The sequence below is a fragment of the Paenibacillus sp. 01T47 genome (genome assembly GCF_056398245.1).
Genome location: NZ_JBFTPA010000005.1, coordinates 1 through 57,671, shown reverse-complemented (window position 1 = coordinate 57,671; position 57,671 = coordinate 1). Strand labels below are relative to the sequence as shown.

Genomic DNA, 57,671 nt, shown 5'->3' with positions numbered 1-57,671 from the left:
TTCATGCTGAATGCCTTTATAGACGGCATGAGCGCGCAATACTCTTCGTCCAACATCCAATAAGACCGACACGTAATTGCTTTCGTCCTGATATGCGGCATAAATGCCATATAAACCGCCGGTATGATCCTTCGACCATTTCACGCTTGCTTCAAGAACATGGTGGCTGTATGCAGACTTCGTGACCGCCCCGGCGATAACAGCACGGTTCGTCTGAAGCGCTTCGCCATTTGCTCTTGTCCAGCTTCCCGCAGCTGCTTGCCACAACTCGCCTAGACCTTCTTCACTACCGTCAAATAAATCACGGAATGTTGGCTGCGCCGGCGCTGTCTGCGGCGTATAAGTCGGGCCGGCAATATAGAGCCGATCACCGCTCCAAAGCAGAGGATCTGCTCGCATCGTCCGCTGCTCACGGTCCATGTCAAGAACATCGTCAGCATTCCGGCCGTGGTAAAACACCCATGAATCTACGTTGTTTGGAGCTCTCACCACGGAATTGTGGCCTACGCCCTCGACAACATCATTTTTGCGAAGAAGCGGCTCATATTGATCATCGGAAGGATACTTGTTCCATTCCAGCTCATGAAGCGGCTGGCCTTTGCTGCCGTCTGCCACCGAATAACCTAAAAAATAATTCGGGCGTACATATGCATTTCCGCTGTACATCATATAGTGCTTCGTGCCGCGCTTCAAATAAAAAGCACCCTCGATCGTATGCCAGTCACGGCCGTCGCCAAACCGATTTTCCTCATAGATTTCCTCATCAATAGTAGGCAATACGACAATTTGCGGTTCACCGGCTGGCGTAACCAAATCAAGCATTTTATCGACCAGGATGACTGTGCCCGCACGATCACGATCTACGCCTGAATATTCATTATTGGAGTAAAACATATAATAATCGCCTTGCTCGTCCTTCACGACATGCGCATCCAATGAAAACGTGTCATAAAACGTTCGCACGTATTCGAATGGGCCTTCCGGTGTATCTGAAACGGCAACCATTAATCGCTCTTCATGCACATCATCTTCCGTAATTGGCATTGATGATACGTATAAGTAAAAGCGGCCATTCTCATATACAGCGGCTGGCGCCCAATATTCCTTATGCCCTTCCAGCTGAAATCCATAGCCTAAGTGCTCCCAGCTTACAAGATCATTGGAGCGCAGCACAACTACGCCAGCTTTCGCGGTTGCATAGGTATAATAACGACCGTTAAATTTCAAAAGGTAAGGATCGGGATGCACGAGCGTCAGCGGCTCCTGCTGCCCTGCGCCCGCTCCGATCTTTAGCGGATTCAAATACGATGCGCCGCCATGATGCGGCAGTCCGATAGATGGTATGTTTTTAGCCATAATAATAGTCCTCCTCCAGCTTATCTAATAGCTCATTAATTAGCTTTTTACTGCGCCTGCCGTTAAGCCTGATTTCATTGCATTCTGACCGAACATATAAACAATAATTGAAGGAATAGTCATTAAAATAAGCGCTGCATAAAGCTGTGCGACCATTTCTGGCGTCTGATTTGTTGTACCCGTAAAAAATTGCGTAGCCAGCGTAACGGTATACATCTCTTCATCACGAATAAGGAGCAGCGGAATGATATAGTCATTCCATGAGTAGATAAATGTAAGCACTGCAATATTAATAATAGCAGGTATGCCAAGCGGGATCATGATCGTTCTGTACATTCGGAAGGATGTGCAGCCATCAATCATGCCCGCTTCCAGAATCGCATTCGGAATGGAATCGAAATAGTTTTTGAGAATAAGAAGCATGAACGGTGCGTTGAATGCGACCAATGGCAAAATGACGCCAGAATAGCTATTCATAATGCCAAGTGTTTTTGCTGTAAAAAAGAGCGGTGACATGACCGCTGTCGCAGGAATAGCCAAGCAGGCAACCAACGAATAAAACAGGACGTTTTTCATTTTGAATTGCATTTTTGAGAATGCATAAGCAGCTAGTGTAGCTAGCAAACCTACTGCGAGAGTTGTGCATACCGCGATAAAAAAGCTATTGAAAACAACTAGGAAATAATTGACCTTTGGGTGATTGATAACGGCAAGATAATTGCCAAACCCATTGATGCCGAGCGATTTAATGACGGATTGTACAAGCGGATACAACCAAACAACCGCAACTATGGCTAACACGGCTTGAATGATCCATTTATCTAATTTGCGTAAATTAATAAACATTTGAGCTCACCCCTTACGGTTATAAATCACGTTGTTGACGGTTCGTATACTGTATTTGCAGCACGGCAAGTATGAGAGCGATGATGAGAATGGTCACTCCTGCAGCAGCGGACATCCCGCCATTAAACTCCTCAATCGCCTTCTTATACACATAGGTAGTCAGAAACTCTGTCGAGCGCCCCGGCCCGCCGCCAGTAAGCAGCGATACGATGTCGAACGTTTTGAGCGAGCCGACAATACCAAGAATGACGAGTGTAGACGTTGTGCCGCCAACGAGCGGAACCGTAATTTTGAACAGCGTCCTCCAGAAGCCAGAGCCGTCAATTTTTGCTGATTCATAGATTTCATCTGGAATGGCTAGAAGCGCTGAATAATAAAGCGTCATACTAAAGCCCATCCATTCAAAAATATTGACGATAATGATCGACATGAGTGCATATTTGGGATCGCCAAGCCAGGATACAGCTAGAAAATCTAGCCCCAAAGCGCGCAATCCTTCATTTAGACTGCCGAAGTTTGTATCCATAATGATACGGAATATAGCAGCAATAATGATCGGTGCCATAATGGTCGGTATGAAATAGACCGATCTGAAGATGGAATGGCCCCGCAGCTTCGCGCGAAGCAGTATCGCCAGCATTAACCCAAGCGCCGCTTGAATGCCCACTGTAAAAATAAAGAACACGAGATTATTTCGCAGTGCGATATGGTAAGACTTATCGTCAAACAGCTTGATATAGTTATCAAAGCCGATATATTTCATCTCCGAGTCAATGCCGTTCCAAGAATGAAAGCTCGTATAAACCGTAAATCCTATGCAATAGTACAAAAATAAACCCGATACGATAAGAATTGGTAAAATATATAAATAAGCTCTCCATCCGGAAAGAACAGAACGATTGCCGTTCATGGTGTATCACCCCTTCATTTACCTATCAAATATCCGATTTTGAGTATAAGAAAGAGCATGAATACCAACACGCATATCCATGCTCTTTATCTGCTCTAAATCTTATTGCTTGCTAAAAATTCGAATTTACTTGCGGTCAATACCATCGGAAACCTTCTGAATATCTTTAAGCGAGGTTTCAATGCTTTTACCTGCTGCAACATCCTGCATCGCTACACCAATCGCATTCGTAAGCTCAGGGTAATCAAGCAAGCGTTTGCCTACTGCATTTTCGATTGCATCATTTACCGTTTTGATCGCTTCACGCTCGGATTCGAATTTAAATTGATCAAGCGATTGAATCTCAACGCCAATCTTAGCTGGTGATCCTTGAATGAAATCAGCCATAATTTGTTGGCCTTCGCCTTGTGTCATAAACTCAAGCAGCTTCCAAGCCGCTTCCTTGTTTTTGGAGTTTTTGTTGATTGAAAGTGCTGTATCTACGCTGGCAACCGCTTTGGATTCGTTTGGTCCGATTTGCGGAAGCAAGAAAATGCCCGTTTCATCATTTTCAATCGCTGTTCCGTCTTTCTCTCCGCCTGGAAGGCTGAAGCCTGCATGCCAAGAACCAGTCAAGAACATCGCTGCTTTACCAGAATAGAAGTATTGGTCACGAGCATCTGGGTAAGTAGACAAGCCCAAAGCTCCGTCTTGCATTACTTTATCAGTGAATAGCTTGCTCCATGCTGTCATCGTGTCGACGAAAGCTTGATCGGTCCAAGCTACTTTGCCTTGTTCTGCTTCATAGATTTTGCCTGGCGCGAATTGATTGCTAAGCGCGACGAACATATCAACGTCATGCCAAATGTCCTTCGCTCCGAAAGCTACTGGCACGATGCCGTTGCCTTTCTCACGAATAGTCGCATTAACAGATAACCACTCTTCATACGTTGTCGGCACTTTTGTAATGCCCAATTTATCAAAAATCGTTTTGTTGTAAAGAACAAATTCTTGGCCAGTCAAGTTAAGCGGCAGTGCAACCATTGTGCCGTCTTTTGCTTTTACTTGATCGATAGAAGCTTTAACGAACTTGTCCTGCCAGCCAGTACCCCAGTTCGTATCCGCAAGCGCTTCGATAGGCTCTAGCGTGTTGGCATATTGGTTCAACATGCCTCCAACTTGCATACCAAGTAGATCCGGACCTTCGTTGGCAGCCATCGCTACTTGAAGCTTCTTCTGAAAGTCTGTTTGCTCACCGCGCCAGTAATCTACTTTAATGTTCGGGTTAGCTGCTTCGAATGCCGCAATCGCTTTCTCCGCTTGAACATCCGTAGGAACCCAAGACCAGAAAGTAACCGTTTGCTGTTCCGTAGAAGTTGATCCACTATTCTTGCCGTTGTTTGTGTCTGTGTTTTTGCTGCCGCAAGCAGCAGCCGTCAATGTTAAACAAATGGATAATGCCAATACAAGCGCAAATCTAAAAGATAATTTTTTCATTGTTCCATCTCCCCTTAGATGTATGTTTGTCATCTTGCCTCTTCATCATAGAAAAGAAGAGCCCACACGTGGACTCCATTATTTTTACATTTACTCTATCTTTTTTACTTTTCACTCAAATAATTTTATTTTTGTTGTTTTTCATACTCGATTGGCGTGTTTCCAGTAATTTTTTTGAATACCGTAAAGAAATAATTGTAATTGTTAAAGCCAACCTGCTTCACAACATCCTTTAAATCAACATCGCCTGACCTGATCAGCAGCTTAGCTTGTTCCACTCGCACATGGTTGACATAATCAGCGAAGCCTTGACCGCATTCCTCCTTGAACATTCGGCTCAAATAAGAGGAATTGACTCCAATGACATCTGCGGCCTCCTGCAAAGTGATTGGCTCTGAGAATTTTTTCCGAACCCACTCCATCGTGCGGCGTGTATTTTCAGAATAAAGATTGTCATGCACATACGGACGAAGCGCCTCGACAAGCTTCTTATACACTCCAACAATCCATTCCTTCAGATCGGAGAGCGTATCAAATTTACCAATCGCCAGATAAGGATTCTGGTCGCCCTCGAACAAATCCTGATCTGCAATGCCAGCTTCCTTCGCCTTGCGATTAACAAGATGAATGAGTTCTACCGCAACCATTTGAGCCGTTTTATGCGGTGCACGCGCTTCATTCATTCGAGTAAACAGCTCTTCGATTTTGATGACCAGATCCTTTTCATTGGATGCTGCGAGAAGCGACAGCAATGTTCGCTCCAGCTTCACATCAACGGAGAAGCTTGCACTAGGGTCAGCCCCTGCCTTTCGCTGTATCCCCGGCCAGATGACGACATCGCCGCCCTCATAAAACCTCTCCTGCAGCGCTTTATCCGCCTCATTGAAGTATTCATGCAGAACATTCACCTTGCTGCACATTTCACTTACGCTGAAGCTTAACATGAGGTTAAGCTGCCGTTTGGCGCTCAATCTGATTCGGGAGAGCGCTTCCGATATAATCGTGTGCCAAATAAATTTGCTGTTCGTATCAAATGAAAATAAAATGGCAAACTTCCCATTTTCGATCGGCGTCATATAAGCGTTTCCTGTATCTGCAAGGATATTGTCTGTAATATCCATAAAAGTGCCCATAATATAGTCAAGCTCTTTGGCGTTATATTTATCATGAAGCATGCCGCGGCTATCCCACTCCGCAACGACGACAGTGAGCATCCGCAGGTTCAGAGTAAAATCAAGCTTGTCCATCAGTACGAGAAGCTCTTCTTCGCTATTGTATGTGTACTGAACAAGACTTCGAATGACCCCCCTGATCAGCGTCGTTTGATTCTGCTGAATTTGCCACTGCAAATCCAGCGTCTTCGCCTGCTCCTCCTGCTCTATCGCAAACCGCTCCCGTGCGCTTGCAAGGGCAGCAGCCAGTGTTTCTGCATCCAGCTCATGCTTCAAAATATAGTCGACAGCGCCCTTTTTCATACTGTTCTTCACATAATGAACATCGCTGTAGCTGCTGATCGCTATCACTTGAATATGGGGATAATGCTCCTCCATATAACTGATCAGCTCTAAACCATCCATTCCCGGCATACTCATGTCCGTAATGACGATTTCAGGCTTGCGTTCATCCAGAAGCTTGATCGCTGCATAGCCGCCGCTAGCTTCTCCGCATATATTAAAGCTGCCCGCTTCCCAGTTCATGATGTTTTTCAGCTTGCTCAACATAGGCAGATCGTCATCGACCAGCAAAACATTAATCATGCTTGTTGTCTCCCTTCACTTCAATCGGAATACGCACAGTTACCGTCGTAAATAATCCGGGCACGCTCTCGATTTGCAGCCCATAGCCCATTCCATAATGGAGCTTCATTCTCTCCTGTACATTTACAAGTCCAATACCGCTAAATCTAGACCGATTTTTTTCAGTGACTTTATTAAAAATAGTTTCCAATCGCTCTTGCTCGATGCCTACACCATTGTCTGACACCTGTATTACGATATGTCCATCATCCTCATATCCTTTAACCGTGAGCTGTCCTCTTCCCTTAAGCGGCTCTAAGCCATGAATGAGGGCATTCTCAACGATAGGCTGCAGCAAAAACTTCAACATACGCACCTGCAAAATCTCTTCCTCAATTTCGAATACAGCGACAAACTTATCGTAATAACGAAACTGCTGAATATTCAAATAATGCTCCAAATATTGCTGTTCCTCTTGAACGGTAACATACTCTCCGCCTTTGCCCATGCTGCTATGCAGGAGTGTAACGAGAGAGGTAACTAGCTGCTTAATATTGTCGGCTTTCTGTACATCTGCCAGCCATTTGATTTGATTTAGTGTATTGAATAAAAAATGAGGATTGATCTGCGCCTGAAGCGCTTTAAACTCAAGAATCCGTTTCTGCTCCTCCGTTTGCTTCACATCATCAAGCAGCAGCCGCAAGTTGGTAACCATCGCGTTAAAGCCATGGCTCAGCTCCTCCACCTCATCGCCTGATGAAATGGCGATAGGATCAGATAAATTGCCCTCGCTGACCTTCTTCATGGCCTGCCTTAAACGCCCGATATTAATCGTAATTTGATTGGACAAAATCGTAGCAACAAAAAGGGCAACAATGAGGGTCGCCATAGGAATAATCATAATCGTATTGGCTGCTTTTCTGCTCTCTGCGAGCAGCTCACCCTGTGGAATTAGCCCCACTGTCGTCCAATTTGTAAAATCGGAAGTATGATAAATAACAAGATGCTTCTCTCCGTTTATGTTCATGCTTAGCTTGCCCGAGCTGCCCTTCAGCTCAGGGAGTACATCTGCATATGCTGTATCTGAAATCGGCTGATTAATATCCTTGTTGCGTGGCGAGTAGACAAAATTCCCTTTTTCATCAATCAGAAACAACTGACTTTTATTAGGCAGCGGAGTATTGAATATACGCTCAACAACCTCATAACTGAAATCAACCATGACGTAACCTGCCGCCTCCGAGCCGTCCATGATTGCCCTAGAAATAGAAACGACGTTTTGGTTCACATAGGAAGACACATAATTAAGTTTTTTATTGGAATGCGTCGTAATAAATATTTTGTTCCCTCTTTGCTCGAGCAGCTGCTCGAACCAGCTCGACTCCATAAATTCATTGGTTGGAACCGTGGCCCCCTGCGAGTAGCTGCGGCCTCCCAAACTCGCTACTTGTATGCTCGATATGTAATATTTGTAGCCATATAAACTAGAAATGAAGTTATCAAGCTTACGATCCTTCTCGAGTCGATTAATTAAACTTTCAGAAGGATCAGGTAAAAGCACATCAATCACGTTAGGCCGGTTGAGAGAAATAATCGTACTAATATAATCGATGTCCTTGAGCGTAAGCTCGAAGCTTTTATTTGCATCCAAAATGGTACGGGACATAAAGCTCTCAGCCGAATCGCGCTGGCTATCATAATATTTGTTGTACCACAACACGCTAACTATCGTCAGCGAAACAATGATTACTACAGAGAAGCTTGTGAATATCTTGGTGCGAATGCCGATTCTCATTCCAAATCTCCAATTCTATACATTTAGGCTTTTGGACTATATGATACTCCTCAACCTCGGACAGGACAAGCATGCTTTAAAAAAAGGAAAAGCTGATCGCATCGTTGCGACCAGCTTTTCTTGGCTTTCTATTCGAACAAGCTGACTGCCTTGCCCCGTACTTCTTCGAGCATCTTCTTTCGGGCTGCATCATCAATTTGCGGCACGCTGCCAAAAAATATATGGCCAACTGACTTGATGCCGCAAAATTCATAAATACCCGTATCCGAAGTTTTTTTCAGCCCATCGTACATGCCAGTCTGGCTGTAAATCTCCGAAGGCGTTCCATGTGTATTAATAATAAGCCCCTTCTTGCCCGCAAGCAGCTTGCTGATCGTTCCATCCTCACCATACGCATAAGCGAAACCATATGAGAATACTCGATCAATGTAACCTTTAATAAGTGCGGGCAGCCCCGTCCACCAAATAGGATATACCATCGTAAAAGCATCCGCCCATTTCACATGCTCTTGCTCCGTTTTAATATCCAAAGGTGTGTTGCCTTCGCGCAGCGCCTCAAAATCGCTGGCTTTGAGCACAGGGTCAAATCGCATCGCGTACAAATCTCGGACGACGACCTCATGGCCTTGCTCCTTTAATGATTCAATAAAAGCATCCACAATGGCGTTATTAAAGCTGTCTGGATTAGGATGACAATAGACGATTAAGTGCTTCATAAAAAGGCTGCACCTCCGTAAGTATATAGACATCAGTCCGCATTAGTGTTGCCTAATCATCTTGCAATATGTAATGCCTGAATGCTCTCTTTTCAAACGAAAGCTTGCTTTGGTTTGTTTGCCCGCTTCTAGGCATTCGCACAGTCCAATCGCAAGGGATTGGCATAGGTATAGACAGAAACCATGTATTTTAGGCTTGGAGGAAAAGTTATGCACTCGTATTTCCATACACATAGGTACCAGCCAGATCGGTTAGCAACAGACGAATATTTGCTCGACATGAAACAAGGAGATGTAACTGGTGACGGTATACCTGATCAGATTTATTTAATTGGTCATAAACCGGATGGACCATCCGGTATATTCGCAGATCATATTACGCTAGTCATTCAAGATGGTTATTCACAGCAGCGAACAGTCGTTCCTTTACAAAATAATGCCGGTTATAACGCTGTCCTGCTGCTTGGCGACTTTGATAAAAATCAAATTCCAGACATTTTGATCAGTATCGATTCCGGAGGAAGCGGCGGTTACGGCATTTTCTACATTTACTCCTTCGCTCACCATGCGCTTCACAAGCTGTTTGATTCAGACAGCTACAATCAACAATACAAGTTTCGCGTCCAGTATGAAGATATGTACAAAGTATCGGTATCAAGTGCTCAGCTTGATTTGCTGTTTATAATTGATATAAGCAGCAAAGGGGCCGCTTATTTAGCCACTTATTACAACGAAAACGGAACGCTGAAGCAGCCTCTGCAAGGTGAAGTGCTGGCTATCGCAGCGTTAAACCCAATTATTACAGCCGAAAACCGTGCATCCTTCGATCTGCAGGCTCTTCAGCGCATCATTGGACCAACAAACGCTGATACGCTCGGTTATGTAGAGAATCTGCTGACATGGAATGGAAACAGGTTTGATTCCTCTAGATTAAACGTCGCTATAATCGGTACTCCGCTTCAATCACATTTTTAACTTTTTTCAGATTGAATCGCTAACAATGATCGTTCGCCCAATCGTTGCTAGGTATTTCTGCATAACATGCATTAGCCCAATTGATAAGGAGTGATTTTGCATGGCATTTATGCCTCCAATAGGCCCTCAGGGGCCAATGGGACCGATGGGGCCTTTCGGACCATTTGGACCGCAAGGTCCGCAAGGTCCACAAGGACCACAAGGACCGCAAGGTCCGCAAGGTCCACAAGGACCACAAGGACCACAAGGACCGATGGGACCAGGACAACAAGGTCAACCAGGTATGTCGGGTCCGACCGCTCCGCCTCCACAATTCACGCCGCCGCAGCCAGCTGTTTCGTCATTTGCAATTGATCCAGGCGCTATTTCCGGCTGTTTGTTCCGCAACACTTACGTATGGATGGAGAATGGTCATGGTTTCTGGTTTTTCCCTGTATTTGTCGGACGTACATCTGTCTCCGGTTTCCGTTGGTTCGGAAGATCATGGGGTTACACCGGTATAGATTTACGGAGAATCAGCTCTTTCACTTGCTTCTAAATGTTCATATGAACATAAAAAAAACGACTTCTCCTCATTTTCTGAGGAAAAAGCCGTTTTTTAAATTTTATTATGCGTTTGCCCCGCGAAGCATGCTCTTCATGTAGCTGCTGCATGCAGTTATGAAGTACAACGTCTGCATCACGATATAAATGCCGATAACGACGAAAGAGTAAATCCAGTTAGATGATTCCATAATGTTGTCGAGTGCTTTCATCGCGAACAAGGCGTGACAAATGCCAACAATGACGGGAACAAAGAAGACGATGCCAACCTGCGTTACAACAATTTTGCGAATCTCGCCCTTCGTCATGCCGATGCGGACTAAAGCTTTAAACTGGGCTTGGTCTTCTTGCAGCTCGGTGAATAGCTTGAAATAAATCATGCTTCCCGATGCAATGAAGAATAGCAAACTAATGAACATACCGATGAATAAAGTCAAAGAAACCGTTTGATTCATTTCTTGCAGCGTTTTTACACGGCTAAAATCGGTTTGGGATTGAAATTGTTCTGGCACAAGCTTACTAAGCTTTTCAACCGTAGCTGCTGTTTTCTCCCAATTGCTTAATTCATAGCCATACATCACATAAAGCTCATCTTCTGGCACACTCGATAGCAGCTTCATGTAAGAAAAATCGTCCATAACGAAAGTAAAATAGTTGCTTTCGAGATAATTCATAACATGAGCTTCTACCGAGCCGCTAATGTCGAATGCCGCTTCCTTGCCATTAATGCTGCCTTTTACAGTACCTGCTTGTTCTCTTTCTTTTGATAAAAAGGACTTTATAAGCGTTAGCTTGCCATTCTCAGGCTGAATGCTCGGTTGACCCGTCAATGCTGCAAGCTTGTTATAGTCTGTAGCTGAAATTACCAAAGCATCATAATCATAATCACGGGCCTTTTCATCTCCCCATTTAACCGAAAAGCGATTCAACAGTACGCCAGCTGCCTTTGCTTCACGCACAATTTTGTAGCCGTCCTCTTTGACTACTTGTCTAAGCTTAGCTGGGTCAATAACCTCATGTGTATTCAAGCCTTTTTCACTATAGGCTAGTGAGAAAGGAGAGTATTCTATCATATTTTTTTTGGCACCGATGTTCATCACATATACCGTCCCAAGGGCAGTCATAACGATCGCGCTAAGAATAGATACAATAAATAAAATACGCGCATTATCCTTTATCTTATAGCCGAGCTGTGCAAACACGATCATATTGGTCCGTTTATAATATATTGATGATCTTTTTTGAATATAGCGGAGCAGCAAAATGCTCAGCTGAGTAAAGAGAAAGTACGTCCCGATAACGACAGTAATTAGTATTGGCAAGGCTAGAAGCATGAAATTTCCGTCGTTCATAACCAGAGCCATGCCATATGCAGCCGATAAGCAAACGACAGACACAGCAACCAGCCAAGGCGAGAATACGAGCTGTCCTTTTGGCTTGCGAGCCGCTTTCAGCAAATCAATAATTTCAGTTCGTCCAATGCGAAGTGCTGTCCAAATGGAGATCAGCATGAACAGAACAAAAAAACCGCCTGCCGTTAAGCCAATGGCTTTGAGTGGAGCCGCAAAAGATATCGCTTCCTGCAAATTAAGAAGCACCGTAAGAGCCATAAAAAACAGCTTGCTGAACAGCATGCCAAGACCGATGCCTACAGCGATGGCCAGCGCAGCGATGGCTGCATTTTCATAAATAACAAGCTTTCGAAGCTGAACTTTTGTCATACCGAATAAGGAGAACAAACCAAATTCCTGCTGCCTCGTTTTGAGAAATGCTGAATTAGAATAGAGCACAAACAAAAACGAGAATATGACGATAATATATTCACAAAACACCATGCCTGTACGAATTTTTGATGCTGCCATAATGTGGCCGCTCGTTACTTCTGGATGGTATAGAAACGCTGCATAAATATAAAAGATCATAACGGAAAAGACGCTGCTCAGGAAAAATGCGCTGTACGACCGCCAGTTGCCCCGAATGTTACTAAGCGCGAGCGAACGGAACGTCATCGAAATTACCTCCCAGCACGCTGAGCGCATCTAGTATTTGTTGGAAAAACGCTTGCCTGTTCGAGCCGCGGCGAATTTCCGAGAAAAACTTGCCGTCCTTGATGAATACGATGCGCTGGCAGTAGCTCGCAGAGAATGGATCATGCGTTACCATCAATACGGTCGCCTTAAAACGCTCATTCATGTCCTTCAGGGAATCCATAACATCCTTCGCTGATTTGGAATCGAGATTGCCCGTCAACTCATCTGCAAGCACGAGCGAAGGCTGATGAATAATAGCACGGGCGATTGCTGCGCGCTGCTTCTGGCCGCCAGACACCTCATACGTCCGCTTATTCAAGATTTGTTTGATTTGCAGCAATTCAGCGAGCGAATCCAGCTTTTGTTCAATTTGCTTCGGTGCCATGCCCTCCATTACGAGCGGCAAAATGATGTTTTCCTTGATTGATAATGTATCTAGCAAGTTAAAATCCTGAAAGACGAAACCGAGCTCGCGGCGGCGAAATAAGGCAAGCTTCTTGTCCGTTAGCTTGCTCGGATTTATGCCGTTGATTTCAATTTGACCAGAGGTTGGTCGATCGATCGTGGACAATAAATTCAGCAGAGTTGTTTTTCCGCTGCCAGAGGGCCCCATTACCCCTACGAATTCTCCCGCTTCCACTTGAAGCTCTATATCCTCAAGCGCTTTGTAAGCGACATTGCCTTTACTGCTGTATATTTTGCCAAGCCCTTCTGCTTTTAGTACGCTCATTGCTTTGTTCCTCCCCAGATCTATCTGTAATGTGCTTCATTACCGTTAGTATAGACGAGGGGAAGAGGTTAAACCCATCGATTTCCCTTTCATTCACACCCTGCCAACCTTACAAATTTGTCACCTAACCTGAGCTTCCGTTACCTCGGCTGCCCATAATATGAATGCCGCGCGGTTTGAATGCGACACTGACCGTCGTACTTTCTCCGAGTACCGAGGAAACGGTCATCTCATGACCTAACCGATTGCATACCTGCTTAGCCAAATAAAGCCCCATTCCAGTTGACTCGCCCGCCGTTCGTCCATTCTCACCTGTGAAGAAAGGATCAAAGATGCGAGGAAGATCATGCGGCGCAATACCAATGCCTTCATCGATCACCTGCAGCCTGCCTCCTCCGTCATTGAACGCTTCCAATTGAAAGAGCAGTTTTTTGCCGCCTTCTTTGCTTTTACTATATTTGATTGCGTTGCTAATGAACTGATTAAGCACAAAGGTCATCCATTTCTCATCGGTTTCCACGGATGCTTCCCCCTCGACACGAGGGAAAATGGAGTAACGGATGCAAAGCTTCTTATGGGCGTTGATGACCGAGCGCACAAGTTCATGAAGCGCTACCTGCTTGACATGCAGGTCGATTTCAAACTTATCTAGACGAGCTGTATACAGCATCATCTCAAGCCCCCGCGTCATTCGATCAGTTTCCTCCTGCATACTTAGCGCCAGCTGCTGCTGTTCCTGCTGCGAGGACGAGTTCTGCTGCAAAACCTCCTGAGCGAGCAAATCGATGACAGATACCGGCGTCTTCATATGATGCACCCATTGCAGCACAAAATGATTATGTATTTCCTGCTGCCTTCGATATTTGCCAAGCTCGTTCAAATAAGCCCTGCTCTGCTCCTCCAGCATTTTAGCGACAAGCTTCTGCTCTTGTGTCACTGTAGCTTGTACGATTGTTGAAGCTTGCAGTTCTTCAGACCGTGCAATCGCCTCCAACATTTGCTTAAAGTACGTGCGCTGCCGCAAATAATCGACGATCAGCCACGTCCCTAGCAAAAATAAAGCAATGACGATAAAATAATAAATCGTACCCAGCTCGACTAACCCTGGGTATCGCTCACGCTCAAGGAGTAGCAAGGTGACGGCGAGTAAAATAATTAAACAAACCATAAATATAAATAACAGACGATCACGTAAAAATAACGCCAGCGATAAGCCTCTCATCGTGACGTTTCTCCTACTGCATTTTCTATTACGAGCTTATAGCCCTGTCCTCGCACCGTTTCAATCGCTTTAGGAAGCCCAAGCTCCTCCAGCTTTTTCCGAAGTCTGGTCACATTGACCGTAAGCGTATTATCATCGACGAATTGCACATCGTCCCAAAGCGCTTCAAGCAGCTGCTCGCGCGAAACAACCATGCCTTGCCGCTTCATCAAGCATTCAGCCAGCAGCTGCTCGTTTTTTGTCAGCTCGATGCGAAAGTCTCTCCATTCAAGCTCATTACGGTTCAAGTAAAGACGGAGATCACCAGCTGACAGCTCCCCTGTTTGCGAGGCAACGCCCGTTTCTGTTGCTGCAGACCCGGATGCCGCATATTCCCCGTAAGCTCGCCTTAGTACACTCTTCACCTTTGCCATTAATAAATCCAAATGGATAGGCTTTGTAATATAATCATCGCCGCCGTTCTCTATAGCCATAACTTGATCCATCTCGCCAGCACGGGCAGAAATAAAAATAATAGGGAGGCTTGAACGTGTTCGAATTTGTCTGCACCAATAATAACCATCATAGTAAGGCAAATTAATATCGAGCAAAATGACATGCGGATCAAAAGCCTCCAGCTCCGGCATAATTTCACGAAACTGTGTAACAACGGCTGCCTCAAATCCGTATTTATCCATATTTTTTTTGAGAATTGAAGCAATCTTATCGTCGTCCTCTATGATGAAAACTCGATACATGAAATTCCTCCTATAGGTTTACGCCTTTTCCTTCCGAATTCTTATCTTTAGGAACAATAAGCTTCACCTTTGCTCCTTTGCCAGGCTCCGAAACAATATCCAAATAACCGCCGATGCTACGAGCTCTCTCCTCCATGCTGAATAAGCCTACACCGTGGCCGATGCGATCAGGACTGAAACCGAGCCCTTGATCTGTTACGCTGACGACGACCTCTTCCTCCAGCTCCTCAACCACCACTTCAGCCTCGCCTACATCGGCATACTTCGCGATATTCGTTAATGCTTCTTGAATGACACGATAAATAGCTGTTTCCTTCATAATGCCCAGCCTGCTCTTTAAATTGCATGTGAGCGTCAATCGAATGCCAAAATGCTGTGAATAATTGTCCACATAAGTTCTTATTGCCGGAACGACACCTAAATCATCGAGAACCGATGGCCTCAGCTCCCAAGCCAAACCACGAATATCCTCCATCACGCCAGATACATCGCTGCGAAGCGCGCCCAGCTCAGGAATGTCATCGTGATCGCCAATGATGCGATCAAGCCGAATAAGCAGCGAAAAGAGACTTTGGCCAATCCCGTCATGCAGCTCTCTCGATATTCGTTTTCGCTCTTCCTCTTGGATTTCAATCACCTTAACCATCATTTCCTTCAGCTCTTGCTCCGCCCGCTTCCGCTGCGTCACTTCACTGCGAATGGCTAAATATTGATAAGGGTTGCCCGCTTCATCAACGAAGGGAACAATCGTCGTGTTTACCCAGTAGTAGCTGCCGTCCTTGGCACGATTTTTAATTTCGCCTCGCCATACTTCGCCGCTTGAAATAACCTCCCACAGCTTGCGGAAGAAATCGCGCCCATGAAATCCGGAGTTAATAATCCGATGATCCTTGCCTATTAACTCTTCACGGCTGTACTTAGAAATTTCACAAAACTTATCGTTTACATATTCAATGCGGCCTTTATGATCCGTTACCGCAACGATTGACGATTCATCCAGCGCAAACTTCACATCTGCAAGCTGCTTAAGCGATTGATTAACTTGCGTAAGCATCGACTTATCGTCAATCTCATCCTCCAGAACGGATAGAAGATAATCGACGTCTGACCCAATCATTCGCCGAAAGTTGTTACCGCCATGCTTAATCAAAATGCAGCAGCCCCTTCTCTAGCGCAAACTTAATGAGCTCCGGCCTTGTTCTAAGCCCGAGCTTATCCATCACATGGCTTTTGTGAGTCTCGACTGTCTTCACGCTAATAATTAAACTTTCCGCGATTTCCTTATTTGAATACCCTTTGGCGATCCAGCCCAAAATTTCCTTTTCACGCTCAGATAACGTGTTGTAAGGGCTGTTGTCCTCCCCGCCTTGCTTCAGCTTGACGAGATATTCGCTCATCAACCGCTTGGTAGCCGTAGGATAAAGATATGCATTTCCTTGCGCAACCGACTGGATCGCTGATATGAGCTCATCATGAGGCGCATTTTTCAAAATATAGCCTGAAGCTCCGATATGAATCGCACGGAACAAATATTCGTCATCGTCATGCATCGTCAAAATAAGAACCGCCGTCTCAGGCAGCAGCTTCTTCAGCTCCGTCGTTGCTGTCATCCCGTCTTTGCCATGCGGCATACTAAGATCCATCAATACAACATCCGGCACTAATTGCTGTGCCATCTGAATGGCTTCGTCCCCTTCCGAGGCTTCCCCTACTACCTCGATATCATGCTTGCCGTGCAGCAGCATTGCTAGACCCGATCTGACCATGGCATGATCATCACAAATAAGCAGCTTAATCATCTTGTTCTCCCCTCACTGGAATGATACCTCTGTCGATATGAGTCTATCATTTCTATTATCTATACTAGTATAGCTTACATTAGGTAGTGAATTGTATTTACAGTCAAAAAAAGCCATCATCAAACGAGCATTGATGAGAGCTCTACTGTAATATGTGAAGCCTTCTCCAGCTCTTCGGCGACATAGGTCTTCTCCGAGCGTCTACCGATAAGCAGAACGCCGCAGATGCCTTTAGGCGTTTGAATGGGTACGCTTGCAGCAATGCGCAGCTGCTCTGTCAGCAGAATCGGCTCTCCTAACTTGAACCGCACCGTATCAGTCATTGCCGAGCTTGTGCTTGCGGTTCTACCGGAGCGTATCGCAGTACCGGACAAACCCGCAGACGACTTCTGCTCAACAAGCGGTGTGCGCTCACTTATGCTGCCTGACGCCTTGGACCAGCGCAGCTTACGTTTGCCCGTATCGATCAAGCCGAGTATAGCGAAATCGCTGCCTGTCTCCCTCTTCAATCGCTCGATGTATGCAGCGATTTCCGCTTCAATCGTCTTCATCCTCATTCCTCCTTCAGGAAATACAAGCAATCTCTAACCTTATTATAAAGCTAAGAAAATGCTTTGTATGTCAGGGAATTCCCTGAATTAATGCCATCCAAACCATCATTTCCTTAGTATGCACCGAGATTTCGGCATAGAAAAAGGAGCCCTTTTACAGGCTCCTTCTTCGACGGTGTTTGATCGTACGAGTCTTCACATCTAACACTTCACATTGTTAAGATTACTTGGGCACCGCTTGTACACATTCCGTTTTAATGGATTGCGCTTAGCGTGTGTGTTCAGAGATGCTCTGCGACACAACCCCTCGCTTTCATAAAAGCTTAGTGATTAAATAAGTTCCTCCTGTAGCCCTAGCACCAAAAGGTCCAACGGAACCACACCTCTCTTCACACCGTCAAATCTAATATGCACATCATTGTACTGCCTTATACCTGTTTTGAAAATTTTTTTGATGCCAGCATTCATTCCATAATGATTAGAAGTTCTCCTGCGTTTGAACAACAATAAGGCTGGATGACTCTTTCTCTGCATCGTGTTGAGCGCTCTTCTGCTCCGCTTCATTTTTGTTCAGCAAATAGACCATTTCGCCTGCAAAAAATACGATCGTAAAACCAATAACTAACATTAGCTTAATCGTCGTCGCTTTATTTCTTTTCATCATTTCATTTTTTTCGGTTTTCATGGTTGTCCATGTTCTCTTGTCCTTTATTGCTGTGCTCGCTATGTGGCCGCAAGCACATTGAATCGGTGAATGAAACGCATAGCCTTCAGAGGAAATCGTATAGTTGTCTGTTTGAACTGTATGCTTTCTATTGCATGATGTACAACCTACCTCAATAAACTGTCTATAATCACGAATAAATTTCATGCGCTGTTATCCCCCAAGATGATCGATTTATAGACTTAAAGCCAAACCGACAACAAAAAAAACTTCCGGAATGCATATGAATTTCATACGCATTTCGGAAGATAACATTCACCGCTCGTTATTAGCACTCGCCTGCTGCAGCTGGTTTTCCTGCATCCTTCGCTGTGCGGAACGATGAACCGCAGCCGCAAGTTGCACTTGCATTCGGGTTCTCGATCGTAAAGCCGCCGCCCATTGCCGATTCCTTAAAATCGATAACAAGACCGGTTAAGTATTTGACGCTTTCTCCATCTACAACCACTTTAAGGCCTTCCATATCTAGAGCCTTATCGCCTTCATGCTCTTCATCGTCAAAGCCCATGCCGTAAGAGAAACCACTGCAGCCGCCTTCTTTTACGCCAATGCGCAAAAACATTTCAGGGCCGCCCTCTTCAGCAAGCATTTCTTTTATTTTGTCAGATGCTGTATCACTGATTGTGATCATGCTACATCCCTCCGTTTATCCATCATTCATTTTAATTGCTGATTTCTTTTCACTTACTTATTTGTAGTATACTCCAGTTTGTTCAGTTGCTCAATAGAAGCATGCCCATAAATGAAATTTACAATTTGTGTAAATGCCAATACTTTTCTTATTGCCCCTGCTACGTATGAGGTTTATAATAGTTACAGCTTCTTTAATCGGAAAAGAAAGTTATTTTTTTCACAAACTACTTAAATCAGGAGGCTTAGCCATGAACGTTATAATACCGACAGAGGATACAAAGATGCAGCACATTATTGAAAAAGTGCGTCATGGGCAGCGTTTAACGCTTGAAGATGGTGTTTTCTTATATCAATCAGACGATCTGCTTACAATTGGACAGCTCGCAAATGAAGTTGCCCTGCGCAAAAATGGCAAGAAGGTTTATTTTATTGAGAACATGAGTCTTTACTTTACGAACGTATGTGAAGCCCATTGTGCATTTTGCAACTTCCGCAAGGATGAAGGCGAGGAAGGCTCCTACACGCTTAGCGGCGAGCAAATGATTGAATATGTAGAACAGCATTTCCACCCTGGCGTTCGGGAATTTCATATCGTAGGCGGTCATAATCCGAATGTTCCTTTCCAATATTATGTAGATTCTTTGAAAGCATTAAATGAGCGTTATCCCGACGTAACTCTTAAGGCTTATACTGCTGCGGAGATCGACTTTTTCTCCCGAATCAGCGGCTTGACTTACCGCGAGGTGCTTGAGGAGCTCATGAAAGCCGGCCTAAAGTCGCTAACAGGCGGAGGAGCAGAAATATTATCAGATCATTACCGCAAAAAAATGCGTGTAGACAAAGCCGATGTTACCCAATATTTGCAGGTTCACCGGACTGCCCATGAACTAGGCCTGCGCACGCACACAACCATGCTATATGGTTCAATTGAAACGAAAGAAGACCGCATCCGCCACATGATGCATATTCGTGATCTTCAAGACGAAACAAACGGCTTCCAAGTATTTATTCCGCTTTCCATGCAGCCGATTAATCCAAGAGCCGGCATTCGCAGACGTAATTCAGCATTCGAGGATCTTAAGACGATTGCAATCAGCCGTTTGATGCTTGACAACTTCCAGCATATTAAAGCTTACTTTATTAACATTGGTGTACAGCTTACACAAGTCGCATTAACGATGGGAGCATCGGATGCGCATGGCACGATTGTGAAGGAAAAAATCAGCCATGCTGCAGGTGCCCTAACTCCTGAAGGCATAACGCGCGAAGATCTCATTTGGCTCATTAAAGGCGCAGGACGAATTCCGGTGGAACGCGATACTTTTTACAATGAAATTAAAGTTTACGAGTGAGTAATCTACAACACGAACGCACAAAATAGACCATCATCTAGAAACGTGGAGTTGGAAATCATATGAGAAAACTTATTATTTTGGGCGGAGGTTATGGCGGTCTTGCCATAGCTAACGAGCTCTTAGAAAAACAGTTGCCGATCGATGTTTCCATCGTACTGATTGACCGAATGCCTTTTCAAGGCTTAAAAACGGAATATTACGCGCTTGCTGCAGGAACCGTTTCAGACCTGGAGCTTCGCGTAAAGTTTCCGGTCGATCCGAGAATTTCACTCGCTTACGGCGAGGTCACCGATGTGGATATGGAGCTGAAGCTTGTTCATATCGAAGGTCAAGAATCAATGGAATATGAATGGCTTGTGATCGGCCTAGGATGTACGGATAAATATCATGGGATTGAAGGCGCTGAGCAGTATTCTACGAGCATTCAGACCTTCTCAGCCGCTAGACAAACCTACGCTCAGCTCAATGACGTTAAACCTTATGGCCAAGTGTCCATTGTAGGCGGCGGACTAAGCGGTGTCGAGGTTGCAGCGGAACTGCGAGAGAGTCGTCCTGATCTTAACATTCGTATTTTGGATCGCGGGCCTAAGGTGCTTTCGGCTTTCCCGAGCAAGCTGCAATCCTTTGTAGCGGAATGGTTCGGAGAGCATCATGTCGAAATGCGCGGCCATGTCGGACTTACAAAAGTCGAAGGCGGCATTTTGCATGATGGCAATTCTTCAACGCCTATTTATACAGACGTAACGGTATGGACAGCAGGTATCCAGCCTGTACCGCTCGTGCAGCGAATGGAATTGCCGAAGGATAATCAAGGCAGACTTATCATTAATGAGTATCATCAATTGCCGGATCATACCGATGTATTTATCGTTGGTGACTGCGCAGCACTGCCGCTGTCGCCAAGCGGTCAAGCCGCAGGTGCCCAAGGCAAGCAAATTGCCGAGGTCCTGCAGGCTATCTGGCATGATAAGACACCCCGTCTTGGCAAAATCAAGCTAAAAGGCGTTCTCGGTTCACTCGGCAAAAAAAGCGGCTTCGGCTTGATGGGCGGAACCGCTATTATGGGCCGTGTGCCACGCCTCGTTAAGAGTGGAGTGCTTTGGAGATCTAAACGTCACCTTGGCTAGTACTTGGTATTACAAATCATCGAGCAGCTTATCCAGCGCATCTTGATCTGCCTTTTGCTGCTCAATGGCTTTCAAAATATTGTCGTACAGCTCGTCTACCGAGTCTGCGGATACGATTGCACCCTCAACTAACGCAAATGGGTTCAAATAACATTCGCCGCAGTTGCCCAAGCAGCCATATTCGGTTACTTCGTATTCATCATTTTGCTCAAATAATTGCATTATACGATCAGTGCCATGGTGCATATTACTGGCACAAAACTCAATCATTGTTTTAAACATGAGGCCTCACCTAACTTTACTAAGTTACTATCCATTTTCAATTGCTTCACTTTGTACTATAATAGGGGAGAAAGGAGATGATTGCAATGAGTGAACAAGTACAAGACACGATGTACGATGAAGTATTGGACGTACTAGATAAGCTTCGTCCGTTTTTGCAGCGCGACGGCGGCGATGTTGAACTAGTCGATGTTGAAGGCGGCATCATCAAGCTTCGCCTAATGGGTGCATGCGGAAGCTGCCCAAGCTCGACGATCACGCTTAAAGCGGGTATCGAACGCGCACTTCTCGAAGAAGTTGAAGGTGTAATCGAAGTCGTTCAAGTATTCTAAAAATATAAGAACGAATCATGATTGCTCTAGGCATGACAAATGATGAAGAGTCTTATCGACAGCATAGGAGCTAGCTCCGAAGCTTAACGATAAGACTCTTTTTTTTAATTCCTATATGATCAGAACATCCCTTTAATATTGGCGACGATTGGATCAAAGCCGCCCGTGACATCAATTACATTGCCCGTTAAGAAATTCGATTGCCGGTCACATAGAAACAGCACCACGCGCGCTACATCCTCGCCCGTGCCTGGACGTCCGATCGGCGATTCTTTATCGTAGTCTTCCTCAACCTCAGCAATAGATCGTTCCTTGTTGACGCCCCGAATATCTCCAGGCCCAATTAAATTAACGGTAATGCCATGCGGTGCTTCTTCGACTGCTAACGACTTCGTAAACGAGACAAGTCCTGTCTTCGCTGCGGCATATACCGCTCGATGCGGCCAAGCCCGCGCTTCTCCTGCATGTCCGAAGCCAAAGTGAACGATACGTCCCCATTTGCGCTCACGCATGCCTGGCAGCAGGCGATGATCCAGCAGCATAACGCCTAACAAATTGCCGTGGAGCAGTCTAATAATAGTCTCTTCATCATATTCGCTGAATAGACGCCGCTTGCGGACAAATGGGCCTGCGTTGTTGACCAGTATATCTACGCCGCCAAACGAGCGCTCAGCCTCGTCAGCAAGCCGCTCAACGCCCTCAGTCGTAGCAATATCAGCCTGCACGGTAATTGCCTTTACACCAAGCTGCTCGATCTGTGCCTTTACCTGCTGTGCTTCAAGCTCGCTCTCGTAGTAGTTAATGACAACATTGCAGCCTTGCTCAGCAAGCTGGAGCGCCGTTCGTTTGCCGAGTCCCTTAGCGCTGCCTGTTACTAATGCTGTTTTCCCTTTGAGTCCCACGAGTTTTCCCCCCTCGGGATTATGGTTGCTTGTTTCGCATCAATCCGCATGCATATTGATACGTGAGCAGCAGCGATTCCATCGCTAAATATAGACCCTGCGTCAAATCAGCGGATTGCTCTGCTACATTTTCCAGCTTGATCTCTTCACCGTACATACGGCTGCTTTGAATAAGATCATCCTGCATCTCCGAGTTCATAAAATGAATCTCGGTATTTCTGCGCTTGCGCATTCTTGTTGTGGATTCCTTGTATTTCTCCTTCACATCATTCAGCTTCCAAGTAAGCCCTGGATGAGCTTTCTTCTCCCGCATGTTGCGCAAAACGGTGAAATAGGAAAAATGCGGCTTGATCCGCTCCGTTCTCATATCGAGCAGCTCATTAAGGAACGTACCAAGCTTATCCAGCAAAGAAAATACACGGATAAAAGCGTTTTTATCAAAGTAGATATAACGATTATAATGGATACGTTCCTCATCTGTCATTTGTTTGAGAGATGAGGAAGTAATTTTATGTTGAAAATGAAGGGCGACATAATGGCTTTGCTCTAGCTCGTCCAATGAAGAACGAAGTCCAAGCGTCCAAATCTCATATTTGCGCAGCTTTTGAACGTCAGCTCCGTTCTCAGCCATTTTTTTGGACAAAATGGAGATGAACTGATCCATTAAACGATACGTTTCTGCAAGGGTTCCTTCCGCTTTTCTTAAGGGTTCATCAAACAGGAAACGCAGCATCATCGAACAGTCCCTTCTACATTTACATGCTTACAGCTGACTTTGATCATTTCAAATGCTTTTACTATCCTTTGCGCATTTCTCTGAGGCGCCATGAACGAATTAATATGTCCATTAATAATCCAAACAATCCGGTTACAATCAGATTGTGCAATAAATTGGTGAACAGAAACCACTCTGAGTTTGTAATCGTAGCTGTCAAAAGTGCGCCGCTGAAAATTTGAGTAATGACAAGTCCGAGCGTCCACGCAGCAGGCTTCGTTAATCCAGCTCCGCCATGGCTGACCTTACGAATATGGAGAAACAATCCTGCAAGGCTGATACCAAGCAGCAAAGCAGCCACACGGTGGATAAATACCGCTCCTGTTGCTCCGCTAATCTCTGGAATTACTTCACCGTTACAAAGCGGCCAGCCTAGACATCCTCCGCCAGACTCCGTATGCCGAATGAATGCTCCCAAATACACAACAACATAACAAAAGATAGCGGTAAGCAAGACGCGAGGGAAAATTGAGCGCGGTACTTTAAACTCCACTGGCGGTCCGTCTTTCGCTCTAAACGTCCAAATGACTAACAGCAGTGTTGCTGCAAAAGCGATTAATGAAATACCAAAATGTATGGCCATAATAGGTGGCGATTGAGGCCACATGACGGCGGCCGCCCCCATTAACGCTTGGATGATTGTGAATAACAATGCACCGCCAGCATAAAAAAGTGGCTCTTTGTAGCTTTTTCGGTTTTGCCTAAATTTACGGAACATTGCAACGGCAGTAGCGAGAACAAGAAGACCTTCAAAACCTGTCACAAGCCGATGTGAATATTCAATCATGGATTCAATTGTATAAGCAGGAATAAATTTGCCATGACACAAAGGCCAGTCATCACCGCAGCCTCGTCCAGAATCCGTATTCGTCACTAATGCTCCGCCGAGCAGTACAAGAAGCATTCCGATGCACGCAGCGAGAGCTAACGCGCGAAAACGCCCGGTTACCATAATAAAATCACCTTATTTCATGTTTTAATAACAGTTCAATTATAGCCATAAAAAAAGGCAAAAGCCATGTTGAAAATGTGACACTTCAAGTAGAAGCACTGAAAAAAAGGAAAGCCCGCGCTGAGAGAATGAATTCTCTAAGGCGCGGACTAACGATTACTTATGAGCCAGCGCATCGCTGACTTGGATGGCACGATCGACGAATTCCTCGATTTCCTCGCGTGATTTGCGCAGCTTGCTAACGAATCTAACTAGCTCCTTGCTTTCACGGAAAGCGATAAAGCTCGGTATGCCCAGTATGTTCAGCTCGGAGCAAAGATCAGGTAGATCGTCGCGATCCAGCTCGATGAAAGTAACCTTGCCCTCATAATGACGTTCTAAATCCGGCATAAACGGATCGATAAAATGGCAATCCTTGCACCAAGTCGTCTTAAATACTGCAATCGTGAGCCCTTCGCTTGCCACTGCTTCGCGGAAAGCCTCATCTGTCGTTAACTTTTTCATCTCGCACCTCTGCACATCGTTGTATTTAACATGATCTTATGTTGCTTAGACTTCCCGATCCAGCGTAAATATTCTCATGTCTTCGCCCATGTCGACCCAGCCAATCTTTGCTTTTAATGCTGCAGCCAAATTACGCGCTGGAACATAAGTCGTACCATTAATAACGGTTACCGGGAACGCCCATTTTACATTTTTACCGTTAACGACGGCTGTATCGCTGCCATTTTTTAGAACAATGGTCGTATTTGTAGCTCCATCATTCACTTTTAAGCTTTTTGTTTTTGCGTCATACGTCAGAGTAGCACCCAACTGTTCAACCGTATCGCGGAGAGGAATAATTGTAATATTGTCGGCAGTCAAAATGACAGGATTATAATAATCAGAAGGATACCATGTGATGTTCTGCTTGCCGATATGCAATTTATTTTTCAATAAATCATAAGCAAATGATTTTTCATCAAATTGCTTCAATACTTGATAACCTTGCATGCCAAAAAGCTTATCTACAGAAATATCCGTCTTGGATGCTACAGGCGCATCTGCCTTTACATCGCCGTTTACATTCCAAGTTTCGCTTTCAACCTTGATTGTCAGCCCTTTAACCGGCAAAATACCGTATTCTAGATCCACTGTTGGAACATAAGAAAGCTCATAGGCTTGCTTTCGCATATCTAGCTTATTATCGAAATACACATCTGCTTTGATGGTTAAGTCCTTGCTGAAAATTTCATCTAATGTTTCATCCGGCTCTTCCTCAAGCAGCTTCAGCTCGCCCTGCAGCTCCGTTAAGAGAAGAGCGATAGCGTCCGTTGCTTCCTTGATTGCTTCCTTAGGATCCTGAGCATCTAATTCGCTGCCTTCAAATGGGTTAATCGTACCTGCAGCTGCCCATACATTTGGATTGCTCTGAAGAATCTCAAACACGCCTGTTATCATCTTGTCTAAACCAGCACGATCAGCAACAAGGGCATCAACATATTTTTTCACCCATGCCCAAATTTCAGGACCATCGAGGTCAACATGCACTTTCATCAATGAAGTCGGTGAACCATTAATGGATTCATTTACTGGTTTCACTTCAATTCGTTCTGGATTTGGCAGGTTATGTATAACATACGAGCCAATCGTATCCAGCATCTGGTGGCCAAGCGCAGTTAGCGCCGCTTCATCAACTGCCGGTGCTTCAGCAGATGCTGCTCCCGCTGGCAATCCCGTCAAATCTGATACCCCTGTCAAACCAAGCAAACCCTCGCTCGTCAGATCAAGCACAAAAGGATGCTTTGCTCCCTCAAGCTCCATCACAGCAAGTTTGTCAGACATTTTCAATGAAAATTTAATGCTTGCCGTTTCTCCAAAAACGAGGCTTCCATCCATGGAGATATTTGAGCTGTCCTGCGCTTTAACATGATCCAGTTGAAGCTTCATATTGGAAACCAGCTTCATAATGGCAAGTTCCTCTTCAGGAGCACCTTCATAGGCTTCCTCATCTAGCAAGAGCTTAAATTCTAACGATTGCTTGCTTTCACTTGAAGTAACTTTAAGCGAGTTTTTGAGCGCCGTATTAAAATCAAGATTGGAAACCGCTTGACAACCGGCAACGAAAATAAGTGTTAAAGCTAATAAAAGAATCAATAACTTGCTTGGTCTTGCAAAAAATGATCTCATCCACTCGTCTCCTTTGTTATCGAACATCAATAAGCAGGTTATTGTTATTCACAAACTCTACTCATTGTACAGGAGACTTTATTTGTTGTAAATGTATGGAAAGCACTAGTTTTGTCGAATTTTCAAGCCTTTTACAAGCAGCCATTACGACTGTTTTGTTTGGATTTCCACTTGCTTTGTTTCACGACGCCAATTGATTTTCCAATCATAATAATTTGCAATGTCTCGCAACGCAATCATTTGCACCTCCGTACCGGATTTCTCGGAGAAATAGATGTCAGGAACCTCTTTCTCGTCTATAAACAGCTTAGCAGGATGATTGCCCTTCAACTTACGGATAAGCTCTTCTTCGGTTTCACCTGCTCTTGCCCCGTTGATTCGGAAGCCATTGTGATGAAACTTAGCGTTAATGCCTTCTTTCGTCGTAAACGTAATAGGTACGCCTACCGTTTTTGTCAGCTCCAGAACAGCTTCACTATAAGCACCATATGGAAAAGCAAGCGCACTCACCTTATTGCCAAGTTCACTCTTCAGCCGATCCTCGGCCTTAAGCAAATCTTTTTTCAACCGTTCAACGTACTCCGCCTTTGTTTCCATCTTTTTCTTTTGTTTATCATAATTAAGCTTGGACATGACAGGCGCTTCATTTCCGTGTTCATTCACTGCTCCATAACGATGCATATCAAAGGTGTGGCTCATAAAGCTCATTCCCGCTTTCTGCATTTCCCTCATCTGATCCCAAGTCAGCTTTGGCGTTCCCGGCTTCGTACGGTCATCGATCGTCGAGACGATTACAAAATTGACAGCAGGATAACCGTATTCCTTCAGAATCGGATAAGCAAGCTTATAAAAGCTTTCATAACCGTCGTCAAATGTAATCAACAGGGCATTGTCCGGCACATGGCCTTTTCCTTGCATGAAGTTAATATATTGTTCAATAGTAATAACTTGAAAGCCGTTTTGCTTCACAAGCTGCATTTGTTTTTTAAACCGCTCCACAGCAATAATGCCATCAGACTGAGGTTTTATTGCGATATCATGATACATAAGAACGGCGACCTGCTCTGAATAATAAACACTCTTATTACTAGAAGACATATTGAATAAATCAAACGGCTTGTCAAACGCTTGCTCCAAATATTGCGCCGATACCAACAAGCGGTCGTTTTGAATCATAGCAGGAGCTTGGCCCTCTAGCTTTGTACCATTTACTATCAATTGAACGCTGTTTACCTTGTTCTCATTTGAACATCCTGTCAGCAGCCATCCAACCATCATAGCGACAGCAATGACGATTGCTAGCGCTGCTTTTTTCTTTTGATCCATTATGATTTCCCCCTCAACTACCCACTAATGGATAGTGTAGAGGAGAAATCTTATCGACTGCGTTTATAGCCGCTTAACATATGCTTAAAGAAATCTTAAGTTTCAAGATGCGCCAACGGGAAGCTCATCTCGAATATCGTTTCCTTTGTGGAACTGCTAACCGATATTCGTCCATTTTGCGCTTCGATAATACTTTTGGTAATCGCAAGTCCAAGCCCCGTTCCTCCAGACCCCGACTCAGAAGATCTTGACCTGTCAACACGGTAAAAGCGGTCAAAAATAAAAGGAACATCTTGTGCCGGAATTTGCTCGCCGTAATTAATAACTCGAATGACAGCTCGATCTTCTATATTCTCGATCTGCAAATCGATAATTTTGCCTGAGCTGCCATATTGAATGGCGTTCGTCATTAAATTATCGAAGGCGCGCGCCAGCATATTACCGTCTGCCATAATGAACAATGTGTTTTCCTTTGTTTGAATATTGCAGGTCATCTTGGCCTTCTCTAGGCTTGGAACGAACTCCTCCGTAAGCTGAAGTGCGAAGCCGACAATGTCTAGTTCATCAAGCTCCAGCGGCATGCCGTTGTTTAGTTTTGTGTATTCAAACAGATCATCGATCAATCGTTTCAGATGCTTCGATTTCTCATAGGCGATGTTAACGAAATATCGGAGCTCTACCTCATCCTGATAACGATCCTGATCTATCAGTTCAAGGAATCCTAAAATGGACGTAAGCGGTGTGCGCAAATCATGAGATACACCCGTAATTAAATCATTTTTTGATTTCTCGGCATTTCGCTCATCCTGCAGCAGCTGATTGAATTGCTGGCCTAGTCCATTTATGCTGCTTGCTATTTCTCCAAGCTCATCCGACGCTTTGACAGGAATAACATAATCAAGCTCCCCAGCACCCAGCTGCTGCAGGCCATATCGGATTTCCTTCAAATAATTAATCATGTTCCTGCTTGTCCAGAAAAATAATGCTAGAAAAAGCAGACATCCAAAAATAGCAATGACTGGGGTAGAACCAATATTGTTAACGATCCAAATTAATGTACGATCATACGGTGTGTATTGTATAAGAACATAGGCAAGCAAATGCCCTGCAATAACACAGCATAACATAAGACCTAAGCTTTGTAAGAAAGCAATGATAAAGGATAAGCGAATGGTACGGAAAAACTTATAGCCCTTCTGATTATCACTCGCCCCACGTTGGTCAAGCTTCCTGTAGCAAATTACAAAGATCAATAAACCCGCAGCAGCTGCGATTGGCGTTGATCCGATGTTCTCAATTGCCCATATAATTGTCTTGTCGTATGGCTTTATATCTAACATAAACCACAGCAGCATCCAGCCAATCACAGCAAACAGCACAGCTGCTCCTAAACTTGCTGCAGCTGCCTTTAAGTTAAATTTGTTCTTTTTCTTCATCATTTCAGCACCTTCATTTGCGAGGTTTGCATCTAAATAGGCAGGTGGAAGACGAGGTTCACACGATGCCTATAGCGCATCCATTTTATAGCCTATTCCCCAAACGGTTTTGATAAATTTCGGATTTTGGGCGTCCTTCTCAATTTTCTCTCGAATTTTACGGATGTGAACCATAACGGTGTTTTTGGATTCCATAAAAGGCTCGTTCCAAGCGCTCTCATATATTTTGTCCATACTGAGGACGATACCGCGATTGACTGCCAGCAGGGTAAGAATAGAAAATTCACGAGGCGTTAGTTTAATTTCCTGCCGATCAACGGTAACCGTATGCGTAGCTGTATTTATAATGAGATCATCGATGATGATTTCATTGTCATTATGACTTGCTTTCGAATGAAATTGCTTCGCTCTGCGGATATGCGACTTGACGCTGGCGAGCAGTACAAGCGGGCTGAATGGCTTCGTGACATATTCGTCCGCACCAAGGCTAAGTCCCGATATTTTATCAATATCCTGAGATTTGGCGGACAGCATAATAATCGGAATATGGTTTTGCTCCCGAATTTTCATGCATGCTTCAAGCCCGTCCATAACAGGCATCATCACATCAAGTATAATAAGATCCACCTTATGCGTATTAAGCTTCTCCAGCGCTTCAAGCCCATTGGATGCCTTTAGCATCGTAAATCCTTCATTTTTAAAATAAATTTCCATTAAGCTTAGTATTTCCTTCTCATCATCTACCATAAGTATCGTTTCTCTATTCATATCTCTGTACTCCCTCCTGCGGTGTGCTGCTCATTAAATATAACATGATCTGTATCCATTGGTTCATTTATGTATGTTACAGAGTGGAGCCGCAAATAAAAAAAGGAGCAGACTTCGCTTGAAGGCGTAAGCAAGCTCCCCTTTATGATTGATTCCTTACTCCGTTTTGGACGATGCTTCGCTGCTTTCACCAGCAGCTGCGCCATCCGCCCGTGCAGCATCTTCTTTAGCAAGCATTTCTTGGCCTTTAACCTGCAATATACTAAGTGCCGCGTTTAAATCCTGTGTGTCTTCCTTCACCTTTTTCATCTCTTCCTTAACCGCCGTTGTGAATTCCTCATAGAAGGTGTCAGGCAGCTTGTCAAAATTTTTGTAGCCATTAAAAGAACTTGGCTTTAACTCATAGAATGCAGCATAATTATGCCCTTCAACATCCGTAATATATTTGGTGCGAACCGGCAAACCATTGTAGTTGTTCGACTTGGATTTTACTCTTGCATAATCATCGCTTGTCACATATTTGAGAAAATCCCATGCGACCTCCTTGTTTGGAGAGTCTGCTCGAATTGCAAACAAATTATTAAATGACATCAGATTTGATTCATCTGGACTTTGCTGTCCGATTGGAGCTGTCACGATATCCCAATTTTTTACGATCTTATCTTTTAGGCTTGGAAAGTCGCTCGCCTGCTTGATTTGGTTCGTGTAACCAACGTCTTGAATCGTCATCGCCAAACGACCGGACAGGAAAGGATCTGATAACAGGTAGTCCTCATAGGACTGTGACATCTCTCCCGCTTGGCTGCTCATACTTTCAAAATAAAGCGCGTTTGATTCTATTGCATCCAGCGCCTGCTGAAATACATTTTTCCACGAATCCGTATGTATGGTCATTTGTTTTTGCCCAGCATTCACATAGCTAACTTTTTCAGACTCTGCCAGCATGATGGCCAAATCAAACAGCTCCTCGCGATATCCCATCTTCAAACCGTATACCCGCTCTTTCATATCACCGTCCGTAGGGAAACGCCTCGCCAATTGTATCGTTTCATTCCAGCTCATTCGACTTCGCGGAAGCTCAATTTTGTATTTTTCAAATAAATCCTTGTTGTAGTAAATAACTTGGCTGTAGAAGCTAGGCGCTAAACCGTATACTTTGCCGCCGCCCTGCTCTTTCAAATAGTCAAGCATACCGGGAATTAATCCCTCGGTTTCGTACTTTTCCTTTTCCATAACAGCATCGAGATCATAAAGCTTGCCTTCTTGTGACAGCTTTTGGTACCTCTCTGCATCCAGCATTAAAATATCAGGCTGTTTTTCTTCTATAAATTTGTTAAACGCAGTATCGTAGTCTTTATTTTCTTCACTATACATCGACTGATTGCTAACGACTTCGATTTCAACATTCGGATATAATGCCGAGAACACCATACCATAATCTTGAAAGAACATGCCTTCATCGTAATACATGACCTTCAGTGACGACTGCTTCATTTTATTACTATCCTTATTGTCTCCTCCAAAGCTGCAGCCAGTTGCCACTAATGCCAAAACAACGACTGATAAAACAAACCTTGACCTTACTTTCATCTTTCGTTTCTCTCCCTCTCCGCTTATCCCTAATATGTATCCATATCCTACTGATATATAGTCTAGAGGAAAAAACTTACTAATTCTCTCTGCTATTTCTTAACATTAGCTTAATGAATGCTTAAGTTTTTCAAAGTTTTCGAAGCAATAAGGGAGCTCTAACGAAAAAAAGGACACATCCCCCTATAAGGGCTGTGTCCTTTCTTCCATGAAAACTTATGATTATACCGCTTTTTTGTAAAATGGCTTTAAAACAATCCCGAGTATTTTGCGGAGCGGCCCCGGGAACGAGCGCACATCCTCTGGTGTGATAACGCGAAGCGCAGCGAGCAATATGAGATAAAGTGATCCTACAACAACAGATGCAACAGCAGCTGCCAAGAAATAGGAAAGCTTATCTGCCCATGCTCCCGTAATAGCCAGCACCCCGTACTCAGCTCCCCAGCCTGCGAGGGCAGGTACAGCAATTGCGATCAAATAGGCAATCCATTTGCCGCCTAGCACGTTCAAGTTAACGTCCTTGTTAATGCTTCTTAAGTTCAAATACGTAATGACAACGAAACAAATCGTAGATCCAATAATAAATCCATAGACGCCAAGCAAAGGAGCAAGCGCCAGACTGAACACCACTTTAAGCGCCAAACCAATAAACGTATGGTTCATCGGCAGCTTAGGCTTGTTGAGTCCGTATAGGATCGAATTAGATATCATCATTGTAATTTGGAAGATCGCTCCGGCTGTAAGCATCGCTACCGTCCCGCTTCCGCTTGGAGTCGTAAATAACAGTCCAGTTACGGAATAAGAGGCTACTGCCAGCAGCAGCGCAACCGGTACGCCTGTAAACAACACAATCCGCATGACGAGCGAGGATTGACGCTGCACTTCCTTCATATTATTCAAGGCAAATGCCGAGGAAATGATCGGAATAATCGAAGCGCCAAGCGCAATCGCAAGAATCGGAGGTATGCCCGCTATCCCCATCGCCTTCGTGGAGTAATCCGCCAACGCTTTTGTTGCAGAATTTTCATTATAAAAGGATTCCGTCAATCGCATAAATATCGTTATATCAAAAAAGTACAATAGCTGTACCGTCATAGCCGTTACGACAGCAGGAATGGAAGTACCGAATATTTCTTTATAAATGGTCCGATAAGGCAGGTTGGAGCTTGTCTTTACAGACTTATCCTTCACATTTATAGCGGATTTAGCATGCTCCGATTGATCTTGTTTTTTCAGCTTCCTCCAAAACCACATCATAACCGAAAATGCACCAATACTTCCGAGCACAGAACCAAACGCAATAGCTGCAGCGCCGTATTTATCTCCCCAGCCCCAGCCGAGTACGATCAGGGCTAGTCCAATTCCACCGATGAGCCGCAAAATTTGTTCCATGATTTGAGAAATACCGCCTGCGGACATGATCTGTCGGCCTTGGAAGTAACCTCGCATCATCGCAATAATAGGAAATAGCAGCAGCGCAGGCGCTATAGCTTGCAGCGATAAAGCTGCATCCGGCACCTTCGAGAACCGTTCATAAGCTGGTGCAAAAACAAACATTGCAGTCGCAAGCAGTATCCCTGTCACTGCTCCAAACATTAATGCCGCTCGATAAATTCGTTTGGCTTCATCGGGGCGGCCAAGCGCATAGCGCTGAGAAATCATTCGACTAATCGATAGCGGTATGCCGCCCGTCGCAATCGTTAGCAGTAATAAGTAAATCGTATTCGCTGAGTTGAATGCCGCCTGTCCGGCAGCTCCCAGCATATATTCGAGCGGAATTCGCTGGAACAAGCCGAGAAACCGGACGACCAACGCTGCGGCTGCCAGTATAATTGTGCCTTTAATTAATGAGTCTTTTTTTAGCATAATGGTCTGTCAAAGTCTCCCTATCCTTTATTTCCAATGGGCTCCAGCGGCTGATGATTGCCGCGTACGGGCACTGCTGCATGAGATGGAGAAGCCCAACGCACACCATTTTGAATCACTTGCAACACTTGCGGGTTATAGTAGGTTGGATAAGTCTCATGCCCCGGACGGAAGTAAAAGATTTTACCTTGGCCGCGGTTAAAGGTACAGCCGCTGCGGAACACCTCGCCGCCTTCAAACCAGCTCACAAAAACAAGCTCATCCGGCGCTGGGATATCAAAATGCTCACCATACATTTCCTCATGCTCCAGCGTAATGTATTCCGGCAAGCCGGCTGCTATCGGATGCGCTGGATTTACGACCCAAATTCTTTCCTTCTCGCCCACTTCACGCCATTTGAGATCACAGCCTGTGCCCATCAGCTTTTTGAAAATTTTTGAGAAGTGACCCGAGTGCAGCACGATTAAGCCCATGCCTGCGAGTACGCGCTGTTGAACACGATCTACAATGGCGTCATCCACCTGGTCATGCCCCATATGTCCCCACCATACTAGAACATCCGTATTGGCTAGACGCTCTTCTGTAAGGCCATGCTCCGGCTCCTCAAGCGTTGCTGTCGCTACTTCGATATCTCCACTTGCGATCCCTTTGGCTAAAGCTTGATGAATGCCATCTGGATATACATTTTTGACTTCCTCATGAATCTTCTCATGCAAAAACTCATTCCATACGGTTACTTTAATCATTGAGCTATCCACCTTTTATTCATTTCATTAAAAGACGAGCCATAGGACAAACAACACGATCATCGCCAGCTGCAAAATTACCTTCACGACTACGCTTGAAAACAATCCTACAACTGAACCTAAACCAACCTTGAGCGATTTGTCAAAACGTGTTCCGATAATCATCTCACCAATGACGGCACCCACAAAAGGACCGATAATAAGGCCAAGTGCTGGGATAACGAAAGGACCAAAGATAAGACCAATTGTACTGCCGATCACTGAGGCTCGCGAGCCTCCAAATCGTTTGACGCCCCAGGCGCTAACCGCATAATCGGCGACAAACAGCACGATGACAATTACCGTCTGGATGAACCAGAACCAAAAACCAAATTCACTAAACGAGAAAAATAAGCCATAAACAAAAAATGCGCCATAAATGGCAAGAGCTCCCGGAAGAATCGGATAAATAGCCCCTGCCATCCCTACTACAAATAACAGAATAACTAATGTCCAGCCTAAAATATCCATACGTTTTTCATCCCTTCAGAAGGTAACGTCTAATCACTTCTGCAACTCCATGCTCATTATTCGTAAAAGTAATGAAGTCTGCAGCTTCCTTGACCGTTTCCTGCGCATTGCCCATCGCTACGCCTAAGCCAGCTTCGCGAATCGCCGCAATATCGTTCAAGCTATCGCCAACAGCAATGACTTGCGACATCTCGATGTTAAGCAAGCCGCAAAGCTCTTGAAGTGCGCTTGCCTTTGAAACGCCGAGCGGATTAAGCTCCAAATTAAATGGAGATGAATTCGTAATCTCAAGCGCTCCCCAGCTTTGTACTTCAGCGAGCAGCTTCTCTCGAGTGTTGTCATCCTCTGTGTAATAGCCGAATTTCAGCCAGTGATGTGATGCATAATCATCAGCAGGCGTAATCCATTTCTCTTTATTGTAAATTTCATCAGCTGTATACGCCCAGAACCACGGCTCGCCATGTGCGAGAGCAAGCTCATGCAGCCTTTGCACGTAAACGTGGCTTAGATGAGTACGTTTATGAAGCACATGCGGACGATGCCAAATCTCACTGCCGTTTACTGTGATCATAGGTGTTTCCAGCTTTAATTGCTCAGCGTAAGGCAATGCACTGCGAAAACCTCTGCCCGTTGAGAAGCTGACAATAACTCCAGCATCAAGTGCTTTTTGAATCCATTCTGCATTTTCCGTACTAATTTCACTCTGTTCATTTAGCAATGTTCCGTCCATATCAAGCGCAAGCAATTTATAATCTCCCAATATTGTGCCTCCTCGTAAATGCCGTATCGTTGTTGTACCTAACTAGTAAATTATTTTAGCACATTTACGACAGATTCCAAATGAAAGTCACTCTAAAAAACACGAATTCATCATACTTGCTCAGAAAAAAGGAGCAGCCTCCGCTAATTTGCGTAAGCATGCTCCCCATCTCTAAACTTACTCCGTTGTTTCAATGGTAGTAACAGATCCACTGCTTTCCGAAGTTCCCGCTCCTTCAGCACCTTCAGTAGGTACAGGATCTTCCTTCAATAGCATTTCTTGGCCTTTCACCTGCAAAATATCAAGCGCCGCATCGAGTTCCTGTTCTTTTTTCTTTACTTTTTCAAGCTCTTGGCTGGCTGCGCCTCTAAATTCTCCCCAGAAGCTTTGTGGCAGCTTGTCAAAATCCTTATAGCTATTAAATGTACTTGGCTTCAAATCATAAAATGCTGCAAAATTATGCCCTTCTGTATCCGTAATATATTTAGTGCGGACAGGCAATCCATTATAATTGTTCGACTTTGACTTGACTCTTGCAAAGTCCTCACTCGTTACATAGCTAAGGAATTTCCACGCAGCGTCCTTACTCGGTGATTCCGAGCGAATAGAGAAAATGTTGTTGAAAGACATCATGCTTGATTGATCCGGATTTTGTTGTCCAACCGGAACCGTTACAATATCCCAGTTTTTCACGATCTTATCTTTTACCTTCTCATTCTCAGCCGCTTGCTTGATTTGATTGATAAAATTAATATCGCCCATCGTCATCGCCAATCGGCCCGCTATGAAGGGATCGCTTAACAAATAGTCCTCATAGGTTTGCGACATCGGTTCGTCGCCACCTTGATTACGCATGCTATCAAAATAAAGCGCGTTCGAATCCAATGCGTCAATCGCTTGTTTAAATGCATTTTTCCATGAATCTGTGTTTATCGTCATTTGTTTTTGCGAAGCATTCACATAATTAACGTTTTCTGAATTAGCAAGAATGCTTGCCATTTCAAATAAATCTTCGCTGTAGCCCATTTTCAGCCCGTAAATCCGTTCCTTTTTGTCGCCATCCGTAGGGAAGCGGCGTGCCAATTGTATCGTCTGGTCCCAGCTCATGCGATTGGTTGGCGGCTCGATTTGGTATTTCTCAAATAAATCCTTGTTGTAGAACATAACTTGACTATAGAAGCTTGGCGTCATGCCAAATACCTGTCCGCCGCCATTTTCTCTCAAATAATCAAGCATGCCGGGAATCAAGCCCTCTGTATTATACTTTTCCTTCTCCATAACCGGATCAAGATCATAAAGCTTGCCGTCGAGTGCCAGCTTTTTGTATTGATCGGTATCAAGCATCAAAATATCTGGCTGCTCCTCCGTAATAAACTTTTCGAGAGCAGCATCCATATCCTTGTTTTCACTTTGATACATTTTCCTATTTTCTACGACTTGAATTTCGATATTTGGATATAATGCCGAGAACACCATGCCATACTCCTGAAAGAAAGAACCTTCATCGTAATACATAATTTTCAGCGTTGACTGTTCATTTTCTTTTTGTTCGTTTTTGCCCCCAAAGCTGCAACCGGTTACCAATAATGTAAAAACAACTAGCGGTATGACGAATTTTGACAACACTTTCATGTTCAATTTTCTCTCCTCTTCAGTTTCCTCCTAATATGTACCAATTACATTACGATTCTTTTTGGATAAAAGTTGCAGTTATACACCTTTTTTTGAAATAAATATGAAAAAAGCATCCATTAAGGATGCTTTTCGCAATTATTATGCTAACTTTCTTAGACGCAGTTTCTTGATTACAATGCCATGTGATGGTGAGAACAAAAATGCGATAACGAACAATATTGCAGCTGCGCACACCATACAGCCAGCAATTGAAGCATCCAATAAAACAGCTGCACCATAGCCGATGAATGTACTAGCTACGCCGGCTGCTACACTCAAAACGATCATCAGGCCGAGCCGATCTGTCAGTAAATAAGCGGTAGATGCTGGGATAATCAGCAGTCCTACAACGAGTATCGCTCCTACACTTTCAAAGGAGCTGACAGTAGCCATCGAGACGAGACCCATTAATAAATAATGAAAGATAGCTACAGGTATGCCGATTGCAGCCGCAAGGGCAGGATCAAACGCGCATAACTTGAACTGCTTATAGAACAAAACGATAACTGACATTATGATCAGCAGCGTTGTGCCGAGCAGCCAAACCGCTTTCGGGCCCATATTTACGCCGCCAAGCTCCCAAATATTCCAGTGCACATACGCAATCTCACCGTACAAAATCGCATCCTGGTCCAAATGCACCTGACGAGCATACAAGCTTACGAGAACGACCCCAATGGCGAATAATGCTGTAAAGACAACGCCGATCGAAGCATCGGATTGAATGCCGCTTTGCTGAAACATTTGAATAAGAAAGGTCGTCAGCAATCCGCATAATAGTGCTGCGAACATCATAAGCAGCGAATCGCGCGAGCCGCTGAGCAGAAACGCGATTACGATACCGGGCATGACGGAGTGGCTAATGGCATCGCCGATCATCGCCATTTTGCGCAAAACAAGAAATACACCTAGAATACCGCAGCAGCTTGCTACTAGTGCACCTGTAAGCAAGATCCAGAAGTCGCTCATAATGCCGCCTCCTTCTTCACTTTGCCCTCAAGCAGCATATCGGAGTCACGATTATAGCTTTGCTTCACTCTTTGGCGCACCAGTCTTTTTGCAAGCAATCCGCGCTGTGGACCAAATAGAATGGAAATGCAGAAGAGCAATGTTGCCGCCAGCACCGTAACAGGTCCCGTTGGCAAGTTAGACACCGATGCGCTAATCCAAGTGCCTGCCGCACCGCTGACTGCACCGAATATACCTGACAATACAACCATGAGCCCAAGGCGATCCGTCCAGTATCTAGCCGATACGGCCGGTGTAATAAGCAGTGCAGCTACGAGTACGACACCTACCGCTTGAATGCCCGCTACTACAGCAACGACGATTAGAAGCATGAGCAGCTGCTCAAGAAAGGCTACGGGATAACCGATGCCTCTAGCAAACCCTGGATCAAAAGAAATAATTTTAAACTGTTTAAAGAGCAGCGTGCAAACCGTAATAAGAGATACACATACGACCGTCATCGTAATAACGTCAGATGCAATCATAGATGCCGCCTGCCCAAACAGAAATTTATCCAATCCGGCTTGATTGCCATAGCTGCCATGCTGAATAAGTGTAAGCAGTACGATACCGAGGCCAAAAAATCCTGACAATACGATACCCATCGCTGCATCCTGTTTAAGCTTAGAGTTACGAGTAATATATCCAATACCGAACGTTGCGATAAGACCAGATATGCCTGCTCCTATGAGAAACAGTCCAATCGATTTAACGCCAGTAAGCATGAATGCAATGCATATGCCTGGCAATGCTGCATGGGCTAACGTATCGCCCATTAAGCTTTGTTTTCTAAGATACGACAAGCAGCCGATCACTCCACTGCTTAAGCCAAGCAGCGTACAGCCTAGAAAAATCCATTGCATATTCGGATCGGTCAGCATCAACCATATTCTATCCATGAATTACTCACCCTTTCCGTCAAAACGTGACGGAGACTGCATGCTGCGATCAAGAAAAGCCAGTCTGCCGCCGTAAGTACGCTGTAATTTCTCCTGCGTAAAGGTTTGCTCTGTTTTGCCGAATGCTTGAAGCTCTACATTCAGAAGCAGTACCGAGTCGAAATAATCTTGCACAGTCGCTAGATCATGATGGACAACGATGACCGTTTTCCCTTGCAGCTTCAGCTCCTGCAGCAATGTGATAATGGCTTTCTCTGTCGCCGCATCCACGCCTGCAAATGGTTCATCCATAAAGTACAGCTTCGCGTCCTGTGCCAATGCACGCGCTAGAAACACGCGCTGCTGCTGTCCGCCAGAGAGCTGACTGATTTGCCTGCCCGCATAATCGGCCATGCCAACCTTGTTCAGGCACTCCAGCGCAATCGCCTTATCCTTCGCGCTTGGGCGGCGGAACCAGCCTAAATGACCATAACGGCCCATAAGTACAACATCAAGCGCATTCGTTGGAAAATCCCAATCCACCGATTCTCGCTGCGGGACATAACCGATCATTTTCCGCTGCTGCTTATAAGATTTGCCGTATACTAACACTTCTCCGCCAATACTCGGTATGAGGCCAAGAGCCGCCTTCATCAGTGTCGACTTACCTGCGCCATTTGGCCCGATTACCCCGACGAGCTCGCCCTCGCTTACTTCAAACGATACGTTTCGAAGCACTGGCTTCTTCTGATAAGCAACGCTTAGTCCCTTAATCGTAAGCGGTGCAATTTGTTTTGTATTTTGCTTGGCTGCTGTTGTAGAATGGTTCATTTTTATCACTCACTTTCCTTGCCTTTTTATGTGCTATTTCAAAGCGGCTACAATCGTATCCACGTTATGCTTCACCATTCCGATATAAGTGCCTTCAAACGTACCGGCATCTCCCATTGCGTCGGAGTAAAGCTCGCCGCCAATTTTCACCTCATGGCCTAAGCTTCTTGCCCCTTCTATGACCGATTCAATTGATTTTTTCGGAACGCTGGATTCGATAAAAACAGCTTTTATTTTTTTCTCCACTAAGTAGTCACGCAGCTTGCTAACATCCTTTGAGCCGTACTCCGACATCGTATTCATCCCTTGCAAACCCGTGACAGTTAGACCATACGCTTCGCCAAAATATCCAAATGCATCGTGTGCTGTTACTAAAATGCGGTCTGCCTCTGGAATAAGTGCAATTTGCTCTCTCGCATAATTGTCCAGCTCCTCCAGCTGCTTGATGTAGGCTGCTGCATGCTCTTTGTAGTACTCCGCATGGACCGCATCCTTCTCCATCAGCGTGTCGCGAATCACCTCTGTTGTAGAAATCCAAAGCTTCACATTGAACCAAATATGCGGATCATGCATGCCAGCCCCTTGCCCAGGGGCAGAGTGCAGCTGATCTTCCGTCAAATATTTGGAGACGGCTACCGTCGGCTTGCGCTTCTCCAATTTCTCGAACATCTCGGCCATCTTGCCCTCTAAGTGCAAGCCGTTATAAAAAATAATGTCCGCATTATCCAGCTTCCGCACGTCTCCTTGAGATGCCTTGTATAGATGGGGGTCAATCCCTGCCCCCATCAATCCGCTAACATCGACATACTCGCCGCCTACCTGCTGCACTACGTCCGTGATCATTCCTGTTGTTGTCGTAATTTTCAATTTCCCATCGCTCGTTCCTTGCTGCCCGCAAGCTGAGGTTACCATTGCCGTCATCGCCAAAAAAACGATAACCATAATAAATCTCCGAAGAGCAGAATTTGTTTTGTACGTTTTACGCATTGTGCTACCTCCTCCATCCCTGTCATTTTTTATATGCTCTAAAGTTTGCCCTTATGAATCTTAGTTTACCTAATGCCTTTTTTTTAATAATACACAAAAATGTTTCACTAGTGCAACATTTATTTTGAAATGGGCTATTTGCACAGCAAAAAAGGCAGATCGGAGTTGATGCTCCGACCTGCCTTTTTGATGTTTTTAGACCACTATTCGTTTGTTCCTGTATCAGTTCCTGTATTAGCATCATCCGCTGTATGATTAGCCGTGTTGCCAGCAGCATCATTTGTAGCTGGCGCCTTCTTTTTCGGCACACCGTACAAACCAATTTCCTCGTCATAAGCATCAAAAATCTTACGAGCGATTGGAGAAGCACCGTAACCCCCGAACCCGCCATCAGGTACTACAACAGCTACAGCAAGCTTCGGCTTATCGGCAGGCGCATAGGCGATAAATACCGCATTTTCTGCAGTCCGGCCTTTTACTTGTTGCTCTGACGTACCTGTCTTACGGTTATAGGTGTAATCCACACCTTCAAAGCCTTGCGAGCTAACCTTCGACATGCCTAGCTCAATTTCTTTCCAATATTCAATCGGGTAATTTACTTCATTCAAAATAACAGGCGTATAGCCTTGAATAATATTTCCGTCTGCATCCTTAATTTCGTTTACAAATTGCGGCTTCATTCGTTTGCCGCGATTGGCAAGCATTGCAGTATATTGCGCGAGCTGCAAGGTTGTATAACGCCCTTGCTGACCGAAGGAGGCTTGAACGAGCGCTGATTGCGAGCTGGCATTTTTCGCCTCGTTAAAGTACTCTATAACGCCCTTCGTTTCGTTAGGCAAGCCGCTTTCCGTCAGGACGCCAAGACCAAATTGCTTCATGTATTCGTCCCAAATTTCTACGCCATTTTGCGGGTCTCTTCTATAAAGCCTATCGCCAATCATAGCTGCCATAAACGTATTGGAAGAATGTTGAATGCCTTGCGCGCCATCAATGTAGCCGAACTTTTTGCCTTGGGAGTTGCCGATATAAGTCTCATATCCTTTTCTACCATACGAGAATCTCCCAGTGTCCGGGTAGGTATCTGTCGTCTTAAACAATTTCTCATTCAATCCGACTAATACGGATAACGGCTTCATTGTCGAGCCAAGTGGCAGGATGGAAGATGGATGTTGATTGCGCTCCTCTTCTGAATATTTGCCATAGACTGTTCGAATCGTACCGTTCGATAAGATATTCTGGAAGTTCTCGTAATCCTCTTTGCTAATACGGCCGCCTGACCAAATATTTGGATCATAATCCGGCATACTCGCCATCGCCACGACTTTGCCCGTATCTACTTCCATCGCTACTGCGAATCCGGTTTGTGCATATTTGGCACGCTCATATTTGTTTGTAGACGTTGATATTTTTTTGAGCTGATCCATAATTGCTGTTTCCGTCGTTAACTGCACGTTTTTGTTAATGGTTAAATAAAGATCCGACCCCTTCGTAGGGTTCGTTATTTCCATAGGCCCGATAATACGCTCCGCATTGTTAACGGGGTAGGTTTTCAAACCATTTTTGCCGCGCAGCACGTCCTGATACATTCGCTCAAGACCGTCGAAGCCAACGTCCTCTTCATCCAAATATCTCAGCGTAGGATCTTCCTCTGTCGTCTTTTCCTTGTAGAAGTCTACGTTTTCGCGAACGGTATTAAATTTTTTCAAATACCCGACAAGCTGCACCGAAATCGAATCTTTGTCATAATTCCGAACGCTTTCCTCCATGATATCTACACCTTTGAACGACGTGCGATTTTCCATGAAATAAGCCACTTCTTTATTTGTGAGGCCGGATTTAATCCGCCGCGGGGTCGAGATAGGATTCCGCTTGAAATCAAGATCCATCTGACGAATAATATCGTCAACCGTCATCGCTTTAGCAGGATCTCCAAGCTTTGTAAATATTTCATAAAGCTTCTGCGCCATTTCTTTTGCACTTGCAGTCGCTTTCTCCAGCTTAAGCTCAGGCTGAATCGTGAAATAAATAGACTGGGTCGAAGTCGAATACGCAATTGCATGACCCGTAGCGTCGTAAATATTGCCCCTAATCGGCGGAATCTTCACGCTGCGTGTACTTTTGCCGATCCCTTCAGCACTTAGCGTCGGCCCTTCTACAAACTGTAAAATGGCTAGCCTTACAATCAAAACACTAAATAATGCGAACGTAATAAAGAAAAATAAGTTCAATCGAAACGAAAAATGACGTCGATTTATAATTTCCCGTTTCTGCGGATCATCTTGCATGTCTAATCACCTCATAACCTTCTCATTTTAAGCTATGCATCACGTATGTGAGTATCGTCAAATGCCGGCGGATTAAACCAATTCCCGGTATTTGCCCAAGTCGCATCCAGCGGAATCCAGCCATTATCCCCTTCGCTGATTCGCACCTCATTCCAAGCATGTGGACCGAAGCCTCCCTTACCGTTAGCTCCCATTCCAGTTACAACCCGTACCTCTAGACCTGCTGACCTAGCCATTACAGCATATAAACGAGCTATATCTATACATACGCCTTTGCGCGTATCAAATGTTTCGGGAGGTGTCTGTTCCTTCCAAATTCCCTGCTCTTCATAATTCCGAGCTTTGTCCCAATCGTAAGCAATTCTTGTTCCAAGAAAGTCATATAGCTTTCTCGCCTTATCCTCATTCGTTTGCGCATCCTTGGTCACATAAAGAGCAGCTTTCTCAATCTCAGCTGGGATGGCGTAATCAATAATCTCATATTTTCGTTGTAAAATTTGTTTGAACTGCGCTTCAACCGCTTGGGCGAGCACGGGTCCTTGACCTGCTAGAACGTCTCCGGCAACTGGACTCAGCCACGAAGCCGCTTTGGTATAAACCGTCGATTCGGAAATTTTGTCGACATACCAGCCATTTGGCACAAGGGACACATAAACGAATAAAAGAACGACGAATACAAATGAACGACCCGCTCCGTGAGCAGCACCAATTAAAGCCCCTATGGCACGGCTAGCGCTTCGCCTGCCTTGCAAGTGAGCCATAGGCTCTTCCTTGCCGCTCCTCAGAACGCCTTCTACTGCTCTTTCCAGCAATGGCTCAATAGAAGCTGCCAATGCCCGCAGCAGTAAATAACTGAGCAGGAACAAGACGCCATAGCGCAGCAATGCAAAATCCCTCAAACTCGTAAGCAGCGTGTACCATGCTTGCTCCACCCCGCTGAGGTCATGAAGAGGAACCTTCACCTTGCTAGTCAACCACTTCGCTACAGCTGGTGACAATGTATTCGTGAGCTGTGCTGCCAGTACCAAACATACGATAACTGCTAAACCTTCCCAAACAAAAAAGAAAAGACGCCTCGCAGATCCCGATGCGCCTCTCCTCATCCCCTGTATAAGAGAGCCAATTAGCAATAGAAGCACAATGATAGCAATTGGCTCCGGCTCTCTAAATAATTGATCCCAGCTTGTCATCGGCATTACCCGTTCTGCTTCGCTTGGTCGATGAAGGTTTGTATCGTACTATCGAGCTCCCACTTGCCGAGCGCCGTTCCGCGGAATGAAATGGCAACCTCATTCGCACCAGGCTCTCCGGTAAGCTCTACATTTTTAGTTTTCACTGTAAAGGTTCCATCCCCGTTATTCACGAAAGTAGCATCCTTTGCTTCGCCTACCATTGCATTAACGGCTTCCTGTTTTACTGTATCTGCAACCTTAGTGCCAATCTCTTTCAAATCATCCATGGTGTAGCCGCTATATACGACAATACCAAGCACGATTGCCACCACAAGTGCCCATTTAACTACAGTTTTCACGATGCGGATAATAATTAATAGTAAGATAAGCGCAATAACAAGCACAAGCCAATGTTCTTTAAAAAAAGCTGTCCAAGTGTCCCAATCATAGGTCGAAAAATTCAAAAAATCCAATTGCGATCCCCTCCATTATACCTCGTACAAAATCCCATTACAAAATATTATAACCTACGGAATATAGGGCGTAAACGCTCGTTTCCTTTTTATGCAGACATATCCTGTCCCAATTAGACGTACAAGTATATAAGAATGTAATTGGCAAGGAGGGTCAGCTCTGTGAAAACCGCGGTTTGGCTGTACTTATTTTTGTTTATCGCCTTTTTTGATTTGCATGCGCAATACCCCATTTTAACACCTTTTGCCATCTCTTTAGGTGCAGCGCCTTCCTTCATCGGACTCATGATGGGCATGTACTCCATTACGCATTTGCCTGGAAATCTCATTGCAGGCTTTGGCGTTGACCGTTATGGCAGCAGATTGTTTATCGTGTTCAGTCTTATGGCAGCCGGCATTGTTCTCCTGTTTCAATCGCATGTAACTAATCCTTGGCAGCTGCTCACGCTCCGCTCCATCAGCGGTTTTGTGCTTGCATTTCTGTCTCCGGCTTGCTTGTCCCTGCTTGCAAGAATAACGAGCGATCGAACGGAGCAAGGAAAGCTTATGGCTGGCAATGGACTAGTTCATACACTAGCATCAGTCGTATCTCCAGCAGCAGGAGCGTATCTCGTTGCAAAAATTGGATTTTCAACCGCTTTTACGCTGCTTGGATGGGTTCTGATCGTAACATCTGTCTGCGCTCTGTTCTTTATTAAAGAAGTTCGCCAGAAGGTAGAGCAAACGGAAGTTGAGGGCAACGACGGGAAAAAGAAAACGAAGCTCCCGCTTGAACCTGCAGTACCAATTCCTTGGCTCGTCTACCTGCTGCCTGTTGCAATAAGCTGCGCGCAGGGTATCCTATCGTTCGAGCTGCCACTGCTAGCCAAAACGCAGGAAGCGATGATGACGACCGGCCTTTTATTTTCCGTTATCAGTATCGGAGCACTCGTCACATTAAGCATGCTGTTTCTGAACCGCGTATCCGCGTATCTGCGAACGTTGTGGGGCTCGCTCATTCTTGCCATTATTTACTTTGGCATTGCATCCGATATACCGGCACCTCTAACATTGATGCTGCTCTTTGTCGGTATGGCGAAAGGAGTTATTTTGCCCGCGCTGTCTACCTTATTAATTGAGCTTAGCGGCGGAGCTCGTTACGGCCGTACTTTTTCCGTATTATCCATCGCCTTCTCCATCGGTGCGTTTATCGGACCGATGGCGGCAGGACAGCTTCGCAATTATATATCGCCTTACTACATAGCGTTTATTGCATTGATGATAGCAGTCGCTCTGCTCCCGCTGCGAATTTCCCGTTCACTTTCTTCCCGCACCCATTTTTCGTAGGCATAGGTAAATGCACAGGGCTAATTCCCCATCATGTCATATGCTGTACTATGACAGGTGACTAGTTAGAACAGCTAAGCTCAGCTGTTTGCATTCATCCTTCTAACACTACGGAAACGAGGTGACCCCATATATGTCTGCAAATGTAAGTTCAGAAAATCGTGGTTATGGCCACGGCGGTTTCTCAAACCTTGGCATTATCCTTGTACTGTTTATCCTGCTCGTAATCATAGCTTGCACTTGTCTCTAGTCGTAAAATAATAAACGGTCTGCAAACTGCAGACCGTTTATTCATTTTCAAACAAAAGAAACGAACCAATCATTCCCGATCTCGGTAAAATCGATGATTGGTGATAAACTATACATATGCTTCATGACCCAGCTCTACATTCACTACGCGAGGTGACTTCCATGGATATAGCCATTATCGTAGAAGGAAAAAATGACAAGGCAAGACTTAAGCGCGTCCTTCATCAAGATGTACCGATTTTCTGCACCTTCGGCACTCCTGGTTCCGAGCAATTGGACAAGCTTAGAAAACAAATTGGCAAAAGCCAAGCTTATATTTTCACCGACAATGATTCCTCTGGAAAACGGATTCGCTTCTTATTGCGCGACGTATTTCCAGATGCTGAGCATATTTATACCCGCAGAGGTTATTCGGGCGTTGAGCATACGCCAGAGGAATATTTAATTGAGCAATTAGAAAAAGCGGGCCTCGATGCGCATATCCTGTACCCTACGCAGAGTCCCGCTTCTATTTGGAGCAAAGATGAATTTTAAAGCACCTTGTTTAATTGATTTACGATTTCCTCAGCCGTCAAATCTTCTTTGCTGCCATCAATCCATTTGCGAATTTGACCGTCCTTATCCACAATCGTAATGACATTGGAGTGAGAGAAGGAGCCATCCTCATTTTTAATGACGCCAATGCCAAAATCTCTAGCAATTTGCATCGTGTTTGACTCATCGCCCCGCAGGAAACGCCAACCATTAAGATCAGCAAAATTCCGCTTTGCAAAATCACGAATGACTTCAGGTGTATCCCGTACTGGATCAAACGTAATCGAGATAAGCTCTGCTTTAGTGCCGAGCTTGCCTTCCTCTTTAAGCTGCTCCTGTACTTGCGACAGCAAGAAGGTAGTAGGCGGACAAACATCTGGACAATTAGCGAAATAAAAATATACAATTCGCGCCTTACCATTTGTTGAAGCGAGTGTTACCTTCTGATCATCCAGATCCGTCAGTTCAAACGCTGGCGCAGCCTTCTCGATTGGAAGAGTCTGCTTCTCCGGCATGCCGTACGTAATAAATAAATAAATTCCCATTGCTGCGCAAAGCGCAAGTACTGCAATTTTGAAGCTATGCTTTTTGAAAAAATCCACGCCAGTCACTCCTTAAGACGATAATTATGATCCCGTCGTATTAAGAATCATAACGATAAATATAACCATTAAATAATTGACCGAGATAAGAAAATTGGTTTTTGCCCATTTGTCAGTATCCTTGGCTTTTGGCCCGCGCAACGTATGGATCAGCCAGATTAAGCCGCCTGCAACGGATATGACCAAGAAGAAAATACCAACGTAACCGTAGGAATAAAACAATATGCCCGTTGGCAAAAGCAATACGATGTAAGGAATCATTTGAAACTTCGTACGTTTGATTCCTTTCACGACAGGCAGCAATGGAAAACCTGCCGCGCGATATTCTTCTACCCTTCTAATGGCAAGCGACCAGAAATGAGCCGGCTGCCATAGGAACATCAGAGCAAACAATATCCAAGCACCCGCATCGATTTCACCTGTTACCGCGCAATAACCGATAACCGGCGGCATCGCGCCAGAGATGCCTCCAACCGATGTACTCCAAGTTGATGTACGCTTGAGCCACATCGTGTAAACCACAATGTAAACACCCCAGCCTAGCAGTCCAAGCCAGCCTGATAAAGGATTAACGAGCAGGAAGAGAACAGCTAGTCCAACAACCCCCAAAATAATACCATAAGCCAGAACAGAGCCTGGCGTCATTCGACCGGTAGGAAGCGCGCGATCCTTCGTACGTTCCATTTTCAAATCAAGTTCCCGATCCCAATAATTATTAATCACGGTTGCTGACGCTATCGTCAACGTTGAGCCGATAATCGCCCATATAAGCAATAGAACGTTAATGTCCCATTTGGAAGCAACCATGAAACCACCTATCGCAGCAAATACATTAAGTCGAAGTAGCCGCGGTTTTGTCAATGCAATCCAGTCTTTAAGCACGAAGCTAGCCTCCCAAGTTATGCGACAAGACGCTGATGGCGTCTATCATCCATTGATGAATCGTTTTTAATCATACCGAAAAAAGAACACGATGACAACGTTCGACGGTTTTGTTCATCATTTTGCCACGTAAATTGTGACAAATCATTTAGTAACCAAATGGGCGGGTGCACAATACAATAACTATGTAGTTTGATGCCTATGCCGAACAGCACATCAAACCGTCCTAAAGTCTACGAAAGGAAGTGATCTGTCCAATTCCATGGCTGTCATCAAAACCAATTCCGAAGATACGAAGATGCTCGCTAGGCTCATGCGAGCGGAAGCAGAGGGCGAGGGCGAGCTCGGCATGCTTATGGTAGGCAACGTTGGCGTAAACCGTGTACTAGGAAATTGTATCGACTTTAGAAATCTTCGGTCTATCCCAGACATGGTCTATCAAAGTCCTGGCGGTTTTGAAGCAATCACCAAAAGCTACTTTTATCAAAGCGCTCGTGATAAAGATATTCGATTAGCAAAGCGGGTCATTAACGGCGAGCGTCAGCACCCGGCTTCTAATGCATTATGGTTTTTCCGCCCAGCAGGCAGCTGCCCTGATACGTGGTGGGATCAGGCCAACAGCGGAAGGTATAAGAAACATTGCTTCTTCGTTCCAACGCCAGAGGATTGTCCGGCCGTTTATTAAAACTATTTCTAAAGTATGAAAGTGAGGAAATTCTAAATGTCTAATGGTTATGGTTACAAAAATCAAGTAAGCCCCGCAAATACAGGTCCTGTTCAAGGATTCGGCTACGGCGGATATGGTCAATATCAATATCCAATGGGCATGGGGATGCAGCAGCCAATGGGCATGCAGCAGCCAACCACGCTTCCAGCTAACTTTCAAACCCAACAAGCACAAGTCATTCCGCCAAACGTGCCAAGCGGATCGTTTATTACGCCACAAGGCGGCACCATCGTTTCGATGCCTTCCGTTGAAGAATCCTATGTAGAAAACATTTTGCGTCTGAACCGCGGCAAAATGGCAACTTTTTATATGACTTACGAAAACAATCGCGAGTGGAACGCCAAAATTTTTAAAGGAATCATCGAAGCTGCTGGACGTGATCACATCGTTATTAGCGATCCAACGACTGGTATGCGCTACTTACTTTTGACGCTTAATCTTGATTATGTAACATTCGATGAGCCGATTGCTTATGAATATCCATTCCAAGGCGGAGTAGTAAGCTCTTCCACTCCACTTGGCATGGCTACTCTCGGCACAGCAAATTCTAGCCGTTAATCGCTGCTTCGCCCTTTAGATGTGCTGGCTTAAACGTCCAAATGTGCATTTTCGCAGCTCCCCCAACAATAAAGCTCGAAATATGCATCCAAGAGGAACGCTCACTGCAGCGTTCTTTTTTGATTTGCTCTGCTTGCTCGCAGGTAGCTGCGTTCCATACCTCTACAAATAAACCCGGCTGATCTGTTCCTTCATATAATTGCACATCGTGTCCTTCCTTTAGCAGCGAAGCTGTGTAGTCAAGATATTGTGCCCGAAATTCTGGTGAAACTCGATATTCTGCAAAACAAATGTACATTTGCCTTCAGTCTCCTTTAGATTATATTGATAAAGTTGCTCCCTTCCGCCGATACTACATCTAATTATCGATTGGGGAGGACTTGTCATGGACACAGGCACACATCTTATCATGGGCATCGGTTTAGGGGGACTTGCCGCAATTGATCCCGTGGTAGCAGCAAATCCAGCCATTCACACCGCTGTATTGCTCGGCACAGTTATCGGATCGCAAGCGCCCGATTTAGATGGCCTACTTCGTTTAAAAGGCAATGCGATTTATATTCGCAATCATCGCGGCATTTCTCACTCCTTGCCCGCTATCGCCATTTGGACTGCGCTAATTACCGGCCTCCTCCAATTGTTTTACCGCGGCTCGCTGCCTTGGCTGCATATTGGGGGCTGGGTGCTGCTCGCCGTGTGCGTGCATGTATTCACCGATTTATTTAATACTTACGGCACTCAAGCGATGCGGCCCTTCACGGACAAATGGATCTCTTGGAACATTATACACATATTTGATCCCATCATTTTCACAACGCATGTCATAGCTATTTTACTTTGGGCTGGCGGATTCGTAAATCCAGCTTCAATATTCCCGCTTATGTACTTGTTTCTTGCCATTTATTTTGTATGGCGAACAGTTACCTCGAGAAGCACGCTGCAACGGATGAAGACGCTGGACACAGAATATCATGAAGGCGATGCTTATATCGTCATTCCAACGATTTCTTTAACGATATGGAATGTAGTCAAGCAAGTTAAAAATGGCGGATTCGCGATTGGAAATTTACGCAATAACAATTTAGTATGGATTGATTATGTGGAATGCTCTGATCACCCGGCAGTCGCCAAATCCAAAAACGATCCCGCCATTCGATCCTTTTTATATTTCACCAGCTTTGCCTGCGCAGACGTGCGAGAGCATACATGGGGCTATGAGGTCAGATGGTCCGACGTACGTTATCGCCATCGCAAGCAATACCCATTCGTTGGCGTTCTGCTTATGAATAAAAAGGATGAGACCATTGGCTCTTATGTCGGCTGGCTTAGCGATGAACGTTTATTGAAAAGATTGCGCATGGATACTTTTTAGTATTGACGTTCGAAAGCCCTTTGCTTCAAAATAAAGGGGGCTTTCTTTTTTTTGTTTTATATTATAGAAGAAAGTCGATCAGCCCTGTGCTAAAATGATGGTTACCATAATAAAAAGCCCAAGGATTACCCTTGGGCTTCATTTCATCACTGTGTATTAGAAGCGATTAACGGGAGCCGCCTGACAATTGTTGTTCAGCAATTTGAACAAGCTTTTTCGTAATATAACCACCTAGGGAGCCTGCATCACGAGTTGAAACATTACCGTAGTAGCCATCTTGAGGAATTTGTACGCCCAGTTCTTGCGCTGCCTCAAGTTTCATTTGTTGTAATGCTGCAGTTGCTTGTGGAACAACAAGTTGATTTCTGCTTCCTGCCATAATGTATTTCTCCTTTCGTCCTCTGCACTTTGATGTGTGTTGCAAGCTTGCAAGCTTATTATGCGCACCATCAAAGAATCTATTCTTAAACCATTAAAATATATTGACGATTTATTAAGGAGAGAAAACAAGATGTCCAAACCGCTTTCTTTGTTCTTTTCCGTACTAGCTATCGTATTTATGAGCGCTATGGCTATCTCCATCAGCTATAATGGCTGGTTTGTATTATTGTTTGGTTTGTTGAGCCTTTTCACTATAGGAGCCGGCTTTATTACAAAAGCTCGCTTGCGCAGAAAAAAACAAGGCTGACGCTATGGCGTCAGCCTTGTAAGTACCTAAAAGATTAGCCGCGAGGCGGCAGAAAACCCATAAGCTCTTTCACGTCTGCAAGTGTACGATCTGCGACCAAGGAAGCCTTTTCTGCGCCTTGCTTCAAGATTTGATGAATCTCGCCTGAACTGCGAATTTCATTATATCTAGCTTGCAGCGGTTCTATAACCGCAACCACCTGCTCCGCAAGATCCTTCTTGAAAGGTCCATAACCTTGACCCTCATAACGTGCCTCGATATCTTCAATGCTCATATTTGCACAATGAGCATAAATACTCATTAGATTGCTAATCTCAGGTTTATTTGCTGGATCGTATTTCACTTCGCGGCCTGAATCTGTTGTCGCTCTGCTAATTTTTTTGCGAATCACATCTGGAGAATCAAGCAGCGCAATGAAGCTTCCTACGTTTGGATTGCTTTTGCTCATTTTTTTGCTGGCATCATCAAGCGACATTACCCGTGCGCCTACCTTCGGAATATAAGGCTCCGGTATCGTAAAGTATTTGCCAAACCTTGTATTGAAGCGATGCGCCAAATCACGAGTAAGCTCCAAATGCTGCTTCTGATCGTCGCCAACAGGAACAAGATCCGCATTATAAACCAATATATCGGCAGCCATCAGCGTCGGATAGACGAACAGCCCCGCCCCAACAGAATCTTTGCCTGCAGATTTATCTTTGAACTGCGTCATTCTTTCCAGCTCGCCCATATTAGCAAGCGTTGTAAACAACCATCCAAGCTCAGCATGCGCGCGAACATGCGATTGTACAAATACATTCGCTTTGAGCGGATCTATGCCTGCAGCAATAAATAATGCGGCTACCGCTTCCGTTTGTTCTCTTAAGGCAGCCGGCTCCTGTGGAACCGAAATCGCGTGCAAATCAACGATCATAAAAAAGCATTCTTCTGTATGCTGCAGCTTTACGAAGTTTTGCATGGCGCCAATGTAGTTTCCAAGTGTAAGCTGACCGCTTGGCTGAATACCCGAGAGTACTTTTTTCATAATGCTTCGACCTCTTTCTTGTCAATTTTAGTCTAAAAAAAAACGCAAAAAATCCCCCGCCGCAAGGGACGAGGGACCGTGGTGCCACCCTAATTCGCTTATGGTACGCTTTGTTATACAATCGAAGCGTATTAAAAATCCCATAAGCCTTGTTGCTCCGTAACGGGGAGCGTCCGTACAAACATCTTCGGCTGCTCGTGCAGCCAGTTTCCGTTCATAGGCTCCGGGGCCCATTCAGCATCGTTGTTTGCACCGGTTCGCAGCAACCACCGGCTCTCTGTACGCAATCCAATCGAGCTTACTTATTCCCATCATTGCATTTAAAACGATTATACATCTGTAATCGTTAATGTCAAGCGATACGAAAGTTGTCCTATCCCGCACAGATACCGCATAAGCTATAGTCATAATCGTAATCCTTACATAAAGAAAGGATATTGTACTATGGCTAAATTTCTTTACCGCATCTGCACACCATTGCTCGGAGTAGGCTGCTTGATCATGCTCGCCCTTATCGTAACCAATCGAGAGCTTCCCACACATCTTTTTAGTATCGCTAATTTGCAATCCTTCAAAATATTATTTATAAGCATTATTTTAGAAGCATTTCCATTTATCCTGCTCGGGGTAATCTTTTCTGCACTTCTGCAAGTATTCGTTTCGGACGAGCTCATTCAAAAATTCATGCCCAAAAACCCGGTATTAGGCGTTCTTTTTGGGGCGTTGCTAGGCATTTTATTCCCATTATGTGAATGCGGAATGATACCGGTTGTCAGGCGGCTTATTCGCAAAGGCATGCCTGCTTATATCGGAATCGTTTATTTATTGGCAGGTCCCATCGTTAATCCAATCGTTTTTGCATCAACCTTTGCTGCTTTTCGAACGACGCCAGAAATGGCTTACGCACGAATGATACTAGCCTTTGTCATTGCTGTTATCATCGGCTTGCTCCTTTATAAATTTATGCGAAGCAGTCCGCTCAAATTAGCTCAACCGTTTCATTTAATCAAGCAGGGTCATACACACAGCCACAATCACTCCCATAATCATGAGCATGGGACAAGCGGTACTGGATTCCGTGGAAGAGCCTCCTCAACCCTATCACATGCTTCAAACGAGTTTTTTGAAATGGGCAAATATTTTATTTTCGGAGCAATGTTGACCGCCATTATTCAAACGGTTATTGATCGCAGCACCTTTGAGGCATTTGCTGATCAGCCTTTATTTTCATACCTTTTCATGATGGGCTTTGCTTTTATATTATCAATCTGCTCCACTTCAGATGCTTTCATTGCTTCATCGTTCAGCGGCATGTTTGATTTTGGGCCACTGCTTGCTTTTCTTGTATTCGGCCCAATGATCGATCTTAAAAATACATTAATGCTGCTAACGACATTCCGTATTAAATTCGTATTTATTCTCATTGTACTAACCGCGGCGCTAACCTTCATCGGCGCTTGGATAATGGAGGCGCTGCTATGATTCATCATCTTTTGCGTGCCGCAATTCTTACAGGTTTTGCTCTGTTTATTCTCTACTTGGATCGAACGGGTGAAATGGTCCTTTATATCGCTCCAAAAATGGAGGTATACGTAAAACTGTCAGCGTTAGGCCTCTATGCAGCAGCTATTTATCAAGTCTATGCCGCTTTACAGAAACGTATCAGAAATCAAACGCCAAGCTGTGATTGCGAGCACGAGCCATCTCCATCCGTGTTCAAAAACATCATCATTTATGGGTTGTTTATTTTTCCGCTGCTGCTCGGTTTTCTCGTCCCTGCCGGGACGCTTGGGAGCGATATTGCTTCAAAAAAAGGGATCAGCTTATCTGGAATTTCAACAGCTGAAGAGAATGGTGCCGGATTCGATGCCTTTTATCCTTTCGATGGCTATATGGAAGCACATACAGCATACGCGAAGAAGCTGTACAGCCAACCACTTATCCGTGTACCTGATACTCAATTTATTGAGACGTTGACGACATTTGATCTCTTTCGAGAGAAACTAATCGGTAAAGAAGTTGAAATTTCGGGGTTTATTTACCACGAGGACGAGATGGGCAAGGAGCGATTTGCGGTCAGTAGATTTGCAATGAATTGTTGTTCAGCAGACGCTATGCCTTATGGACTTATGGTATCTTGGTCTAAAGCGATGAATTACGCCGACGATGATTGGGTGACGGTGACAGGAAGGTTAACGACATCAACTTATATGAATCATGTTGTCATGACTTTAGAAGCCCAGCGGCTTGAACGAATTAAGGTTCCAGAATCGCCTTATGTGTATCCTGATCTTGATTTCGGACAATAAAATGAGGAGCTGACGGATGCCGTCAGCTCTTTTTTTTCTTTACTTATTTTTGTTTATTGTGAATCCCATAAATCATTTCTTTTCGGATAATAGCGAGAATTCCAATTGGCCATATTGTAATTAGATTCAAAAAGTATGCTTGCCGACCAAGAATTAGCGCTTGAACGAACGGAAAAATCATATAAAATTTCGCCATGCGACCAGTCTTTCCTAAACTTAAGCGATTCAATGGCCATTTGTTTAAATGCCTGTACCTGAACAGCTGTCAGTCCTTTATCGACACTCTCGAACTTTCCATTTTTGCATTCGATTGGATGGTGCCTAACCCCAAATTTACCCACCGCATTGTTTCGAATATGTATTAATACTGTACCAGCCGTAGCGTTTGTCAGTTCACTTTCAAGCTGACGAAACACAAATTCAACTTGACGAGCGAGAGCTGCAGATTCCGTTTGCATACTTATTATCCTCCTTTATGATTTATTAGGCATGAGTTTCCACTTAGGTCTCAACGCATATTATATAGTCCATTTCTATCATTATCAATATACTAAACAACATTATTTTTGTTTATTTGATATTATTCGACTCTTATTTACTTATTATATAACTTATTTTTACATAATTAAAGAAAGATCATTTCATTACATCTAAATAAAATGAACCTTGCGAACTAAAATAATATTTATTAATTCTAATTTCAAGATACTTTTCTTTCTAACTTAGGTGTTATGTACCATGCTCTCTAAACCATCAATTAATAATAAAAATGATTTCTAATTACCGATAATGGTATCATTTTCTATTTATTGTTACACCGAAAACGTATTTAGTATTTTCCGAAGTGCCGCATGCGGTCATTATTTATCTATTTTTTATGAATCGACAATTATAGACCAATTTCGCAGCTGGTGCTATAATATGGATATTCTATTAAAAGGAGCGCTTACATAATGATCCAATGGTACTATTCGCTTTCCGTGCGCAATAAGCTGCTGATTACTTCTTACCTAAATTTAGCAGTGTTTGCCCTCATTATGCTTGTCATATTATCAGTATCAGGCGGCTCGCTTATCGCTGGAATTATTTTCACAATCATTATGGCAATCGCTACGCTACCACTCGTTTCCTTCATCGAGAGATCCATCAATAATTCATTTGATGAAATTAAAGGAACTGCGCTTCGTATTTCCAAAGGTGATTTCACTCAAAGAATCGACACAACGTCTTCATCAGCTTTAGGCGAGCTTGGACATTCGTTTAACAGTATGATTGATAAACTTCGCGACATTCTTACGGAAACGACGAACATCATCCGTCATGTGTCCGATACAAGCCACAGCATCTTTGACAAAAATAATAATATTCAAATCGCGATGCAGCAGGTTGCTGCTTCCGCAAACGAGCTTGCTACTGGCGCAAACGAAATTTCCGAGGACGTTTCGGAGATGAGCGAATCCATTACTGAGATCGAAGAGAAAGTTTCCGATTACGCTACCTCAACTAAGGAAATGAACACACGCTCTGAGCAAACGCTTCAGCTCGTAGATAAAGGCATGAAGGCTCTTGATATTCAAGCCGACGGCATGCGCCGCAACGTTGAGGCAACCGAGAAGGTATCAGCTACAATTGAAGATCTAGCCCGCAAAGCAAGAGGCATTAGTGCAATTACGACGACTATTTCCGATTTGGCTGAGCAAACTAACCTGCTTTCATTGAATGCCTCTATCGAGGCTGCAAGAGCAGGCGAGCACGGCCGAGGCTTTGCCGTAGTTGCACAGGAAGTCCGCAAGCTTGCTGAGGAATCCAGCGCTTCAACTAAACAAGTATTCAACCTAGTGAAAAGTATTGACGAGGGTATCAAGCAAACGATCAGCAATATGAAAACAAACGAAGAGGTCGTTAAGCTGCAAACGGAGCATATTAAGGAATCCGAAGTCGTATTCTCAGAAATTGTTCAAAGTGTTCAATTTATTACGGATAAAATTTATGTTTTCTCCCAAGAAAGCGACGCTATGCTTGAGAGTGCCCGCAAAATTTCCGGTGCCATCCAAAATATATCCGCGATTACGCAGCAATCGGCTGCTGGCACGGAGCAAGTATCCGCTTCGATGAATGAGCAGATCGCATCTGTACAAGCGGTGGTAGAAGAAACGGAACGTATGCGTACAATGGCAGCTCAGCTGCTCAGAACCATCAATGTTTTCAAAATGAAATAATCAAGTTTTGATTACTTAACGCGCAACAAAAAAAGACCATAATCTTTCCTGAACTGCACCCCAATTGTTAGACACCATCTAACATTGGAGGTGCAGTTTTTCTATGAAAAAATTCAGTCCAGATACAAAAATACAAGCAGTCACGCGTTATTTAAATGGAGTGGAAAGCCTTAATACGGTTGCGAAATCATATCGTAT

Annotated in this window: 58 protein-coding genes and 1 other annotated feature (1 of these 59 running past the window's edge); of the genes, 14 read left to right on the top strand and 44 right to left on the bottom strand. The window is 44.5% G+C overall.

The features are described from left to right. The 7 genes from AC1DOV_RS12255 to AC1DOV_RS12225 form a co-directional block, all read right to left on the bottom strand. On the bottom strand, positions 1-1,356 hold the 5' portion of the coding sequence (locus tag AC1DOV_RS12255) for a glycoside hydrolase family 43 protein (protein ID WP_477550083.1). The gene continues 726 nt to the left of window position 1, outside the view; the window shows 1,356 of its 2,082 coding nt (coding positions 1-1,356); the start codon lies at positions 1,354-1,356; the stop codon falls past the left edge of the window. A 39-nt stretch (positions 1,357-1,395) separates the two neighbouring features. Then, positions 1,396-2,202: a carbohydrate ABC transporter permease gene (locus AC1DOV_RS12250; RefSeq protein WP_339204443.1), complete on the bottom strand. Its 807-nt coding sequence runs from the start codon at positions 2,200-2,202 to the stop codon at positions 1,396-1,398. Positions 2,203-2,221: 19 nt separating this feature from the next. Beyond that, the gene (locus AC1DOV_RS12245; protein ID WP_339204444.1) at positions 2,222-3,112 is read right to left on the bottom strand and encodes a carbohydrate ABC transporter permease; all 891 of its coding nucleotides are present in this window, start codon (positions 3,110-3,112) and stop codon (positions 2,222-2,224) included. 126 nt (positions 3,113-3,238) lie between these two features. Further along, positions 3,239-4,588 carry an ABC transporter substrate-binding protein gene (locus tag AC1DOV_RS12240; protein WP_477550082.1) on the bottom strand — a complete coding sequence of 450 codons (1,350 nt, stop codon included), beginning with the start codon at positions 4,586-4,588 and terminating at the stop codon, positions 3,239-3,241. Positions 4,589-4,713: 125 nt separating this feature from the next. Then, complete coding sequence (locus AC1DOV_RS12235) at positions 4,714-6,345, bottom strand: response regulator transcription factor (protein WP_477550081.1); 1,632 nt, start codon at positions 6,343-6,345, stop codon at positions 4,714-4,716. Next, on the bottom strand, positions 6,338-8,119 hold the full coding sequence (locus AC1DOV_RS12230; RefSeq protein ID WP_477550080.1) for a sensor histidine kinase: 1,782 nt from the start codon (positions 8,117-8,119) through the stop codon (positions 6,338-6,340). The genes AC1DOV_RS12235 and AC1DOV_RS12230 overlap by 8 nt, the downstream gene beginning before the upstream one ends. Positions 8,120-8,247: 128 nt before the next feature. Then, on the bottom strand, positions 8,248-8,835 hold the full coding sequence (locus AC1DOV_RS12225; protein WP_477509025.1) for an NAD(P)H-dependent oxidoreductase: 588 nt from the start codon (positions 8,833-8,835) through the stop codon (positions 8,248-8,250). A 210-nt stretch (positions 8,836-9,045) separates the two neighbouring features. On the opposite strand from AC1DOV_RS12225, the gene AC1DOV_RS12220 reads away from it, so the two are divergent. Beyond that, complete coding sequence (locus AC1DOV_RS12220; protein WP_477509026.1) at positions 9,046-9,810, top strand: VCBS repeat-containing protein; 765 nt, start codon at positions 9,046-9,048, stop codon at positions 9,808-9,810. A 100-nt stretch (positions 9,811-9,910) separates the two neighbouring features. Further along, positions 9,911-10,348: a hypothetical protein gene (locus AC1DOV_RS12215; RefSeq protein ID WP_477550079.1), complete on the top strand. Its 438-nt coding sequence runs from the start codon at positions 9,911-9,913 to the stop codon at positions 10,346-10,348. A 70-nt stretch (positions 10,349-10,418) separates the two neighbouring features. Here AC1DOV_RS12215 and AC1DOV_RS12210 read toward each other — a convergent pair whose 3' ends face one another. The 9 genes from AC1DOV_RS12210 to erpA all read right to left on the bottom strand — a co-directional run bounded on the left by AC1DOV_RS12210 (position 10,419) and on the right by erpA (position 18,777). Next, positions 10,419-12,362, bottom strand: a complete 1,944-nt coding sequence (locus AC1DOV_RS12210; RefSeq protein WP_477550078.1) for an ABC transporter permease — start codon at positions 12,360-12,362, stop codon at positions 10,419-10,421. Continuing rightward, positions 12,337-13,113, bottom strand: a complete 777-nt coding sequence (locus AC1DOV_RS12205) for an ABC transporter ATP-binding protein (protein WP_441876671.1) — start codon at positions 13,111-13,113, stop codon at positions 12,337-12,339. The genes AC1DOV_RS12210 and AC1DOV_RS12205 overlap by 26 nt, the downstream gene beginning before the upstream one ends. 124 nt (positions 13,114-13,237) lie before the next feature. Next, entirely contained in the window at positions 13,238-14,335 is a 1,098-nt protein-coding gene (locus AC1DOV_RS12200) for a sensor histidine kinase (RefSeq protein ID WP_477550077.1), read from the bottom strand. Continuing rightward, positions 14,332-15,072 (bottom strand): response regulator transcription factor, encoded by a 741-nt coding sequence (locus AC1DOV_RS12195; protein ID WP_477550076.1) that lies wholly within the window; start codon positions 15,070-15,072, stop codon positions 14,332-14,334. Before AC1DOV_RS12195 ends, AC1DOV_RS12200 begins: the two co-directional genes overlap by 4 nt. Before the next feature lie 10 nt (positions 15,073-15,082). Beyond that, on the bottom strand, positions 15,083-16,189 hold the full coding sequence (locus tag AC1DOV_RS12190) for a PAS domain-containing sensor histidine kinase (protein ID WP_441876885.1): 1,107 nt from the start codon (positions 16,187-16,189) through the stop codon (positions 15,083-15,085). A gap of 25 nt (positions 16,190-16,214) precedes the next feature. Beyond that, entirely contained in the window at positions 16,215-16,871 is a 657-nt protein-coding gene (locus tag AC1DOV_RS12185) for a response regulator transcription factor (RefSeq protein ID WP_076267531.1), read from the bottom strand. 119 nt (positions 16,872-16,990) lie between these two features. Next, positions 16,991-17,422: a GAF domain-containing protein gene (locus AC1DOV_RS12180; RefSeq protein WP_076267530.1), complete on the bottom strand. Its 432-nt coding sequence runs from the start codon at positions 17,420-17,422 to the stop codon at positions 16,991-16,993. Between the two features lie 478 nt (positions 17,423-17,900). After that, positions 17,901-18,293 carry a hypothetical protein gene (locus AC1DOV_RS12175; RefSeq protein ID WP_477550075.1) on the bottom strand — a complete coding sequence of 131 codons (393 nt, stop codon included), beginning with the start codon at positions 18,291-18,293 and terminating at the stop codon, positions 17,901-17,903. A 121-nt stretch (positions 18,294-18,414) separates the two neighbouring features. Next, positions 18,415-18,777 (bottom strand): iron-sulfur cluster insertion protein ErpA, encoded by a 363-nt coding sequence (gene erpA / locus AC1DOV_RS12170; protein ID WP_339204459.1) that lies wholly within the window; start codon positions 18,775-18,777, stop codon positions 18,415-18,417. A 250-nt stretch (positions 18,778-19,027) separates the two neighbouring features. Here erpA and mqnE point away from each other — a divergent pair, with 250 nt between their 5' ends. Both mqnE and AC1DOV_RS12160 read left to right on the top strand, forming a co-directional pair. Further along, positions 19,028-20,131 carry an aminofutalosine synthase MqnE gene (gene mqnE, locus AC1DOV_RS12165; protein WP_076267527.1) on the top strand — a complete coding sequence of 368 codons (1,104 nt, stop codon included), beginning with the start codon at positions 19,028-19,030 and terminating at the stop codon, positions 20,129-20,131. A gap of 62 nt (positions 20,132-20,193) precedes the next feature. Beyond that, a complete protein-coding gene (locus tag AC1DOV_RS12160; RefSeq protein ID WP_076267526.1) occupies positions 20,194-21,261 on the top strand; it encodes an NAD(P)/FAD-dependent oxidoreductase in 1,068 nt (355 codons plus the stop codon). 9 nt (positions 21,262-21,270) lie between these two features. On the opposite strand, the gene AC1DOV_RS12155 is transcribed toward AC1DOV_RS12160, so the two are convergent. Next, positions 21,271-21,543, bottom strand: a complete 273-nt coding sequence (locus tag AC1DOV_RS12155; RefSeq protein ID WP_339204462.1) for a YuzB family protein — start codon at positions 21,541-21,543, stop codon at positions 21,271-21,273. A gap of 86 nt (positions 21,544-21,629) precedes the next feature. On the opposite strand from AC1DOV_RS12155, the gene AC1DOV_RS12150 reads away from it, so the two are divergent. Beyond that, positions 21,630-21,875 carry a NifU family protein gene (locus AC1DOV_RS12150; protein ID WP_054026871.1) on the top strand — a complete coding sequence of 82 codons (246 nt, stop codon included), beginning with the start codon at positions 21,630-21,632 and terminating at the stop codon, positions 21,873-21,875. Between the two features lie 119 nt (positions 21,876-21,994). Here AC1DOV_RS12150 and AC1DOV_RS12145 read toward each other — a convergent pair whose 3' ends face one another. The 21 genes from AC1DOV_RS12145 to AC1DOV_RS12045 all read right to left on the bottom strand — a co-directional run bounded on the left by AC1DOV_RS12145 (position 21,995) and on the right by AC1DOV_RS12045 (position 44,983). Beyond that, positions 21,995-22,777, bottom strand: a complete 783-nt coding sequence (locus AC1DOV_RS12145; protein ID WP_076267524.1) for an SDR family oxidoreductase — start codon at positions 22,775-22,777, stop codon at positions 21,995-21,997. A gap of 19 nt (positions 22,778-22,796) precedes the next feature. Further along, positions 22,797-23,513 carry a Cthe_2314 family HEPN domain-containing protein gene (locus AC1DOV_RS12140; RefSeq protein WP_477550074.1) on the bottom strand — a complete coding sequence of 239 codons (717 nt, stop codon included), beginning with the start codon at positions 23,511-23,513 and terminating at the stop codon, positions 22,797-22,799. A gap of 61 nt (positions 23,514-23,574) precedes the next feature. Then, positions 23,575-24,504, bottom strand: coding sequence for a COX15/CtaA family protein (locus tag AC1DOV_RS12135; protein ID WP_477550073.1), 930 nt, complete (start codon positions 24,502-24,504; stop codon positions 23,575-23,577). 156 nt (positions 24,505-24,660) lie between these two features. Further along, positions 24,661-25,008 (bottom strand): thioredoxin family protein, encoded by a 348-nt coding sequence (locus tag AC1DOV_RS12130; protein WP_477550072.1) that lies wholly within the window; start codon positions 25,006-25,008, stop codon positions 24,661-24,663. Between the two features lie 45 nt (positions 25,009-25,053). Further along, positions 25,054-26,673 (bottom strand): copper amine oxidase N-terminal domain-containing protein, encoded by a 1,620-nt coding sequence (locus tag AC1DOV_RS12125; RefSeq protein ID WP_477550071.1) that lies wholly within the window; start codon positions 26,671-26,673, stop codon positions 25,054-25,056. Between the two features lie 144 nt (positions 26,674-26,817). Continuing rightward, positions 26,818-27,999: a polysaccharide deacetylase family protein gene (locus AC1DOV_RS12120; RefSeq protein ID WP_477550070.1), complete on the bottom strand. Its 1,182-nt coding sequence runs from the start codon at positions 27,997-27,999 to the stop codon at positions 26,818-26,820. 95 nt (positions 28,000-28,094) lie between these two features. Then, positions 28,095-29,438 (bottom strand): sensor histidine kinase, encoded by a 1,344-nt coding sequence (locus AC1DOV_RS12115; RefSeq protein WP_477550069.1) that lies wholly within the window; start codon positions 29,436-29,438, stop codon positions 28,095-28,097. Between the two features lie 66 nt (positions 29,439-29,504). Continuing rightward, entirely contained in the window at positions 29,505-30,203 is a 699-nt protein-coding gene (locus AC1DOV_RS12110) for a response regulator transcription factor (RefSeq protein ID WP_477550068.1), read from the bottom strand. Positions 30,204-30,359: 156 nt separating this feature from the next. Next, entirely contained in the window at positions 30,360-31,793 is a 1,434-nt protein-coding gene (locus tag AC1DOV_RS12105; RefSeq protein ID WP_477550067.1) for an ABC transporter substrate-binding protein, read from the bottom strand. A gap of 222 nt (positions 31,794-32,015) precedes the next feature. Then, positions 32,016-33,659, bottom strand: coding sequence for a putative polysaccharide biosynthesis protein (locus AC1DOV_RS12100; RefSeq protein ID WP_076267517.1), 1,644 nt, complete (start codon positions 33,657-33,659; stop codon positions 32,016-32,018). 20 nt (positions 33,660-33,679) lie between these two features. Continuing rightward, complete coding sequence (locus tag AC1DOV_RS12095; protein ID WP_477550066.1) at positions 33,680-34,405, bottom strand: ThuA domain-containing protein; 726 nt, start codon at positions 34,403-34,405, stop codon at positions 33,680-33,682. Positions 34,406-34,432: 27 nt separating this feature from the next. Continuing rightward, complete coding sequence (locus AC1DOV_RS12090) at positions 34,433-34,915, bottom strand: DUF456 domain-containing protein (protein ID WP_477550065.1); 483 nt, start codon at positions 34,913-34,915, stop codon at positions 34,433-34,435. A 7-nt stretch (positions 34,916-34,922) separates the two neighbouring features. Then, complete coding sequence (locus AC1DOV_RS12085) at positions 34,923-35,675, bottom strand: Cof-type HAD-IIB family hydrolase (RefSeq protein ID WP_076267514.1); 753 nt, start codon at positions 35,673-35,675, stop codon at positions 34,923-34,925. 177 nt (positions 35,676-35,852) lie between these two features. After that, on the bottom strand, positions 35,853-37,307 hold the full coding sequence (locus tag AC1DOV_RS12080; RefSeq protein ID WP_477550064.1) for an ABC transporter substrate-binding protein: 1,455 nt from the start codon (positions 37,305-37,307) through the stop codon (positions 35,853-35,855). A 141-nt stretch (positions 37,308-37,448) separates the two neighbouring features. Next, positions 37,449-38,318 carry a metal ABC transporter permease gene (locus tag AC1DOV_RS12075; protein ID WP_477550063.1) on the bottom strand — a complete coding sequence of 290 codons (870 nt, stop codon included), beginning with the start codon at positions 38,316-38,318 and terminating at the stop codon, positions 37,449-37,451. Then, positions 38,315-39,256 (bottom strand): metal ABC transporter permease, encoded by a 942-nt coding sequence (locus AC1DOV_RS12070; protein WP_477550062.1) that lies wholly within the window; start codon positions 39,254-39,256, stop codon positions 38,315-38,317. Before AC1DOV_RS12070 ends, AC1DOV_RS12075 begins: the two co-directional genes overlap by 4 nt. A 3-nt stretch (positions 39,257-39,259) precedes the next feature. Continuing rightward, on the bottom strand, positions 39,260-40,066 hold the full coding sequence (locus AC1DOV_RS12065) for a metal ABC transporter ATP-binding protein (RefSeq protein ID WP_441908328.1): 807 nt from the start codon (positions 40,064-40,066) through the stop codon (positions 39,260-39,262). A 33-nt stretch (positions 40,067-40,099) separates the two neighbouring features. After that, positions 40,100-41,053, bottom strand: coding sequence for a metal ABC transporter solute-binding protein, Zn/Mn family (locus tag AC1DOV_RS12060; protein WP_477550061.1), 954 nt, complete (start codon positions 41,051-41,053; stop codon positions 40,100-40,102). 203 nt (positions 41,054-41,256) lie between these two features. After that, a complete protein-coding gene (locus tag AC1DOV_RS12055; RefSeq protein WP_477550060.1) occupies positions 41,257-43,338 on the bottom strand; it encodes a peptidoglycan D,D-transpeptidase FtsI family protein in 2,082 nt (693 codons plus the stop codon). Between the two features lie 32 nt (positions 43,339-43,370). Beyond that, a complete protein-coding gene (locus AC1DOV_RS12050) occupies positions 43,371-44,534 on the bottom strand; it encodes a transglutaminase domain-containing protein (RefSeq protein WP_477550059.1) in 1,164 nt (387 codons plus the stop codon). After that, a complete protein-coding gene (locus AC1DOV_RS12045) occupies positions 44,534-44,983 on the bottom strand; it encodes a hypothetical protein (protein ID WP_477550058.1) in 450 nt (149 codons plus the stop codon). The genes AC1DOV_RS12050 and AC1DOV_RS12045 overlap by 1 nt, the downstream gene beginning before the upstream one ends. A gap of 162 nt (positions 44,984-45,145) precedes the next feature. On the opposite strand from AC1DOV_RS12045, the gene AC1DOV_RS12040 reads away from it, so the two are divergent. Together AC1DOV_RS12040 and AC1DOV_RS12035 are read left to right on the top strand one after the other, a co-directional pair. After that, positions 45,146-46,309 carry an MFS transporter gene (locus AC1DOV_RS12040; protein ID WP_477550057.1) on the top strand — a complete coding sequence of 388 codons (1,164 nt, stop codon included), beginning with the start codon at positions 45,146-45,148 and terminating at the stop codon, positions 46,307-46,309. Positions 46,310-46,720: 411 nt separating this feature from the next. Then, complete coding sequence (locus AC1DOV_RS12035) at positions 46,721-47,092, top strand: ribonuclease M5 (RefSeq protein ID WP_477550056.1); 372 nt, start codon at positions 46,721-46,723, stop codon at positions 47,090-47,092. Here AC1DOV_RS12035 and AC1DOV_RS12030 read toward each other — a convergent pair. Both AC1DOV_RS12030 and cyoE read right to left on the bottom strand, forming a co-directional pair. After that, positions 47,089-47,694 (bottom strand): SCO family protein, encoded by a 606-nt coding sequence (locus AC1DOV_RS12030; RefSeq protein WP_441876596.1) that lies wholly within the window; start codon positions 47,692-47,694, stop codon positions 47,089-47,091. The genes AC1DOV_RS12035 and AC1DOV_RS12030 overlap by 4 nt on opposite strands. Before the next feature lie 24 nt (positions 47,695-47,718). Then, positions 47,719-48,576 (bottom strand): heme o synthase, encoded by an 858-nt coding sequence (gene cyoE, locus AC1DOV_RS12025; RefSeq protein ID WP_339204488.1) that lies wholly within the window; start codon positions 48,574-48,576, stop codon positions 47,719-47,721. A gap of 262 nt (positions 48,577-48,838) precedes the next feature. On the opposite strand from cyoE, the gene AC1DOV_RS12020 reads away from it, so the two are divergent. Next, positions 48,839-49,261 (top strand): cell wall hydrolase, encoded by a 423-nt coding sequence (locus tag AC1DOV_RS12020; protein ID WP_076267501.1) that lies wholly within the window; start codon positions 48,839-48,841, stop codon positions 49,259-49,261. Between the two features lie 36 nt (positions 49,262-49,297). Next, positions 49,298-49,861, top strand: coding sequence for a spore coat protein GerQ (gene gerQ, locus AC1DOV_RS12015; protein WP_430059983.1), 564 nt, complete (start codon positions 49,298-49,300; stop codon positions 49,859-49,861). Here gerQ and AC1DOV_RS12010 read toward each other — a convergent pair. Then, entirely contained in the window at positions 49,851-50,159 is a 309-nt protein-coding gene (locus AC1DOV_RS12010; RefSeq protein WP_477550055.1) for a hypothetical protein, read from the bottom strand. The two genes, gerQ and AC1DOV_RS12010, sit on opposite strands and share 11 nt — an antisense overlap. An 87-nt stretch (positions 50,160-50,246) precedes the next feature. Between AC1DOV_RS12010 and AC1DOV_RS12005 the strand changes: the two genes are divergently transcribed. Then, positions 50,247-51,233, top strand: coding sequence for a metal-dependent hydrolase (locus tag AC1DOV_RS12005; protein ID WP_441876588.1), 987 nt, complete (start codon positions 50,247-50,249; stop codon positions 51,231-51,233). 166 nt (positions 51,234-51,399) lie between these two features. Here AC1DOV_RS12005 and AC1DOV_RS12000 read toward each other — a convergent pair whose 3' ends face one another. Beyond that, complete coding sequence (locus AC1DOV_RS12000) at positions 51,400-51,612, bottom strand: alpha/beta-type small acid-soluble spore protein (RefSeq protein WP_054023438.1); 213 nt, start codon at positions 51,610-51,612, stop codon at positions 51,400-51,402. A gap of 132 nt (positions 51,613-51,744) precedes the next feature. Between AC1DOV_RS12000 and AC1DOV_RS11995 the strand changes: the two genes are divergently transcribed. Beyond that, on the top strand, positions 51,745-51,921 hold the full coding sequence (locus tag AC1DOV_RS11995; RefSeq protein ID WP_179089778.1) for a DUF5325 family protein: 177 nt from the start codon (positions 51,745-51,747) through the stop codon (positions 51,919-51,921). Between the two features lie 34 nt (positions 51,922-51,955). Here the strand turns inward: AC1DOV_RS11995 and trpS are convergent, their stop codons facing one another. Further along, the gene (trpS, locus tag AC1DOV_RS11990) at positions 51,956-52,945 is read right to left on the bottom strand and encodes a tryptophan--tRNA ligase (protein WP_339204492.1); all 990 of its coding nucleotides are present in this window, start codon (positions 52,943-52,945) and stop codon (positions 51,956-51,958) included. Positions 52,946-53,006: 61 nt separating this feature from the next. After that, positions 53,007-53,269, bottom strand: a binding site (T-box leader). Between the two features lie 120 nt (positions 53,270-53,389). Between trpS and AC1DOV_RS11985 the strand changes: the two genes are divergently transcribed. Together AC1DOV_RS11985 and AC1DOV_RS11980 are read left to right on the top strand one after the other, a co-directional pair. Further along, the gene (locus AC1DOV_RS11985; RefSeq protein WP_477550054.1) at positions 53,390-54,427 is read left to right on the top strand and encodes a permease; all 1,038 of its coding nucleotides are present in this window, start codon (positions 53,390-53,392) and stop codon (positions 54,425-54,427) included. Continuing rightward, complete coding sequence (locus AC1DOV_RS11980) at positions 54,424-55,254, top strand: TIGR03943 family putative permease subunit (protein ID WP_477550053.1); 831 nt, start codon at positions 54,424-54,426, stop codon at positions 55,252-55,254. Before AC1DOV_RS11985 ends, AC1DOV_RS11980 begins: the two co-directional genes overlap by 4 nt. A 53-nt stretch (positions 55,255-55,307) precedes the next feature. Here AC1DOV_RS11980 and AC1DOV_RS11975 read toward each other — a convergent pair whose 3' ends face one another. Next, positions 55,308-55,712, bottom strand: coding sequence for an O-methyltransferase (locus tag AC1DOV_RS11975; protein WP_076267494.1), 405 nt, complete (start codon positions 55,710-55,712; stop codon positions 55,308-55,310). 498 nt (positions 55,713-56,210) lie between these two features. On the opposite strand from AC1DOV_RS11975, the gene AC1DOV_RS11970 reads away from it, so the two are divergent. After that, positions 56,211-57,473 carry a methyl-accepting chemotaxis protein gene (locus tag AC1DOV_RS11970; RefSeq protein ID WP_477550223.1) on the top strand — a complete coding sequence of 421 codons (1,263 nt, stop codon included), beginning with the start codon at positions 56,211-56,213 and terminating at the stop codon, positions 57,471-57,473. Positions 57,474-57,671: the final 198 nt, after the last annotated feature.

What these genes read in the sequence shown, in the direction of transcription:
- AC1DOV_RS12205 (WP_441876671.1), bottom strand. Translation starts at nt 13,113, where the DNA reads ATGAGCGTACTAAAAGCAGAAGGGCTTGGCAAAATATACAGCAGTAAA.
- AC1DOV_RS12160 (WP_076267526.1), top strand. Translation starts at nt 20,194, where the DNA reads ATGAGAAAACTTATTATTTTGGGCGGAGGTTATGGCGGTCTTGCCATA.
- AC1DOV_RS12050 (WP_477550059.1), bottom strand. Translation starts at nt 44,534, where the DNA reads ATGCCGATGACAAGCTGGGATCAATTATTTAGAGAGCCGGAGCCAATT.
- AC1DOV_RS12065 (WP_441908328.1), bottom strand. Translation starts at nt 40,066, where the DNA reads ATGAACCATTCTACAACAGCAGCCAAGCAAAATACAAAACAAATTGCA.
- AC1DOV_RS12060 (WP_477550061.1), bottom strand. Translation starts at nt 41,053, where the DNA reads ATGCGTAAAACGTACAAAACAAATTCTGCTCTTCGGAGATTTATTATG.
- AC1DOV_RS12225 (WP_477509025.1), bottom strand. Translation starts at nt 8,835, where the DNA reads ATGAAGCACTTAATCGTCTATTGTCATCCTAATCCAGACAGCTTTAAT.
- AC1DOV_RS12195 (WP_477550076.1), bottom strand. Translation starts at nt 15,072, where the DNA reads ATGTATCGAGTTTTCATCATAGAGGACGACGATAAGATTGCTTCAATT.
- AC1DOV_RS12125 (WP_477550071.1), bottom strand. Translation starts at nt 26,673, where the DNA reads ATGAGATCATTTTTTGCAAGACCAAGCAAGTTATTGATTCTTTTATTA.
- AC1DOV_RS12005 (WP_441876588.1), top strand. Translation starts at nt 50,247, where the DNA reads ATGGACACAGGCACACATCTTATCATGGGCATCGGTTTAGGGGGACTT.
- AC1DOV_RS12100 (WP_076267517.1), bottom strand. Translation starts at nt 33,659, where the DNA reads ATGCTAAAAAAAGACTCATTAATTAAAGGCACAATTATACTGGCAGCC.
- AC1DOV_RS12150 (WP_054026871.1), top strand. Translation starts at nt 21,630, where the DNA reads ATGAGTGAACAAGTACAAGACACGATGTACGATGAAGTATTGGACGTA.
- AC1DOV_RS12220 (WP_477509026.1), top strand. Translation starts at nt 9,046, where the DNA reads ATGCACTCGTATTTCCATACACATAGGTACCAGCCAGATCGGTTAGCA.
- AC1DOV_RS12140 (WP_477550074.1), bottom strand. Translation starts at nt 23,513, where the DNA reads ATGATGCTGCGTTTCCTGTTTGATGAACCCTTAAGAAAAGCGGAAGGA.
- AC1DOV_RS12135 (WP_477550073.1), bottom strand. Translation starts at nt 24,504, where the DNA reads ATGGTAACCGGGCGTTTTCGCGCGTTAGCTCTCGCTGCGTGCATCGGA.
- AC1DOV_RS12105 (WP_477550067.1), bottom strand. Translation starts at nt 31,793, where the DNA reads ATGAAAGTAAGGTCAAGGTTTGTTTTATCAGTCGTTGTTTTGGCATTA.
- AC1DOV_RS12010 (WP_477550055.1), bottom strand. Translation starts at nt 50,159, where the DNA reads ATGTACATTTGTTTTGCAGAATATCGAGTTTCACCAGAATTTCGGGCA.
- AC1DOV_RS12175 (WP_477550075.1), bottom strand. Translation starts at nt 18,293, where the DNA reads ATGAAATTTATTCGTGATTATAGACAGTTTATTGAGGTAGGTTGTACA.
- AC1DOV_RS12130 (WP_477550072.1), bottom strand. Translation starts at nt 25,008, where the DNA reads ATGAAAAAGTTAACGACAGATGAGGCTTTCCGCGAAGCAGTGGCAAGC.
- AC1DOV_RS11985 (WP_477550054.1), top strand. Translation starts at nt 53,390, where the DNA reads ATGGCTAAATTTCTTTACCGCATCTGCACACCATTGCTCGGAGTAGGC.
- erpA (WP_339204459.1), bottom strand. Translation starts at nt 18,777, where the DNA reads ATGATCACAATCAGTGATACAGCATCTGACAAAATAAAAGAAATGCTT.
- AC1DOV_RS12095 (WP_477550066.1), bottom strand. Translation starts at nt 34,405, where the DNA reads ATGATTAAAGTAACCGTATGGAATGAGTTTTTGCATGAGAAGATTCAT.
- AC1DOV_RS12080 (WP_477550064.1), bottom strand. Translation starts at nt 37,307, where the DNA reads ATGAAAGTGTTGTCAAAATTCGTCATACCGCTAGTTGTTTTTACATTA.
- AC1DOV_RS12035 (WP_477550056.1), top strand. Translation starts at nt 46,721, where the DNA reads ATGGATATAGCCATTATCGTAGAAGGAAAAAATGACAAGGCAAGACTT.
- gerQ (WP_430059983.1), top strand. Translation starts at nt 49,298, where the DNA reads ATGTCTAATGGTTATGGTTACAAAAATCAAGTAAGCCCCGCAAATACA.
- AC1DOV_RS12245 (WP_339204444.1), bottom strand. Translation starts at nt 3,112, where the DNA reads ATGAACGGCAATCGTTCTGTTCTTTCCGGATGGAGAGCTTATTTATAT.
- AC1DOV_RS12180 (WP_076267530.1), bottom strand. Translation starts at nt 17,422, where the DNA reads ATGAAGACGATTGAAGCGGAAATCGCTGCATACATCGAGCGATTGAAG.
- AC1DOV_RS12115 (WP_477550069.1), bottom strand. Translation starts at nt 29,438, where the DNA reads ATGATGAAGAAAAAGAACAAATTTAACTTAAAGGCAGCTGCAGCAAGT.
- AC1DOV_RS12250 (WP_339204443.1), bottom strand. Translation starts at nt 2,202, where the DNA reads ATGTTTATTAATTTACGCAAATTAGATAAATGGATCATTCAAGCCGTG.
- AC1DOV_RS12155 (WP_339204462.1), bottom strand. Translation starts at nt 21,543, where the DNA reads ATGTTTAAAACAATGATTGAGTTTTGTGCCAGTAATATGCACCATGGC.
- AC1DOV_RS12075 (WP_477550063.1), bottom strand. Translation starts at nt 38,318, where the DNA reads ATGAGCGACTTCTGGATCTTGCTTACAGGTGCACTAGTAGCAAGCTGC.
- AC1DOV_RS12020 (WP_076267501.1), top strand. Translation starts at nt 48,839, where the DNA reads ATGGCTGTCATCAAAACCAATTCCGAAGATACGAAGATGCTCGCTAGG.
- AC1DOV_RS12240 (WP_477550082.1), bottom strand. Translation starts at nt 4,588, where the DNA reads ATGAAAAAATTATCTTTTAGATTTGCGCTTGTATTGGCATTATCCATT.
- mqnE (WP_076267527.1), top strand. Translation starts at nt 19,028, where the DNA reads ATGAACGTTATAATACCGACAGAGGATACAAAGATGCAGCACATTATT.
- AC1DOV_RS12000 (WP_054023438.1), bottom strand. Translation starts at nt 51,612, where the DNA reads ATGGCAGGAAGCAGAAATCAACTTGTTGTTCCACAAGCAACTGCAGCA.
- AC1DOV_RS11980 (WP_477550053.1), top strand. Translation starts at nt 54,424, where the DNA reads ATGATTCATCATCTTTTGCGTGCCGCAATTCTTACAGGTTTTGCTCTG.
- AC1DOV_RS12120 (WP_477550070.1), bottom strand. Translation starts at nt 27,999, where the DNA reads ATGGATCAAAAGAAAAAAGCAGCGCTAGCAATCGTCATTGCTGTCGCT.
- AC1DOV_RS11975 (WP_076267494.1), bottom strand. Translation starts at nt 55,712, where the DNA reads ATGCAAACGGAATCTGCAGCTCTCGCTCGTCAAGTTGAATTTGTGTTT.
- AC1DOV_RS12200 (WP_477550077.1), bottom strand. Translation starts at nt 14,335, where the DNA reads ATGAGAGGCTTATCGCTGGCGTTATTTTTACGTGATCGTCTGTTATTT.
- AC1DOV_RS12210 (WP_477550078.1), bottom strand. Translation starts at nt 12,362, where the DNA reads ATGACGTTCCGTTCGCTCGCGCTTAGTAACATTCGGGGCAACTGGCGG.
- AC1DOV_RS12190 (WP_441876885.1), bottom strand. Translation starts at nt 16,189, where the DNA reads ATGATTGGGTCAGACGTCGATTATCTTCTATCCGTTCTGGAGGATGAG.
- AC1DOV_RS12215 (WP_477550079.1), top strand. Translation starts at nt 9,911, where the DNA reads ATGGCATTTATGCCTCCAATAGGCCCTCAGGGGCCAATGGGACCGATG.
- AC1DOV_RS12235 (WP_477550081.1), bottom strand. Translation starts at nt 6,345, where the DNA reads ATGATTAATGTTTTGCTGGTCGATGACGATCTGCCTATGTTGAGCAAG.
- AC1DOV_RS12070 (WP_477550062.1), bottom strand. Translation starts at nt 39,256, where the DNA reads ATGGATAGAATATGGTTGATGCTGACCGATCCGAATATGCAATGGATT.
- AC1DOV_RS11995 (WP_179089778.1), top strand. Translation starts at nt 51,745, where the DNA reads ATGTCCAAACCGCTTTCTTTGTTCTTTTCCGTACTAGCTATCGTATTT.
- AC1DOV_RS12110 (WP_477550068.1), bottom strand. Translation starts at nt 30,203, where the DNA reads ATGAATAGAGAAACGATACTTATGGTAGATGATGAGAAGGAAATACTA.
- AC1DOV_RS12055 (WP_477550060.1), bottom strand. Translation starts at nt 43,338, where the DNA reads ATGCAAGATGATCCGCAGAAACGGGAAATTATAAATCGACGTCATTTT.
- trpS (WP_339204492.1), bottom strand. Translation starts at nt 52,945, where the DNA reads ATGAAAAAAGTACTCTCGGGTATTCAGCCAAGCGGTCAGCTTACACTT.
- AC1DOV_RS12185 (WP_076267531.1), bottom strand. Translation starts at nt 16,871, where the DNA reads ATGATTAAGCTGCTTATTTGTGATGATCATGCCATGGTCAGATCGGGT.
- AC1DOV_RS12090 (WP_477550065.1), bottom strand. Translation starts at nt 34,915, where the DNA reads ATGGATATTTTAGGCTGGACATTAGTTATTCTGTTATTTGTAGTAGGG.
- AC1DOV_RS12230 (WP_477550080.1), bottom strand. Translation starts at nt 8,119, where the DNA reads ATGAGAATCGGCATTCGCACCAAGATATTCACAAGCTTCTCTGTAGTA.